Below are 55,945 nucleotides of genomic sequence, written 5' to 3' on the forward strand. Positions count from 1 at the left end.
GCAGCCACGAGAAGTCGGTGCCGTTCCGCGCGTACCTGCTGTGGCTGACCTTCCCGCCGATGATCCTGCTCTTCGAGGGGCAGCCGTTCCGCCTCATCATCCTCTACGGCGTACTCGGCGCGGCCTTCATGCCCTTCCTCGCCCTCACCCTGGTCTGGCTGCTCAACTCCAGCCGTACGCCCGGGGAGTGGCGCAACGGCTGGCTCAGCAACGGCATGCTGGCCGTGGCGGGCCTGCTGTTCCTGGTGCTGTGCATCAAGCAGATCACCGACCAGGACTGGGGCAGCTTCTTCTGAGACGGGCTCTGAGCGGGGGACGCACGCGTTCCGGGGAACGGGTTCGGCCAACCTGGGTTTCGGGGGGCCGGGCCCGAACCCGGAGTTGGCGGGGCGTGGACCTGTCGGTTCCGGCTGGGGCGAGTTCCGGCCCGGTCCGCCGCATGCGCTGTCCCGCCCGTACGGCCTCAGTAGTGTCATGGGCCACTCAAGCCCGGCTGCCGTTCAGCCGGGCGGACGGGGGAGATCATGACGACGAAAGGCACCAGAAGAAGGATCGGGGCGGCGCGTACGTTCGTCTCGCTCGCGGCGCTGCTCGGCGGCGCCCTGCTGTGGGCCGGACCGACCGCTTCCGCCACCCCGGCCGATCCCGGCACCACCCCGGCCCCCGCGGCCGCGGCGTCGTACACCATCGGCCAGTTCAACATGGCGGGCGGCAACACCCAGCACGGCGACGACGGCGACGAGGCGCCGGACGCCCTCGTGCGCAGCGTCCAGGACCGCAAGCCCGCCTTCATGACACTGAACGAGGCCTGCAGGGACTGGTCGGACCGGCTGCAGACGCAGCTGGGCAGCGAGTACACGGTGCTGTTCGACCCGGTGACCAGGAGCGCGGGCGGGCCGAACACCAAGTGCTACCACCCGGTGGGCGTGCCGGACGAGCAGCGCACGGACTTCGGCAACGGCCTCCTCGTCCGCGGCGACATGGGCTTCGACCCCGCGACGCTCGTCGGCCACTCCCTCGGCACCTCGGCGGACCGGGAGCAGCGCGAGATGCTCTGCATGACCTCTCCCGCCAGGCAGCTGGCCCTGTGCAGCGTGCACCTCACGCACAACAGCAAGTCCGAGCGCCGCACGGAGTCCGCCAGAGCCAGGCAGATCCTGGACACCACGTACGCCGGATACACCAAGTTCGTGGGCGGTGACCTCAACGCCGAGCCGCTGCACCAGGCGCCGGACAACTTCTACCACTCCGATTACGGGCGGGGCGCGACCGGCCAGTTCAAGGAGGCCGACAGTCACTGCGGCAACAACCCGCACTGGGGCGACGTGATCGGCGGCGCGCCCTTCCCGGTGTTTCTCTGGTGCCGGGACGGCGAGGCCACGATGGCGGGCGACAACAAGAAGATCGACTACCTCTTCGTGCCGATGGCGACGCACGTCGACTGGGCCGACGCCACGGACGCGCTCCACTCCGACCACAAGCTCCTTTGGGCGGGGGTCACCTTCTGATCCGGTCCGACAGCGATCGGCCGCGATCGGCAGCGGCGCCCGGCGTGGAGCCGGGCGCCGCTGTCACATGAACAGTGCGAAGTTGGGTGTTGAGGCGACCATGACGTGGATATGGTGCTGAGGCAGGAGTGCTTGAGGACCGGGGGTGTACGCATTGCCGACCGCCATAGCCGTCACCGGCCCCGATCTCGTGCTGCCGTCGCCCGACCGGCACACCCCGTCGGCCGCCGTCCTCCAGTCGGCCGTGCAGTCCCCGCGGGCGTACTCCCTGGACCAGGCGCTCACCGAGATGCACACCCTCATCGAGCACCACGGGTACGTCATCGTCCTCTGCCCCGCCTCCGTGCCCGCGACGGTCGCCCAGCGGCTGCACGCGGTCCGCTCGGTCCTGGAGAGCGACCGCATCGCCGTCGTCCGCTCGGACCTGCCGCCGCTCGGCCTCGCCGTACTCGCCCTGCAGCTGCGGCAGTTGTCCGTCTGCGACTTCAGCCCCGGCGTCCTCGCCTGCGCCGCCCGGCTCCTCTCCCACTACGTCTACGCGGGCGCCCTGCTCGGCTCCGTCGCCAAGCTCGACCGCGTCCCCGTCACCCTCCAGTCGCACGCCAGGTCCTGGGTCCCCGGCACCCAGTTCGCGGTCCTCGCCACGCCGCGTCCCTCGCTCATGAAGGTGTCGAGCGGCGACGAGGCGTACCTGCCGGGCCCGGGATTCGGCACCCGGATGCTCTACGCCCCGGGCCGGCTCGCCCCCGACTGGGTGACCGGCACCCTCGCCCCCGCCTGGCGCTCCCAGGACGTCACCGAGGCGCGGCTGCCCGGCGAGTCCGCGCGCTGGTGGGCCACCGGCAGACTCGTCGAGTTCGCCGCCGCCATCCCGGACATCTCCGTCCTCTACCAGCTGGTGTCGTCCGTCCGGCGCGACGACTGCCACTGGTGCGGCCTCGAACTCATCGGTGACCGCTGCGCGTTCTGCGCCGCGCCCCTGCCGCCGCCCTCCGAACGGCCCGCACCGCCGGTCCGCGCCCTCGTGACCCGCGGCGCGACCGCCCTGCCACCCGGCGCCACCTAGAACCGGCCCGCCGCCCGCCCGCACCTCGTACCCGACCGACGACCGCACGTGCGCCACCCCGCTCACTGTCCGTAGCCACCCGCACTCGATCGAGGTAGTCCGGCCCATGAACTCACGCCAGCGCCGCGGCATCATCCTGCTGGTCCTGTCGGTCCTGTGCGCGATCGGCGCGTTCGCGGGCGTCCTCTCGGTGATCCGCGACGTGAACTCGAAGGTCGGCCCCGAGGTCCCCGCGTACAAGCTCAAGGGCGACATCGCGCCCTACAAGGAGCTGACCTCCGACCAGTTCGAGAAGGTCGAGATGCCCGAACGGTGGCTGTCCGACAACGCCGTCACCGACCTCGGCGAGATCCGCGGCAAGATCGCCGTCACCCAGCTGCGCAAGGGCTCGCTGCTGCAGTCCGACATGATCGTCAGGCGGCCCCGGCTCGGCGCGGGCCAGCAGGAGATCGCCATCATGATCGACGCGGCGACCGGTGTCGCCGGCAAGATCACACCGGGCTCGACGGTCAACATCTACGCCACCTTCAAGGGCGAGACCGACAAGGCGGCGGACCAGTCCAAAGTCATCGTGGAGGGCGCCAAGGTGCTCGACGTCGGCAAGCTGACCCCGCTCGAACCGAACCAGGACGACCGCACCCGCCGCAGGGCCGCCGAGGCGGTGCCCATCACGTTCGCCCTCGGCACCACGGACGCCCAGCGCGTCGCCTACGCCGAGTCGTTCGCCACGCACGTCCGGCTCGCCCTGGTCGGGGCCGGCGGCGACGCGACCGTACCGCCCCGCGACCGGACGTACACCCTCGACGAGGACAAGTAGGAGGTCACGTATGACCACTCGGATCCTCCCCGCCGTCGGCGACACCGACGCGGCCCGCGCCCTGTCCACCCTCACCGGCCAGCTGCCCGACACCGAACCCGCGCTGCCCGTCGGCGACTCCACGGCGCTCCTCGACAGCCTCGCGCAGCTCGCCGCCGAATCCGTCGACGAACTGCCCGAGGTCGTCCTCGTCCACGAGCGGATCGGGCCCGTCCCCGCCCTCGACCTCATCCGCGACCTCGTCCTGCGCTTCCCCGCCGTCGGCGTCGTCCTGATCACCGCCGACACCAGCCCCGGCGCCCTCACTGCGGCCATGGACTCCGGGGCACGCGGCATCGTCGGCCTCCCGCTCGCCTACGACGCCCTCGCCGAGCGCGTCCAGGCCGCCGCCGCCTGGTCCACCGGGATGCGGCGCCACCTGGGCAGCGGGAGCAGCGGCCTGGAGCTGTACGCGGGCAACGGCGCGGGGCCCGGCGGTGCGGGCACCGTCGTCGCGGTCAGCGGCGCCAAGGGCGGCGTCGGGACGACCGTGACGGCCGTCCAGCTCGCCCTCGCCGCGAACGCGTCGGGCCGCACCGCGGCCCTGCTCGACCTCGACCTGCAGTCCGGGGACGTCGCCTCCTACCTCGACGTGCAGTTCCGGCGCTCCGTCGCCGACCTCGCCGCCATCAGCGACATCACCCCCCGCGTCCTCCAGGACGCCGTCTACACCCACGAGACCGGCATCGGCCTGCTCCTCGCCCCCGCCGAGGGCGAGCGCGGCGAAGAGGTCACCGACCGCGTCGCCCGCCAGATCATCAGTGCCCTGCGCGCCCGCTACGACGTCGTGGTCGTCGACTGCGGCGCCTACGTCACCTCGGCGAGCGCCACCGCCGTCGAACTCGCCGACCAGGCGCTGCTCCTCGTCACCCCCGACGTCGTCGCCGTCCGCGCCGCCAAACGCATGGTGCGCCTCTGGGACCGCCTGCAGATCCGCAAGGCGGAGGAGACCGTCACCGTCGTCAACCGGCACGGCAGGACCGCGGAGATCCAGCCCTCCCTGGTGGAACGCGTCACCGGCACGCGGACGGCCCGCTCCACCGTGCCCGCCTGCTTCAAGGAGCTGCAGGGCGCGGTCGACGCGGGCCGTATGCAGGACCTCGACAGCCGCTCCTCGGTGAAACAGGCGCTGTGGGCCCTCGCGGGCGAACTCGGCCTGATCGACGGGGAGGCCGCGGGCAGCGGCAAGCGCTCCGGGCTCGCCCTGCGCAGAAGGGCCGCGGGCGGCGACCGGGGCGCGGTCACCCTCGAATTCGCCGGCATGTTCCCGCTGCTCCTGGTCGTCATGACGATCCTCTGGCAGTGCGCGCTGTACGGCTACTCGTACTCCCTCGCCGGGAACGCGGCGGACGAGGCGGCTCGGGCGGCCACGGCGGCGTACGCGGCGGGGGAGGGCGCGGACGGGGCGTGCGCGGCGGCGGCCCAGGAGCACCTGCCCGACGCCTGGCAGGGCGCGGCCGTGAGCTGCACGGACGAGGGCGCGGTCTGGAAGGCGCGCGTCTCGGTGGACGTCCCGGTGTTCTTCCCGGGCTTCGACGCCGGGTGGCACGTGGACGGGGAGGCGGGCGCGGCGAAGGAGGGGGATGACGGGTGAGACGGCTCGGGTTCTCTACGCGGTTCCGGGACCGCAGGGGGTGGGCCTCCGGGACCAACGGGGCCTGCGGGCGCCGTCGCCGGTGGGGCGACCACGGCGTGTCCATGCTGGAGTTCGCCGGATTCCTGCCGGTCCTGCTGCTCGTCGGCCTCGCCGCGATCCAGCTCGGCCTGGTGGGATACGCCGCCAACCAGGCGGGCTCCGGGGCCCGCGCCGCCGCCCGCGCGGCCTCGCAGGGCGACTCCGGGGAGGCGGCGGGCGCGGCGGCCATGGACGGCGACCTGAGCTCTTCCATCGACGTCGGCATCGGCGCCGAGACCACGACCGCCACCGTCGAGGTCCAGGTCCCGACCCTGCTCCCCTTCATCGGCTCCGACTGGAGCGTCACCAAGCACGCCACCATGCCGAACGACGACACGGACACGGACGACTGACGTCCACCTGAACTGACGTACCCGTGAAGGAGGTTGAGAGGAGACCATGAGCCTGCGCGACCGCGTGGCCCCCACCCACCAGACCGAGCCGAGCCGCGACGACGGCCTCGTCGCCGTCTACCGCTCCAAGCTCCTGGAGGAGATCGACCTCGCCGAGATGTCGTCGCTCGCTGCGGCCGACCGCCGGGTCCGTCTGGAGCGCGTCCTCGGCCACATCATCAGCCGCGAGGGCCCCGTCCTCTCCACCTCCGAGCGCGCCCAGCTCATCCGCCGCGTCGTCGACGAAGCCCTCGGACTCGGCGTACTGGAACCGCTCCTCGCCGACCCGTCCATCACGGAGATCATGGTCAACGGCCCCGACTCGATCTTCGTCGAGCGCGCGGGCCGGGTGGAACACCTGCCCCTCCGCTTCGCCTCGAACGAGCAGCTGATGCAGACCATCGAACGCATCGTCTCCACGGTCAACCGCCGCGTGGACGAGTCGAACCCCATGGTCGACGCCCGCCTCCCCACCGGCGAACGCGTCAACGTCATCATCCCGCCGCTCACCCTGACCGGCGCCACCCTCACGATCCGCCGCTTCCCGCGCGCCTACACGCTCCCCGAACTCATCGGCCTCGGCTCCCTCGACGAACACATGCTGATGCTGCTCGCCGCGTTCGTGCGCGCCCGCTTCAACCTCATCGTCAGCGGCGGCACGGGCACCGGCAAGACGACCCTCCTGAACGCCCTCTCCGGCCTGATCCCCGCCCACGAACGCATCATCACCATCGAGGACTCGGCCGAGCTCCAGCTCCAGCAGGAACACGTCATCCGCCTCGAATCCCGGCCCCCCAACGTCGAGGGCAAGGGCCAGATCACCATCCGCGACCTCGTCCGCAACAGCCTGCGCATGCGCCCCGACCGCATCATCGTCGGCGAGGTCCGCGGCGGCGAGACCCTCGACATGCTCCAGGCGATGTCGACGGGCCACGACGGTTCGCTCGCCACCGTCCACGCGAACACCGCCGAGGACGCCCTCATGCGCCTGCAGACCCTCGGCTCCATGTCGGAGGTCCAGATCCCCTTCGAGGCCCTGAAGGACCAGATCAACTCGGCCGTCGACGTCGTCATCCAGCTCGCCCGGCACGGCGACGGCTCCCGCAAGGTCGCCGAGATCGTGCTGCTCGTCAGCCACGGACGCCAGCAGTTCCGCATCGTGCCCGTCACCCGCTTCGTGCCGCGCCCGCTCGGCGCCGACCGCGTCGTGCACGGCCGCTACGAGCACCTGCCGCTGCCGCGCGAGGTCGCGGACAAGCTGTACGTCGCGAACGAACCGGTACCGCCGGCCTTCGGCGTGGCGGCGGCCTTCGACGTCGTGAACACGAGGGAAGCGATCGGATGAACAACCCCGCCGTCCTCGCACTGGGCGCCACGATCCTCACGGGCACCCTCGCTGTCGCCGGAGTCCACACGTACGCGTCGGGCCGGGCCCAGCGCCAGGCCCTGGTCGGCCGTCTCGCCCTCGGCCCGGGCACGGGCGACGGCGGCGCCACCGGCCGCGCCCGCCGCTTCGCCGCCGTCGACCGCCGCCTGCGCCGCACCCGCCTGGGCCGCTCCCTGCACCTGCGCCTCTCGGCGACGGGCCTGGACCTGACGCCCGGCGAGTTCTTCACCTACGTCGTCGCGGTCGTCGCCGCGCTCTGGCTGATGGCGGCGGCCACCCTGGCGCCCTTCTTCGGCCCGATCGCGGGCGCGGTGGCGGTATGGAGCGCGATCGCCTTCCTCAACTGGCAGCGCCAGAAGCGCATCGAGGCCTTCATCAACCAACTCCCCGACGTGGCCCGCATCCTGGCCAACGCGACGGCGGCGGGCCTGGCCCTGCGCACGTCGCTCGCCATGGCGGCGGAGGAGCTCGAAGCCCCCGCGGGCGAGGAACTCTCGCACGTCGCCGACCAGTTGACTCTCGGTCGCTCCATCGACGACACCCTGGGCGAACTGGCCGAACGCCTGCCGTCCCGTGAGCTGATAGTGCTGGTCACGACCCTGGTCCTGTCCAACAAGGCGGGCGGCACGGTGGTCAACTCCCTTCGCAACCTCACCCAGACCCTGGAGGACAGGAAGGAGACGAGGCGCGAGGTCCGCACGATGCTGTCCGAGGTCCACGCGACCGCGTTCACGGTCCCGCTGCTCGGCCTGGGCTCCCTGCTCCTCATCAACTCCTCGAACGAGGGCGCGCTGAAGCGCGTGACGGGCTCACCGCTGGGCCAGACCCTGATCCTGATCTCGCTGGGCCTGTACGGAATCGGCTTCTTCGTGATCCGACGCCTCGGAAAGATCGAGGTCTAGAAGTGCCGCGCCAGGAGGGAGAGTTACGTTGCTGGGCTTGCTGCTAGCGCTCGCGATGGGCCTCGCCGTGGCGGGCGTCTGCCAGGGCGTCCGCATGTACCGCGCGGACGCGAAGCTGCCCTCCGACCTCGCGGTCGCCCTGGAGGTCGGCGCGACCCGCGTCTCCGTGGCGGGCTCCGCCGTCGACCGTCTCGGCATGCGCTTCGCCCCCCTCGTCCTGCGCCTGATGGGCCCGAAGCGGGTCGACGCCAAGCGCCGCAGGATCGACATGGCGGGCAACCCGGGCGGCCTGACCATCGACCGGTACGCGGCCCGCCGCGCGGTCTACGGCGTCTTCGGCCTCGTCCTCGGCCTGGTCTTCCTCACCAACGGCTCCCCGCTCTTCGGCCTCCTCACCCTGGCCTTCGGCGCGGTCGCGGCGGACGGGCTGATCTGGCAGGCGATCCGCGAACGCCGCGAGGTCATCGACCGCACCCTCCCCGACTTCCTCGACGTCCTCGCCGTCGTCGTCTCGGCGGGCCTCGGCTTCCGCCAGGCGCTGGACCGCGTGGCGGAACGGTACGAGGGGCCGTGGGCGGACGAACTCCGCATCACGCTGCGCCAGATGGACATGGGCGTCAGCCGCCGCCAGGCCTTCGACGAGCTCCGCCGCCGCAACGCCTCCGAACAGGTCGCCCAGTTCGTCTCGGCCCTCCAGCAGGGCGAGGAACTGGGCTCCCCGATCGCCGACACCCTGATCCAGCTCGCCACGGACATGCGCCGCACGGACGCGCAGAACTCCCGCCGCCGGGCGGCGAAGACGATCCCGAAGGCGACGATGGTGACGCTGGTCTTCATGCTCCCGGCCACGATGATCCTGATCGCCGCGGGCATGTTCCTCGGCTCGGGCACCGACTTCGGCTCGATCCTGGGCCGTTAGCGCCAGTAGCACCAGTAGCACCAGGTTCGCGAAAGCTCTTCGCGGATGCAACTCGATGTGGGACAGTCGGAATTGAGCTCACGGTTCGCGGGAGGGGACTTCGTGCATGGTGATCTCAACGAGAGGGAAGAGAACCCGCCAACTTGCGGGCCGACTCACCGGGTTGTCACATCCGTTGCGCAGAGTTGCTGCCGATGTACGCGTGGTGGCGTACGTTGCCTCTGACCGCAACGGGCTCGGTATCGGGTGTGAGAGAAGGAGCCGTCGTGCTGAAGGAACGCGCGCTCAAGATCTGGGTGGACTGGACGGTTGCCGTGGCGTCCCGGGTCCGGGGGAAGGGCCGGGATGCGGGGGCGGGGTTTGTGGAGTATGCGGGGCTGATGATTCTTATTGCGGGGATCTTCACGTTGATCGACCAGCTGGGGCTGGACGGCACGATCTCCGGAGCGATCGGGGACGCGGTCGACGACGTGGTCGGCGGCTGAGGGCCGCTGGCCTCTGTAGCGACCAAGGGCAGACTCTCCCGATCTACATTTGGTTGACGGGGATTCTGCTCTTCGTCGCGTTCGCCTTCTTCGCCTTCGCCCAGGCCGCGTCAGCCCGTAACGGTGCCCAATCAGCGGCCGACGCCGCCGCTTTGGCCGCAGCCCAGGACGCCAGGGATGAACTCATCGATGGATTAGAGCTGTCCATTGGCAAGAGCGACGACTGGCTGGACTGGCTAGTGGGTGACAAATTCACCGGGGCCGGCGCCCGGGGCGCGGCGGAGGGGCTGGCCGCCGACAACGATGCGACCGTCATCGGCTTCGGGCCCGATGAAGTGAACGGTTACCCGGGCTTCTGGGCGCAGATCGAAACCACGTACACCGTAGGCGACTCGATCATCCCGGGCACGGAATCGAAGCACGCCAAGGCCGAGGCGACGGCTGTCATCAAACCGCGCTGCGAGGCCGACCCGTCCGCCGATCCGGAAAAGCCCGTGGAATTGACGTGCGAAGGTGACGAACCCTTCGAGATCGATCCGGACGACTTCGAATTGAGTGACCTCCCCGACGCGTCCGTTCTCTTCTCTGTTCACCTGGCCGACTGACAAGCGATCGACGAGAGAGGGAGGCTGTAGCGATGGACATTCGGCGCACCACGACGACCCGCAGGGCGATGGCCGCTGTGGCGATCGCGGCTGGGCTCGTTCTCACCCTCGCCGGTTGCGGTGGCGGGGAAGATGACGACGAGCCCGACAGGACCGGGTCTTCGTCGTCATCGCCGGGGAAGGGCGGGGGCGATGAGGAGTCCAAGGGGGACGAGGCCCCACCGGCGGACAAGGTCCTTGCGGAGACCAGGGACGGTGACGTCGGTGTCAAAATCACGTCGGCTCTCCGCGACGGAGGCGGCTTCGTCACTGTTTCAGGCACTGTCACCAATAACGGGGACCGGTCCTGGATGGGCGCCGATTGGGCCAGCGACGAACGTGAGCTGCGGTCCAACGGCGGGTCCCTGTCCGGTGCCAGCCTCGTGGACACAGAGGGCAAGAAGAAGTACCTGGTCCTCAGGGATACGTCAGGACGTTGCCTCTGCACCAAGTTCGATGGGCGCGTGAAGCAGGGCGAAACGGCAAACTGGTTCGCTCAGTTCCCTGCTCCTCCCGAGGGAACCGGCACCGTCACCTTCCAGGTGGGTTCGATGCCCCCCGCCCCCCTCGACATCTCCGAGGGCGAGTGACCCATGACCCGCCACCCCCACCGCACCACCACCGGCGCCGCCACCCTCACCGTCCTGGCCCTGCTCCTCCTACCGGCGCCCGCCTGGGCCGACGACGAAGACCCCAGCGCACCCCCCGGCAGCACCACCACCTCCCCACCCCCCGAAGTGGACGCCAACAGCCCCGGGCTCAAGCTCGCCGACGGGGCGACCCTCGCCCCGGCCAAGGTGCTGGACATCAAGTCCGTCGTCGAGGACCTCGGCGGCGAGGAGCGCCGTGAGGACACCAACACGGACGTGAAGTTCGCACTGCAGGCGGAGGTCCTGTTCCCCAAGGACAGTTCGAAGCTGAACCCGGAGGCGAACGCCCGGATCAAGGCCATCGCGGAGGAAGCCAGGAACCAGAAGGCCACGGACGTGCGGGTGTTCGGGTTCACGGACAGCCTCGGGTCCTACGGCCACGGCAAGAGACTCTCCCGCGAGCGCGCGGAGGCCGTGCACGACAGGATGGCGGGCTACCTCGGCCCCGAGGTCACGTACTCCGTACGCGGCTACAGCGAGGACTACCCGATCGCGGACAACGACTCCGAGGAGGGCCGCAGGAAGAACCGCCGGGTGGAGGTCTCCTTCCCGCGGGGGAGCGCGGGCGACGACGCTGCCGAGGGCACTACGGGCTGAGCCACGGTAGCCACGGGTTCCCGAAGGGGGCCTCGCCAGGGCAAGGCGGGGACCAGCCGTCCGGCAGGATTGCCCCATGAGCCCTACCAGCCCCCTGGACCCGGTGAACGCCACAGAGCCCACGGACCCCACAGGCCCCACAGGCCCCACAGGCCCCACCGATCCGGCAGGCCCCACCGATCCGGCAGGCCCCACGACCGGCCAGGAACGCCCCGCCCCCCGCCCCTTCGACGCCCTCGTCGCCGAAGCCGAGGCCGCGCCCACCGAAGGGTGGGACTTCTCCTGGTTCGAGGGGCGGGCCACCGAGGCGCGGCCCTCGTGGCGGTACGCCGAGGCCATGGCGGAGCGGCTCGCCGGGGCGTCCGCGAGCCTCGACATCCAGACCGGCGGCGGCGAGGTGCTGGCCTCCGCCGCCACCCTGCCGCGGCTCGCCGTGGCCACGGAAGGCTGGCCCGCGAACGTCGCCAAGGCCACCGCCCTGCTGCACCCGCGCGGCGCCGTCGTCGTCGCCTCGCCCGAAGACGCGCCGCTGCCGTTCGCGGACGGCGCGTTCGACCTCGTCACCAGCCGCCACCCGGTGAAGGCCCACTTCGACGAGATCGCCCGCGTGCTGCGCCCCGGCGGCACGTACTTCGCGCAGCACGTCGGGCCCGCCAGCGTCTTCGAGGTCGTCGAGTACTTCCTCGGGCCGCAGCCGGCGGAGGTCAGGAACGCCCGCCACCCCGACCTGGAGCGCGCGGAGGCCGAGGCGGCGGGCCTTGAGGTCGTGGATCTGCGGGCCGAGCGGCTGCGGATCGAGTTCTACGACATCGGGGCGGTCGTCCACTTCCTGCGCAAGGTGGTGTGGATGGTCCCCGGCTTCAGCGTGGAGGAGTACCGGCCGCGCCTGCGCGAGCTGCACGACCGGATCGAGGCGGACGGCCCCTTCGTGGCCCACAGCACCCGGCACCTCTTCGACCTCCGCAAGCCGACGCGGGACGCGGGGTGAGCGGTCGTACAGAGCGACGATGTTGGCGACAATCGGGCGAATAGTGTCGCCTAATTCGGCAATCCGGGCACTTCGCTCTCATCTCTCACATCGTGACGTACGACCCGTAATCGAAGCCTTGATTCCGCATCGTTACCAATACTGGCTCGATCCGCCCGCTGGCGTCACGTAAGTTCAGACCAAGGCTAATTCGCGTGAGCAAATCAACGCGGGCGGTGCCGTGCGGTGGAGGGGGCCGCGCGGCGCCGCGAGCCCTCACTCCGTACCGCGCCCGGCGGCGCTCACGACGATCCGCGCACCCCGGCGCACGCCCCACCGGGCCATCGCCCCGGCCTCCGACTCGATCACGTGCCTGGCCCGCGGTCGCGGCAGCCCGACCCGCCCCGGACGCATCGTCCGTACGGACAGCACGCGCAACTTCTTGTCGAGATACGCCACATCAATGGCGAACCGCATCCGCACGGTGTGCACGCTGCTCGCCGGTGACAGCAGGAGCGCCCCCGTCACCCCCGTGCGCCCGAGCAGCCCCCGCCGCCGCGCCCGCGCCGACTCCGCGATCTCCAGCGGGATCTCCGACGGGATCTTCGGAGTGGGGTCCGGGGACTCCCGTCGTGAGGGTCCCGGCGGGGGAGGGGAGACCTTCATCGTCGCCATGCCGCGAAATTAGCGCCACGGCCACCCGTGACGTCAAGCGCGCGAACCGCGCGGGGGTCCCTCTTGGGAGGTACCGCCGCACCCGGCCGAAACACGCCTGCGAACCCGCGATTCCGCCGGTGGAACGGGATCGCGCAGTCGTCGGCCGGTCTCGGAGAGTAGTTGTGGCGCGCCAATGCACCCAGCAGCACTTACGAAGGGTTATGGTGGAAACCCCCCCTCGGGCCGGTCCGTCTCCCCCCCACGGACCGGCCCGATTTTTTGTGCCATGGCGTGGCTCAAGATCGACGTCCAGTTATCGTCAGGGACATGTCGAACCAATTCCCCCCTCCGCCCCCTCCGCAGCCCAACCCCCAGCAAGGTCTCCCCACCTACAACGGCCCCGCCCAGGACCCGGGCTACGGGCAGGGCTACGGGCAGGGACAGGGCTACGGATACGGCCCCGGTCACCCGGGATATCCCGGATACGGCCAGGGCCCGATGGGACCGCACCGGATGCCCGGCGTCGTCCGCGCCGCTCAGATCGTCACCTGGGTGCTCGCCGGACTCACCGTCATCGGCAGCATCCTCCTGATAGCCATCTCGAACCCGGAGACGGCCGGCGCGGCCCTCGGCGTCAACCTCTGCCTCCTCGTCGCCGCCGGCATGGCCTTCCGCTTCGGCACCGCGGGCAACGGCATCCGCGTCACGTGCATCGTTCTGATGAGCGTGCAGATCCTGTTCGGGCTCGGCGGCGCGGCCGCCGGCAACCCCGGCGGGCTGCTGCCGCTGCTCGGTTCGATCGCCGTCGTCATCCTGCTCTCGCAGGGCGTGGCGGGCGCGTGGTTCAAGCGGCCGCGCGTCTGACCCGACGCGGAACACGGCGCACAGCGGCCAACGGGCACACGGGCGCACAGCGGCCTACGGCGCGCAGCAAGGAGCCCCGGACCGGAACGCATCCGGTCCGGGGCTCCCGCACATCCGCCCGAGCGTCGCGCCGGTCAGCCGCGCCCGGCCCAGATGTTGGTGCCGGGCGTCGACACCGCGAACGTGTCGATCGCGGACAGCTCGGCGTCCGTCAGCTTCGGTCCCGCGAGCGCCGCCACGTTCTCCTCCAGCTGCTCGACGCTGGAGGCGCCGATCAGGGCGGAGGTCATCCGCTCGTCGCGGAGCACCCAGTTCAGGGCGAGCTGGGCGAGGGACTGGCCGCGCTCCGCCGCGATGCCGTTCAGACCGTTCAGCCGGCGCACCACCTCGTCGCTCAGCAGGCCCGGGTCCAGGGATTTGCCCTGGGTCGCGCGCGAACCCTCCGGGATGCCCTGCAAGTACTTGTTCGTCAGCAGGCCCTGGGCGAGCGGCACGAAGGAGATGCAGCCCATGCCCGCCGCCTCCAGGGTGTCGAGCAGCCCGTCGTCCTCGGTCCAGCGGTTGATCATCGAGTACGAGGGCTGGTGGATGAGGGCCGGGACACCCATCTCCCGCAGCAGCCGCGCCGCTTCCGCCGTCTGCTCGCTGTTGTACGAGGACACCCCCACGTACAGCGCCTTGCCCTGCTGGACGGCGGAGGCGAGGGCGCCCATCGTCTCCTCCAGCGGAGTCTCCGGGTCGAAGCGGTGGGAGTAGAAGATGTCCACGTAGTCGACGCCCATCCGGTCGAGCGACGCGTCCAACGACGACAGCAGATATTTGCGGCTGCCCCACTCGCCGTACGGGCCGGGGTGCATGAGGTAGCCGGCCTTGGTCGAGAGGACCAGCTCGTCACGGTACGGGGCGAAGTCCTGCGCGAAGATCTTGCCGAAGTTGAGCTCGGCCGAGCCCGCCGGCGGGCCGTAGTTGTTCGCCAGGTCGAAGTGCGTGACGCCCAGGTCGAAGGCGCGTCGCAGGATCTCGCGCTGCGTCCCGAGGGCCTTGTCGTCGCCGAAGTTGTGCCAGAGCCCGAGGGACACCGCGGGCAGTTTCAGACCGCTGCGACCCGTCCGCCGGTACTCCATCGAGTCGTAACGGTCCGGTGCCGCGCGATACAGAGACGTGTCGTTCATGGGGACGAAGCTACTTCAGGGTCCTGCCACCCGACTGTGGAGGGACGCTAGAGCGGCGGTAGGGTGTCGCCCTCGGGGTTGCTCTGGGCGCACCCCTGGAGATCGCCATCTGCTGGAGGCTGACACACGTGAACCTGCGCGACCTGGTGTACGGACTTTACGCACGCCGGGTGGAAGGCCGCCTCGACCACGACCAGGTGCCCAAGCACATCGGTGTCATCCTCGACGGCAACCGCCGTTGGGCCAAGGCGGCGGGCGGGACCACCGCTGAGGGCCACCAGGCGGGCGCACACAAGATCGAGGAGTTCCTCGGCTGGTGCGCGGAGACGGACGTCGAGGTCGTGACGTTGTGGATGCTCTCCACCGACAACTTCGACCGGCCCCCGGGCGAGCTGACGCCGCTCCTTGGCATCATCGGGGGCACGGTCCGCTCGCTCGTCGCGGACGGCCGCTGGCGGGTCCACCACGTCGGGGCCCTCGACCTGCTGCCGGCCCACACCCAGACGGTCATGAAGGAAGCCGAAGAGGCGACCCGCCACAACACCGGGATACTGGTCAACGTGGCCGTCGGCTACGGCGGCCGCCAGGAGATCGCCGACGCGGTCCGCTCGCTGCTCCTTGAGCACGCGGACAACGGCGCGAGCCTGGAGGACGTCGCGGAGTGCGTCGACATCGACCAGATCTCCAAGCACCTCTACACCAGCGGCCAGCCGGATCCCGACCTGGTGATCCGAACGAGTGGCGAGCAGCGCCTCTCCGGATTCATGCTCTGGCAGTCGGCCCACTCCGAGTACTACTTCTGCGAAGTCTTCTGGCCGGCCTTCCGCAAGGTCGATTTCCTGCGTGCGCTGCGTGATTACGCGGCACGCCACCGCCGCTACGGCGGCTGATCCGCTTTCGCCCCTGAGGTCGGGGTAACCCGGAGTTAACCAACGCGTCGTCATATGCCCTGGCATGGCTGCGCTTGTTCGAGGGAATAAGCCTTCCAGGTCGACGTCCGATTCACGGATGTCGTATCTCAGCGGACGGCATGAGCCGTCCGCCCGGGAGGCCCGTTGCACCAGGACGACCGTGTGAGCAGCACGGGCGACGTGGAGGGCCGGTGCTCGGCCCGCGCAGTGCGGCCCGTGACCGGTCCGGCTCACACCCGCCGGATCGCCCCCGGTATCCCTCCCGTCGCTCCCCGACCTCATCCGAGGGGGTACGTCCTTCCGTGGTGACCAGCACAAAGCGCCGCATGCCCGACAGGCGCACCTATGTTCTCGACACCAGCGTCCTGCTGGCCGATCCGAACGCCCTGACCCGCTTCGAGGAGCACGAAGTCGTGCTGCCGATCGTCGTGGTGACGGAGCTGGAGGCCAAGCGGCACCATCCGGAGCTCGGATACTTCGCCCGGCAGGCGCTGCGCCTGCTCGACGACTTCCGCATCCGGCACGGCCGCCTGGACGCCCCGATCCCGATCGGGGACCTGGGCGGTTCGCTGCGCGTCGAGCTCAACCACTCCGATCCCGGCGTGCTTCCGGCCGGCTACCGGTTGGGGGACAACGACTCACGGATTCTTGCCGTGGCGCGCAACCTGCAGGCCGAGGGGTACGACGTCACCGTCGTCTCCAAGGACCTGCCGCTCAGGATCAAGGCGTCCTCGGTGGGGCTCCTGGCCGAGGAGTACCGGGCCGAGCTCGCCATCACGGACTCCGGCTGGACCGGCATGTCCGAACTGACGCTCGCGGCCGAGCAGGTGGACCTCCTCTTCGAAGAGGACTCCCTGTACGTCCCGGAGGCGGCGGACCTGCCAGTGCACACGGGCCTCACCATCCAGTCGGAGCGGGGCAAGGCGCTCGGCCGCGTCACGGCCGACGGCAACGTCCGGCTCGTACGCGGCGACCGTGAGGCCTTCGGACTCAAGGGCAGGAGCGCCGAGCAGCGGGTCGCGCTCGATCTGCTCCTCGACCCGGACGTCGGCATCGTCTCGATGGGCGGCCGTGCGGGCACCGGCAAGTCGGCGCTCGCGCTCTGCGCGGGCCTGGAGGCGGTCCTTGAGCGCAGGCAGCACCAGAAGGTGATGGTCTTCAGGCCGCTGTACGCGGTGGGCGGGCAGGAGCTCGGCTATCTGCCCGGCACCGAGGCCGAGAAGATGGGCCCCTGGGCGCAGGCGGTCTTCGACACCCTCGGCTCGGTGGCGGGGAAAGAGGTCATCGAGGAGGTCACGGCGCGCGGGATGCTCGAAGTGCTCCCGCTCACCCACATCCGCGGGCGCTCCCTGCACGACGCGTTCGTGATCGTGGACGAGGCGCAATCCCTGGAGCGGAATGTCCTGTTGACCGTGCTGTCCCGTATCGGGGCCAACTCCCGTGTCGTACTGACCCACGACGTGGCCCAGCGCGACAACCTCCGCGTGGGGAGGTACGACGGCGTGGTCGCCGTCGTCGAGAAGCTGAAGGGGCATCCCCTCTTCGCGCACGTCACGCTCACGCGCTCGGAGCGTTCGCAGATCGCGGCCCTGGTGACCGAAATGCTGGAGGACGGTCACATCTGAGGCAGTTCACGGCAGTTGCACCACAGTGGGCGCCGCCCGGCAAAGCGAAGGAGCTTAGCCGGGCGGCGTCGTGCTGCACCCCTGTTTCCGTAAAACTCCTGGGGCAAACGGGGTGTGAGCTTTCCCACGCAACGGAGAATTGCCTTGCGGTGTCCGGCTGGGGCAGAGTCTGGGTCCTGTCAGGCCCCGCATGCGACACACCTGTACCCCCAGCGGTACCGAACACCAGAACTTCATAGTGACCGTCGCATGCCGCCCGAAGCACCACGCGACGCTCCCGCTACGGGAGTTGAGCACCGGGTCCGTGCCTCCCGTGACCGATCGCAAGCGGAGGCCAGCGCCAGGGGCACGATTGCGTCCGCGAGGTCACCTATGCGGGCGATGCTGGAAGGAAACCGTGTGAGCCGGATTTCGGTCCGGGGATTCGCCGTGGCTTCTGCCACCGCGGTCACCACCGTCGGCGCTGTCGTGGGTGTTGCCTCGGGCAACACCCAGCCCTCGAACTCGAACGACTTTGAGGCAGCGGCAAGCGACGCGACGCTCCTCGCAGACATACCCGCGGGTCAGCAGGCCCAGGTCCAGACCGCGTCCCTGACGCAGCAGGCCGACGCGCAGGCCATGGCCGCCGACACCGCCGCGAAGAAGACCGCCGCGGAGGAGGCCCGCAAGCAGGCCGCCGCCTCGGCGATCGAGAAGCAGAAGGCCGCGGAGAAGGCGGAGAAGGCGGAGGCCGCCAAGAAGGCCGCCGCCAAGAAGGAGCGTGAGGAGAAGGCCGAGACCAAGGCCAGCCGCTCCTCCGCCCGCGACGCCTCCAGCTTCGCGCCGCAGGGCTCTTACACGGTTGCCCAGGTCCAGGCGATGGCACGGCAGATGGTCCCCGGCGACCAGTTCCAGTGCTTCAGCAACATCGTCAACCACGAGTCCACCTGGAACTACAAGGCCACCAACGCCGGTTCGGGCGCGTACGGCCTCGTCCAGGCGCTGCCCGGTTCCAAGATGTCCTCGGCGGGTTCCGACTGGCAGACCAACCCGGCCACGCAGATCAAGTGGGGCCTGGGTTACATGAACGACCGCTACGGAAGCCCGTGCGGAGCCTGGAGCTTCTGGCAGGCGAACAGCTGGTACTAGGCCGCACTCCGGCCGTACCGGTACTCAACCTTGAGAGGCCCCTCACCGTCCTTCGGTGGGGGGTTTCTCCCGTGTACGGTCGGTGCGACAGCTCCAGGGGGGAGTGGTGGGAAAAGACGGGGGTAGAGGACGGATCATGTCGCGAGTGCCAGGGTGGCTCGGCCGGCTCGGCGCCGGACTGAGCGGGATGGGCGAGCGGTTGAACGAGCAGCGCCGCGACAAGGACGCCGACTCGGACACCGACGAGCCGAGGGATTCCGTCGTAGGGGACGACAGCGAACACGTGCCGCTGCCGCCCGCGTACGCGCCGGCCATAGCGGCGAGACCCGACCCCGTGGACGCCGTGCCGTGGGGCATGCGGGTCGCCGCCGAGGCGGGCTGGCGGCTGCTGGTCCTCGCGGGCACCCTCTGGGTCCTGATGAAGGTCATCAGCGCGGTGCAGCTGGTGGTGCTCGCCTTCGTGGCCGCCCTGCTGATCACCGCGCTGCTGCAGCCCACGGTGGCCCGGCTCAAGAAGCTGGGTCTGCCGCGCGGGCTCGCGACGGCGGTGACCGCGATCCTCGGCTTCGTCATCATGGGCCTGGTCGGCTGGTTCGTGGTGTGGCAGGTCATGGAGAACGCCGACGAACTGTCCCGGCAGGTCCAGGACGGCATCGAGGATCTGCGCAAGTGGCTCCTCAACAGCCCGTTCCACGTGACCGAGGACCAGATCAACGAGATCGCCAAGAGCCTGCGGGACGCGGTCGGCTCCAACACGGAGGAGCTCACCTCCGCGGGCCTGGAAGGCGTCACGGTCATCGTCGAGATGCTGACCGGCATCCTGCTCGCGATGTTCTCGACGCTCTTCCTGCTCTACGACGGCAAGCGCATCTGGCAGTGGTTCCTGAAGCTGATGCCCGCCCAGGCGCGGCCCGGCATCGCGGGCGCGGGCCCGCGGGCCTGGCGCACGCTCACCGCGTACGTGCGCGGCACGGTGATAGTGGCCCTGATCGACGCCATCTTCATCGGCCTCGGCATCTACTTCCTCGGGGTGCCGATGGCGGTGCCGCTCGCCGTCATCATCTTCCTGGCCGCGTTCGTGCCACTGGTCGGCGCCGTGGTCTCCGGCGCCCTCGCGGTGGTCGTCGCCCTGGTCACCCAGGGCGTGTTCACCGCGGTGATGGCGCTCGCGGTGGTCCTCGCGGTGCAGCAGATCGAGGGGCACATCCTGCAGCCGTTCATCCTCGGCCGCGCGGTGCGGGTGCATCCGCTCGCGGTGATCCTCTCCGTCGCCGCGGGCGGCATGGTCGCCGGGGTCGGCGGGGCGGTCGTGGCGGTGCCGCTGGTGGCCGTCACGAACACGGTCGTCGGCTATCTGCGGGCGTACGCCCGCGAGGCCGCGCTGAAGCAGGCCCCGCAGCCGCGCGGAGCCACCGCGCTGGACTCGGCACCGGCGTCGGCGTCCGCGTCGGAACCGGCGTCCCCGCCTGCGGCCGCCCCGGCGTCCCCGTCCGGGTCCGCGGACCCGCGGGAGTAGCCCGTACGCGCGAAAGCGGGGCCCGGAACCTCTCGGTTCCGGGCCCCGCTTCCGTATGAGTCGGCGGAACTACGCGAGGTGCGCCTCGGAGTCCAGCGTGACGCCCACCGCCTGGATGACCGCGGCGACCTTGAAGGCCTCCTGGATCGTCTCGCGGTCGACGCCGGCCTTGCGCAGGACCTGCTCGTGCGAGTCCAGGCACTGGCCGCAGCCGTTGATCGCGGAGACCGCGAGGGACCACAGCTCGAAGTCGACCTTCTCGACGCCCGGGTTGCCGATGACGTTCATCCGCAGACCGGCGCGCATCGTCCCGTACTCCGGGTCGGAGAGCAGGTGGCGCGTGCGGTAGAAGACGTTGTTCATCGCCATGATCGCGGCGGCGGACTTCGCGGCGGTGTACGCCTCCGCGGAGAGGTTCGCCTTCGCCTCCGGCTCCAGCTCGCGCAGCACGATCGGCGAGCGCGAGGCGATCGCGCAGGCCAGGACCGTGCCCCAGAGCTGCTGCTTGGGGAGGTCGCTGTTGCCGATGACCGAGCCGAGGTTCAGCTTCAGGTCCTTGGCGTAGTCCGGTACGGCGGACTTCAGTTCGTCGAGTGCCATGTCAGAGAGCTCCTGTTCACTCGCCCGAGAGCAGCGCGACCGGGTCCAGGGTCTCGTCGCCCTGGGTCCAGTTGCAGGGGCACAGCTCGTCGGTCTGCAGGGCGTCGAGGACCCGGAGGACCTCCTTGGGGTTACGGCCCACGGAACCGGCGGTCACCATCGTGAACTGGATCTCGTTGTTCTGGTCGACGATGAAGACGGCGCGCTGCGCGAAGCCGTCCTCGCCCTCGATGCCGAGGTCACGCATGAGCTCGTGCTTCGAGTCGGCCAGCATCGGGAAGGGCAGGTCCGTCAGGTCCGGGTGGTCCTTGCGCCAGGCGTGGTGCACGAACTCGGAGTCACCGGAGAAGCCGAGGATCTGGGCGTCACGGTCGGCGAACTCGTCGTTCAGCTTGCCGAAGGCCGCGATCTCGGTCGGGCACACGAAGGTGAAGTCCTTGGGCCACGCGAAGACGATCTTCCACTTGCCCTCGTAGGTCTTGTGGTTGATCTGCTCGAACTCCGCGCCCTTCTCCAGCGAGACACAGGCGGTCAGGTCGAACTCGGGGAACTTGTCACCGACAGTGAGCACACGTACTCCTTGCGACAAGGAAAATCCCTTTTGAGGAGATTCCTATGGGTTGGACTGAACTCGATGGTGGCACAGGGTGCATTGATTACGGAAATAGCTAGAGTGGGTCATGTTGATCGGAGGTGGTTATCAGTGCGAGCCATACAAAGGGGCAAGCCGTCACAGGGCAGACAGCCCAGCCTGGCGCAGCTGCGCGCCTTCGCCGCCGTGGCCGAGCATCTGCACTTCCGCGATGCCGCCGCCGCGATCGGGATGAGCCAGCCCGCGCTCTCCGGGGCCGTGGCCGCGCTGGAGGAGGCACTGGGTGTCAAGCTCCTGGAGCGGACCACCCGCAAGGTCCTGCTCTCGCCCGCCGGTGAGCGGCTCTCCGTACGGGTCAAGGCGGTCCTCGACGAGGTCGAGGCGCTCATGGAGGAGGCCGACGCGGTCAAGGCGCCGTTCACCGGTGCGCTGCGGCTCGGCGTGATCCCGACCGTGGCACCGTACCTGCTGCCCACGGTGATCGCGCTCGTCCACGAGCGGTACCCGGACCTGGACCTCCAGGTGCACGAGGAGCAGACCTCCTCGCTCCTCGAAGGGCTCACGGCCGGACGGCTCGACCTGCTGCTGCTCGCGGTGCCGCTCGGCGTGCCGGGGGTGAGCGAACTGCCGCTCTTCGACGAGGATTTCGTCCTCGTCACACCCCTGGACCACTGGCTCGGCGGTCGCGAGGGCATCCCGCGCGAGGCCCTGAAGGAGCTCAACCTGCTGCTCCTCGACGAGGGGCACTGCCTGCGCGACCAGGCCCTCGACATCTGCCGTGAGGCGGGCCGCGCGGAGGCTCCCGTCACCACGACCGCCGCCGGGCTCTCCACCCTCGTCCAGCTGGTGGCGGGCGGGCTCGGTGTGACGCTGCTGCCGCGCACGGCCGTGCGGGTGGAGACCAGCCGCAGCAATCAGCTCTTGACGGGGTACTTCGCCGACCCCGCGCCCACGCGGCGGATCGCTCTCGCGATGCGGACGGGGGCCGCGCGGGGCGCCGAGTACGAGGAGTTGGCGCGGGCCCTGAAGGAGGCGATTCGGCCCTTGCCGGTGCGGGTCGTGTGAGCCCGCACCGGCCTTGTGCCCGCCACGGCGCGTGTTTTCCCGCGGGCCGGTGGGGGCTGGCCGCGCAGTTCCCCGCGCCCCTTCGGCGCTACTCCGTGCGCAGGCCGTCCGGGCGCATCATCCGCCGCAGTGGCGGCAGGCTGAGCAGCGTCACGACGGCGACCATCGCGGCGCCCGCGCCCGTCAGGGGCAGGAACGACCACCAGTCGGTGACCTCCTTGCCGATCATGCGCGTCATGACCACGCCCAGGCCGAGACCGCCGCCGATCGCGAGGGCGAGGCCCAGGGCGACCGGGATCGCCGTCTGCCACAGGAGCGACCACGCCATCGACCAGCGGCGCGTGCCGAACGCGGTGAGCGCCGCGAGCAGGCGCTTGCGCTCCCGGAGTTGCTCGATCATCGACACCAGCATGGACGCCGCGATCAGCGCCATCGTGGCGCTCGCGCCGATCTGCAGGCCGCGCGCGATGGACGCGTACTGCTTGTCGCGGTCGACCGACTTCAGGGTGTCCACGCCGATGAACGGATCGATGCGCAGCGCCGTGTTGCGCACGTACTCCTCGGCGTCCGCCACCTTCGGGTCGGTCTTGACCCAGGAGGTCGTCGACGCGTCGTCCAGCTTCTTGACGTCGATGGCGCTCGGCGTCGCGAAGATGCCGTCGATCTTCCTGCCGGACGGGTTGGACCGTGCCTGGACGGTGGGCGTGTCCTTGGGCAGTGTCCACAGGACCGGCTTGGCCTTCTTGTCGTAGTCGGGGTCGGGCCCGACGTTGACCGGCTTGCCGGGGCGTGCCGTCTGGTCCACCCAGCCGTTCTGCTCCTTGCTGCCGGTGTGCGAGATGAAGGTGTCGCCGTCCTTGCAGGAGCCGATGTCCGCCAGCTCGCGCAGGGTCGCGCAGGTGCCGATGGTCACCTCCGTGGTCGGCGTGAGGTCATTGACCTTCTTGCCGCCGGGCCGGGTGACGAACGCCTGCACGGTCCCGATGACCTTGGTGACGCCCTTGGTCGCGGCGAAGTCGTCGATCATCCGCTGGCTGAGGGGGCCGCTGACGGCCCCGCTGCGGACCGTGAGCTGGGCGCGCGTGGTGTCCTGGCCCGTGACCGCGTTGAAATCGTCGTGCATGGACGCGAACATCATCTGCAGCGCCACCGCGCCGGCCACCGCGACGGTGATCCCGCTGACCGCGCGGGACGCCGAACCGGTCGTCAGCTGCAGCCTGCGCACGGCGAGCTGCCAGGGCACGGGACCGCCGCGCAGCCGTCCCACGACGGCCTCGACGAGCCAGGGCAGCAGCGCGCTGAGCCCGATCAGGGAGAGCGCCGAACCCACCGCGATCGCGGTCACGTTGACGGAGTCGTTGCCCATGTCGCGGTCGATGCGGCCGGAGTAGAGCAGGATGCCGATGCCGAGGACCGGCAGGACGAGCCGCCACCACAGGCGGCGCTTGCGCTGCTTGGCGCCGCGGAACACGCCGAGGGGTTCGATGGCGACCGCGCGCAGCGAGATCAGCGTCACCAGGACCGCGGACACCGGTACGGCCACCGCGACCAGCGCGACCAGGCCGGGCGAGGGCACCATGTCGGAGGGGTAGGCGCTGACGTTCGTCAGGTCGACCACGCCCACCAGCTCCCGCAGGAGCAGGAAGAACACGGCGCCCGCGGCGAGCCCGAGGAGCGCGCCGAACAGCGCCTCGCCCGCCGCGATCCTGCGCACCGCACGGGCGTCCGCGCCGACCAGGCGCAGGGCGGCGAGCCGCCGGTCGCGCCGGTCGCCGCCGAACCGCACGGCCGTGCCGATGAAGATCGCCACCGGGGTGAGGAGCACGACGCAGATCAGCACGACGAGCGCCATCAGGAACGGGTCGAGGGGCAGCGAGTCGTCCTGTCCGAAGCTCTCGACGCGGTAGTTGTTGCCCGTCGCGGTGATCTTGTCGCTGCCCGCGTAGTAGTAGAGCTCCACCGGTGAGAGGAGGCCGGCCTCGCCGATGGTGCCGGTCACGCGGTAGTCGCGGAAACGTTCCTTCAGCAGCTTGTTCGCCGGGTCGTCGAGCAGGTCGCGCAGCGCGGGCGAGACGACCATCTCGCCCGCCGCGGGGATCTTGTCGAGTCCCGGCGGCAGCGCCGGGTTCTTGCCGTCGGCGCGCAGGAAGAGGCCGGTCGGGCTCTTCCCGCGGAACGTGGTGCCGGTGTTGCGCATGACCACCGTCGAATCGGTCGCCTTGAGCGGCTTGCCGTCGAAGGAGGAGTGCGGTGTGCGCGCGAACGACCGGTCGTCGCGGTTCTGCAGCATGTTCGGCACCGACGCGGCGCCGAGCAGGAGCGCGACGCCGAGGCCGACGCCGACGGCGGTCAGGATCGTGCGGATCCAGCCCTCGCGGCCGCCGCTCGTGGCGAACCGTATGCCCATGCCCAGGTCGCGTATCCAGGCCGCGACTCCGGTCGGGGCCACGGCGGCCGGCGCCGCGACCGAGGGCCCCGGGCGGACTCGGGTGTCACTCATGAGGCCCGCTCCATGTCGCGGGACTTGCCGTCGCGTACGACGATCTCGCGGTCGGAGTAGGCGGCGACGCGGGTCTCGTGAGTGACCAGGACGACGGCCGCGTTGGTGGAGCGGGCCGCGTCGGTCAGGAGCTCCATGACGCGTTCGCCGTTGAGGGAGTCGAGGGCGCCGGTCGGCTCGTCGGCGAAGACGACACGCGGGCCGGTGGCGAGCGCGCGGGCGACGGCGACGCGCTGGCCCTGGCCGCCGGAGACCTCACCGGGCCGCTTGGCGGCGACGTCGTCGACCTCCAGACGCTCCATCCAGGAGCGGGCGGTCGCCTCGGCCGCCTTGCGCTTGACGCCGTTGAGGCGCAGCGGGAGCGCGACGTTCTCGACGCAGGTGAGCTCGGGCACGAGCTGGCCGAACTGGAAGACGAAGCCGAACTCGCTGCGGCGCAGGGCGCTCAGGCCGGCGTCCGACATGCCGGTCAGCGAGCGGCCGCCGTACGTGATGGAGCCCGCGTCGGGGCGGACGATCCCGGCGAGGCAGTGCAGCAGGGTCGACTTTCCGGAGCCGGAGGGGCCCATGACGGCGACGACCTCGCCGGGGTGGATGGAGAACGACGCGCCGTCGAGCGCGGTGGTCGGGCCGTACTCCTTGCGGAGTCCGTCGGCCACGAGAAGGGAACCTGCGGGGGTCATGCGGAGCGCACCTCCTGGGCGAGCTTGCCGAGACGTGCGGCGGCCAGCTCCAGCCAGCGCAGATCGGCTTCGAGGTGGAAGAGCGCGTGGTCGCAGATGAGCTGGTCGGCGAGGTCGCCCTTGCGCTTGCGGTCGGTGAGGATGCGCATCAGGCGCAGGTGCTCCGCGCGCTGTACGTCGAGGAGTTCGGCGGCGTCGCGGCCGGTGAGGATCGCGAGGACGACCTTGGTGTAGAGGGTCGACTGGAGGTAGGGCTCCGGTTTCTCCGGGGTGGCGAGCCACCGCTGGACGTCCGTGATGCCCGCCTCGGTGATCGCGTACCGCTTGCGCTCGGGACCGCCGCCCGCCTCTATGCCGTCGACCTCGACGAGGCCGTTCTTCAAGAGCCGCGACATGGTCGAGTAGACCTGCCCGTAGTGCAGGGGCTTGTCGTGCCCGAACTTCTCGTCGAAGGCGCGCTTGAGGTCGTAACCGTGCCGGGGGCCGGATTCCAGAAGACCCAGAAGGGTGTGGCCAATGGACATGCGGAGCACTCTACACGGTGTGTATACGTGCGATGTATACCCAGGGTGTAGAGATCATTTGCGCGAGGGGCGCGCAACCATCGGGGCCTCGCGAACGTCGGTTCCTTAGGGGCAGGTGCTCATTGTCACGTCCGGAAAAGACCGGATGGGCAGGAGTTTGTCCTGCGGTGCGGTGTTAGCTTCATGAGCTGACTCGACGTACGCATGAGGACTAGACGGAAGCGGAGCACTCTCAGTCATGGGCCGAGCCGAAGAACGACAAGCGCGGCAGCGCGGGGCCCGCCGGGCAGCGCGCGGGCGCCCGTCCGGCGGGGGCAAGCCCAAGCGCACCGGCATACGGCGCTTCTTCACCTGGAAGAAGATCCTCGGTACGTTCCTCGGATTCTGCCTGCTCGGCATGGTCGGCTTCGTGGTCCTCTACCTCGTGGTGGACATACCCGAGGGCAATCCCGCGGCGAAGATGCAGAGCAACGTCTACAGGTACAGCAACGGCGATGTCATCGCCCGCACCGGCGACGTGAACCGCGAGATCGTCGACCTGGACAAGGTCCCCGAGGACGTCCAGAAGACCTTCGTCGCCGCGGAGAACAAGTCCTTCTACAAGGACGAGGGCATCGACTTCAAGGGCACCGCCCGCGGTGTGCTGAACACGGTGACCGGCAAGGGCAAGCAGGGTGGCTCCACCATCACCCAGCAGTACGTGAAGAACTACTACCTCAGCCAGGACCAGACCGTCAGCCGCAAGCTGAAGGAACTGGTCATCTCGCTGAAGGTGGACCGCGAGAAGAGCAAGGACGACATCCTCGCGGGCTACATCAACACCAGCTACTACGGCCGCGGCGCGTACGGCATCCAGGCCGCCGCCCAGGCCTACTACGGCGTCGACGCCAAGGACCTGGAGGTGCAGCAGGGCGCCTACCTCGCGGCGCTCCTTCAGGCCCCGAGCCAGTACGACTGGGCGGCCGCGACGCCGACCGGCAAGAAGCTCGTCAAGCAGCGCTGGAACTACGTCCTCGACAACATGGTCGAGGAGGACTGGCTCGACTCCGGCAAGCGCTCGGCCATGAAGTTCCCCACGCCCGAGAACCCCAAGGCCCCGCCCGGCCGCGAGGGCCAGATCGGCTACCTCGTGGAGGAGGCCAAGCGCGAGGTCCTGCGCAACAGCAACCTCAGCGAGGCCGAGTTCGAGGCGGGCGGCTACACCGTCACGCTGAACATCGACCCCAAGAAGCAGAAGCAGCTCGAGCAGGCCGTCGACAAGAAGCTGAACGACAAGCTCGACCGAAAGAAGAACAAGGCGGACGCGCGGGTCCAGGCGGGCGCCGCGTCCGTCGACCCCAAGACGGGCAAGGTCCTCGCCATGTACGGCGGCGAGGACTACGTGAAGCACTACACGAACAACGCCACCCGCCGCGACTATCAGGTCGCCTCCACCTTCAAGCCGCTGATCCTCGCCGCGGCCCTGGAGCACGGCGCCACCACGCAGGACGGCAAGCCGATCACGGCCGGCACGATCTACGACGGCACCAGCAGGCGCCCGGTCAGGGGCAGCGAGGTCGGCTTCGCGCCGCCCAACGAGGACCACGTCGACTACGGACCCGTCACCGTCCAGAAGGCGATGAACAAGTCCATCAACTCCGTCTTCGCGCAGATGGGCGTCGACGTGGGCATGCCCGAGGTCATGGAGATGGCGGGCAAGCTCGGCATGGACGTCAAGGGCCTGCCTGCCGTGCCCGCGCAGACCCTGGGCTCCATGGGCGCGAGCCCGCTGGAGATGGCGGGCGTGTACGCCACGCTCGACAACCACGGCAAGAAGGTCACCCCGGCGCTCGTCGGCTCCGTCGAGCACAAGGACCGCACCATCGACCTGCCCGACCCGGTCGGCGAAGAGGTCGTCAAGCGCGGCACGGCCGACTCGCTCACCTCGGTGCTGACCGGCGTGGTCGACGACGGTACGGGCCACGCGGTGCGCAACGCCGGGCAGGACGTGGCGGGCAAGACCGGTACCTCCGACAACAACAAGTCGGCCTGGTTCACCGGCTACACGCCGAAGCTGGTCACCTCCGTCGGCCTGTTCGGTGAGGGCGCCCCGGGCACCCCGGAGAAGAACAAGCAGGTCTCCATGAAGGGCGTCGCCGGTGAGCCGCGCATCGACGGCGGCAGCTTCCCCGCCGAGATCTGGGCTGCCTACACGTTCGATGCCATGGGCGCGCCGAGCGAGTTCGACCTCAACACGGACATGGGCGCGGCCGTCGCGCCGCCGCCGGACCCGACCTCGAAGGCGCCCGAGCAGCCGACGAGCACTCCGACGGAGCCGTCACAGAAGCCGACGCAGAAGCCCACGCAGAAGCCGACACAGACCCCGACGCAGAAGCCCACGCAGACCCCGACGCAGAAGCCGACGCACACGCCGACGCAGACCCCGACGGACACGCCGACCTCGACGATCGACCCCGAGGATCCGGACGACGGGCTGTTCGGCAGGGACTGACCCCGTACGGAGTCCCCTGCGAGTCCCCTACGAAGTAAGGCGCCCCGGACCGAAACGGTCCGGGGCGCCTTCGTCGTACGGGCCCGGCAGGGCGCTCAGCTCCGGTTCAGCTCGAACCAGACCACCTTGCCGGTGCTCAGCCGGGTGGCGCCCCAGCGCCGCGCCATCTTGTTGACGAGATACAGGCCGCGGCCGCCCTCGTCGGTGGCGCGGGCGTTGCGCAGGCGGGGCAGTTGCGGGACGTCGTCGCCGACCTCGCAGCGCAGCACGTCGGTACGGAGCAGCCGCAGCGTGATCGGCCGCGACGCGTACCGCACGGCGTTCGTCACGACCTCGCTGACCAGGAGCTCCACCGAGTCCGTGAGCTCCTCCAGGCCCCAGCGCACCAGCGCGCTGCGGGCCAGGCGGCGGGCGCGGGACGGTGTCGCGTTCTCCGGTTCGAGGAACCAGTACGCGACGTCGCTCGGCGCGATCCCGTCGAAGCGGGCGGCGAGCAGCGCGATGTCGTCGTCCCGGTCGCCCGGGCCGAGCATGTCGAGCACCTCGTCGCAGAGGGCCTCCAGGGGCGGCGGGTGGTCGGGGCCCGTCAACTGGGCGGTGGCGGCGAGCCGTTCGCGCAGCTGCTCTATGCCGGTCCACACGTCCCGCAGCCGGGATTCGACGAGCCCGTCCGTGTAGAGGAGCAGCGTCGCGCCCGCGGGGGCGTCCAGCTCGACGGCCTCGAAGTCGACGCCGCCCACGCCGATCGGCGCGCCCGGCGGGACCCGGAGGACCTCGGCGCGGCCGCCCAGGTGCAGCAGGACGGGCGGCGGATGCCCGGCGTTGGCGATGGTGATGCGGTGCGAGACCGGGTCGTACACCGCGTACAGGCAGGTGGCCATGCGGTCGGAGCCGAGCCGCTGGGCCTGCTCGTCCAGGTGGTGCAGGACCTCCTGGGGCGGCAGGTCGAGCCCGGCCAGGGTCTGTGCGGTCGTCCGCAGCTGGCCCATGATCGCCGCCGAGGTCATGGAGTGGCCCATGACGTCGCCCACGACCAGGGCGACCCGGCTGCCGGGCAGCGGGATCGCGTCGTACCAGTCGCCGCCGACCCGCGCCGTCTCGGCCGCGGGGAGGTAGCGCGAGGCGAGCCGCACGCCCGTCGGGCGCGGCAGCGTCTCGGGGAGCATGGTGCGCTGCAGCTCGTCGGCGATGTACGCCTCGCGGCCGTACAGGACGGCCTTGTCGATGCCGAGTGCGCTGTGCGTGGCCAGCTGGGCGGCGACGAGCAGGTCGTCCCCCTCGAACGCGGGCCGGTCAGGGCGGCGCAGGAACACCGCGGCGCCGATCACCCGGCGCCGGCCGCGCAGCGGCGCGAGGATCGCCCGCTGCCCGCCCGGCAGGGTGCGCCCCTCGCCGAGCAGCTCGGGCAGCGCCGCCCGCGCCGCCGCCGAGTCCGCGAAGACCGGGCGCACCCCGCGCAGGACCTCGGCGAGCGCGCCGCCCGGCCGCACCTCGCACAGCTCGGCGCTGCCCAGCACGTCGGTGATGTCGGGCTGCACCATCTGCAGCGCGGGCACGGCGTTGCCGCCTTCGGTGTCCGGCTCCTCGGCGCCCTCCTCGATGGAGCGCAGCCGGTCGGTGCGGCGCAGGCGGAGCACCAGCGGTCCGGTGGGCCGCTCGTCGCCGACCGGCAGCGGGTCGCGCAGATAGACCAGGATCGCGTCGGAGAACGTCGGCACCGTCGCCCGGCACAGCCCCATCACGATCTCGTCGAGGTCGATGCCGCGGGCGATGCGCCGGGTCGCGGCGCCCACGAAGCGCAGCCGGTCGCCGTCACGCCGCATCGCCACCGGACCCGAACCCGGCGGCCTGGGCGCTCCGGAGCGCCGCTCCTCGCCGTCCGGCGGCAGGGCGGTGCCGCCCGGGGCGGGCCCGGGCTGGGACGGCACGCCGCTCTCGGGCGCGGGGCGCGGCCGGTGCGGGTCGGGCTCGGCGGCCGAGGACGGGGAGTGCTCGCCGGACGGCACGGGGGCGTCCGAACGCGACTCGCCGGCGGGTGCTGCCTGTGCCGCTGATCCGGCGCCGGCGCCGCCGCCCTCCGGGTGTTCGGGGGAACGCAGCAGCGCCCCGCGGGTATCCGCGGGGGCGGTCGGCCGGGCAGCTGGTGCCTTGCGACCCTCGTGGGGGGTGAGGTGCTCCGTCACGCGTTTCGAATCCGTCCGTCCGGGGCTGCGCGCCGTGCGCGCCGTCCAGCGTTGCACGTTGCTCAGCCGCGTCGGCAGTGCAGAAAGACCTGGTACTCGGGTGGTGCGTCGGTGCTTGCGGGGGCGTACGCATACGTGTCCTCGCCGGTGATCTCGAAGCCCGCCTCCCGCACGACCTGCCGCAGTTCGTCCCGCAGGTAACCCGATACCCGGATTGTGTGCCCCAGGAACGGAATCGCCGCGTCGTCCAGGTCGGCCTCGACCATGGACAGTTCCATCAGGCCTCCGGGCCGCAGCAGGCCGTGCAGCAGCCGCAGTGCCTCGGGGATCTCCGCGCGCGGCAGCATCAGGAGGGAGAAGAAGCAGGCGATGCCGTCGAACGTGCCGACCCCGCCCGGCCCTTCGGCCCGCAGCTCCGCGATGTCGAGTTGCCGGAACCGGGCTGCCGGGACGTTCTTTCTCGCCAGCTCCAGCATGCCCGACGAGATGTCCGTGCCGAGGACCGAGTGGCCGGATTCGGTCAGCTGGCGGGCGGTCGGCAGGCCGGTACCGCAGCCCACGTCGAGAACGGCGGAACCGGCCGGGAGCGCCGCGGCGAGGCGGCCTCCGGCGTCCAGTTGGCCTTCCTTGTGCGGGAAGGCGTCGTCGTAGTGCTGCCCGATGGCGTCAAAGGCCTCGGCCTGACCTCTGCGGTCCTCGCTCACGTTCTGCCGCCCCTCGATGACTTCCTGTCAGGCACCGCGCGGACGCACGGAGTTGCTGCTGTGCGCCCTTGCGGAGGACGATCCTACGTTTGAACCACGGGGGCGCATCAAGGGTCTCATGAGGACACATGCGCGGGCGTACGGTCCCAGTCATCCGGAAGGGAGGGTACGACCCAGGACGGATCGGGCCGCCAGTGCTGCCAGCCGTCCGAAAACGGCGCCCCCCAGGTCTCGATCACGTCAAGTGCGGCCCGCCCGGCGGCGCGGACGTCAGCGGCCTTTCCCGCGTCCATCAGACCCACCCTGCGGGCCTGCTCGAACTCGTCCTCGTCGTGCCAGCGCCAGCTGCGGTCCGGGCGCACGGAGATGTCCAGAAAGTGATCCTCGGAGTCGACGCCGCCGGCCCAACGGACGCGCGGCTCCTCCAGGTTGACGTACCAGTTCTTGAACTTCCAGCCCGCGTCCCAGAAGAGCCAGACCGACCAGGGATCGCCCGGCCGCGCGAGCTTGAGGACGCCGGTGCCGAACCAGTGGCCCGTGCGGACCGTGCGCGGTTTGGTGTAGCGGGTGGCGAGCGGCTCGTGGTGCAGGGGCGTCCCGTCGGCGATCACCGGCCGCACGCACTCGGTGCCGGGCGCCATCCACACGGCGAGCAGGTCCTCGGTGTCCCGCACGACGGTGACGGGGCGGCAGATGTGGACGCGGTGCCCGGAGTTCTCCCGGTACCGCCACAGGATGTGATCCCCCGGCGCCCACCGCGCCGCTCCGCCACCGGCCGTCGTCTGCCCGTCGAGGTCTGTCATGGACAGATACTAGACGCCGCCCCGTCGGTCCGGGCTCCGTCAGGGATGTGTCATGCGCAGGACGTCCAGGGCCTCGTCCAGCTGCTCCAGGGAGAGGTCGCCCCGCTCGACGTACCCGGACTCCAGGACCACCTCACGGATCGTCTTCCGCTCGGCGAGGGACTTCTTCGCGACCTTCGCCGCCTCCTCGTACCCGATGTACTTGTTCAGCGGCGTCACGACGGACGGCGAGGACTCGGCGTACTCGCGGGCCCGTTCGCGGTGGGCGGTGATGCCGTCGACGGTGCGGTCGGCGAGCAGCCGGGAGACGTTGGCGAGCAGCCTGACCGACTCCAGGACGTTCTTGGCGATGACCGGGAGCATCACGTTCAGCTCGAAGTTCCCCGCGGCGCCGGCCGCGGCGACCGTCGCGTCGTTGCCGGTGACCTGCGCGGCGACCATCAGGGCGGCCTCGGGGATGACCGGGTTGACCTTGCCGGGCATGATCGACGAGCCGGGCTGCAGGTCCGGCAGGCTGATCTCGGCGAGGCCGGTGCGCGGGCCCGACGCCATCCACCGCAGATCGTTCGCGATCTTCGTCAGGCCGACGCCGATGGTCCGCAGCTGCCCGCTGGTCTCGACGATGCCGTCCCGTGCGCCCTGCGCCTCGAAGTGGTCGCGCGCCTCGGTCAGCGGCAGCCCGGTGGCCCGCGCCACCTCGGCGATGACGGCGGCGGCGAAGCCGGGCGGGGTGTTGATGCCGGTGCCCACGGCCGTGCCGCCGAGCGGCAGTTCGGCGAGGCGGGGGAGCGAGGCGCGCAGCCGCTCGACGCCGTACCGCACCTGGGCCGCGTACCCGCCGAACTCCTGGCCCAGCGTCACGGGCGTGGCGTCCATGAGGTGCGTACGGCCGGACTTCACGACGTCCGCGAACTCCTCCGCCTTGCGCTCCAGGGCGGCGGCGAGGTGTTCCAGGGCGGGGATCAGGTCGCCGGTGACCGCGTTCGTCGCCGCGATGTGGATCGAGGACGGGAAGACGTCGTTGGACGACTGCGAGGCGTTGACGTGGTCGTTGGGGTGGACGTCGCGGCCCAGGCGCTCGGTGGCGAGGGTGGCGAGGACCTCGTTGGTGTTCATGTTGGACGAGGTGCCGGAGCCGGTCTGGAAGACGTCGACCGGGAAGTGGTCGTCCCAGCGGCCGTCGGCGACCTCGGCGGCCGCGGCGGCGATGGCCTCCGCGACGTCCTTGTCGAGCACGCCGAGCTCCGCGTTGACCTGGGCGGCGGCCGCCTTGATCTGTGCGAGGGCGGCGATGTGGGCGCGTTCGATGACCTGCCCCGAGATGGGGAAGTTCTCCACCGCGCGCTGGGTCTGGGCCCGCCATTTGGCGTGCGCGGGGACCCGTACCTCGCCCATGGAGTCGTGCTCGATCCGGTACTCGCCGGTGCGGTCGTCGCTGGCGTCACTGGTCATGCCCTGAACCTACCTCTCCGTTCAAACCCCGTAAAAAAGTTGAGCACTTGTCTTGTTCCAGGTATTCCCAAGCCTGCTACTGACCAGTAAAAACCCTGGGTAACACCACACCGGGGAGGCGCAATGAAGCGCATCAGAAGCAGCGGTGGCCGACTGCGATGTTCGTTCGCGGCAGCCGTCGCGATGACGGCCGTGCTCGGCACGGCAGCCGCCGTACCCGCCGAGGCGGCGGACGAGAGCGGAGGGAAGGCGCCCGCCGCGACGCCCCTCCCGCCCGACCTCGAGAAGATCCGGGCGGCCGAGGCCACGAAGCTCTACGGCAGTCCGGCCGAGCGCCCGATGGCCGACCGCAAGACCGGCCTGATCTCGCTCGGCGACAGTGAGATCTCCGGCGAGGGCGTCGGGACGTACGAACCCGGCACCGACGGCCCCGACAACTGGTGCCACCGCTCGCCTGACGCCGCGATCCACCGCACCGGCATCCCGGCCGACGTGACGTACAACGTCGCCTGCTCGGGAGCGCAGACCGTCAACATGAGGATCGGCGGCCAGAAGCAGTACGCCGACGAGCTGGTCCAGAGCGACAACCTCGCCGTCAAGGCGCGCAATACGAAGATCAAGACGATCCTGCTGGTCATCGGCGCCAACGACGACCTCGACTTCTCCGGGGTGATGACGGACTGCGTCACCCGCTTCCTGCTCAGCCAGGGCGCGTGCGCGGGCAAGTACAACGACGGCTGGCAGGCGCGCGTGGACGGGCTCGTGCCCAAGGTCGAGCAGTCCATCCGCGACCTGAAGACCGTCATGAAGGACGCGGGCTACCAGGAGGGCGACTACAAGCTCGTCGCCATGGGGTATCCGAGCCCGATAGGCCCGGACTTCCGCGACAACCCCACGTTCCCCGGCAAGCTCGCCTGCGGCGGACTCGGCTACGACTCCGACACCGAGTGGGGCCGCAACTACGCGGTGCCCGCCTTCGGGACCGGCATGCGCAAGGCCGCGCGGAACGCGGGCGCGACCTACCTCGACAACTCGCGGCTCTTCCACGGCCACGAGGTCTGCATGGAGGACACCTGGGCGCGGGGCCTCTACGTCGACCTGTCGAACCCGTTCCCGCCGGACTCCAACTCGGTGCGCCAGTCCTTCCACCCGAACGCCCGCGGCCACGCCGCCTTCGCGTCCTGCCTCACCCAGATCTACAACTCCGGCAAGCGTGAGGGCAGTTGCGCCGACCCCGCGAGCACGGGCAGCCCGAAGCTGTACGAAGGCGCCTGGGACGACGCGTACAAGCCCCTGAAGAACGAGGCCACCGGGACCTGCGTGGACGTCGACGCGTCCAAGAGCCGCAACGGCATCAAGGTCCAGGGCTGGGACTGCACCGGCAACCGCAACCAGACCTGGTGGTACGACGACACGCAGCGGTCGCTGCACACCGGCCTGACCCAGGACCGGTGCGTGGACGTGCCCGACGGCGCGTACAAGGAAGGCACCGCCGTCACTCTGTGGAACTGCCACGGCGGCGCCAACCAGAAGTTCGTCCGTGCGGCGGGCACGCTGCGTCCCGCTGCTGAGAGCGGGCTCTGTCTGACCCTTGCGGGGGCGAAGGAGCCGGTGCGGCTCCAGAAGTGCACCGGGGCGGCGAACCAGCGGTTCGCCTAGGCCCTGTCGTCAAACTCGCGTCGTTCGCCCGGAGGGTCGCGAGGCAGACGGGAGTTTGACGACAGGGCCTAGGAACCGCCCCTGCGGGGGACTGCGCGGCCTGACGCCGCGGGCGCGTCGTGGCTTGTCGCGCAGTTCCCCGCGCCCCTGAAGGGGCGCACGCCGTACTACGCCAGGCCCGGTCCGCGCACCGGAATGTGCGTGAACGTCGGCTCGGGGGCCGGGTTCTGGAAGAAGTCGTTGCCCTTGTCGTCGACGACGATGAAGGCCGGGAAGTCCTCGACCTCGATCTTCCAGACCGCCTCCATGCCGAGCTCCTCGTACTCGACGACCTCGACCTTCTTGATGCAGTCCTGCGCGAGGCGCGCGGCCGGACCGCCGATCGAGCCGAGGTAGAAGCCGCCGTGCGCGTCACACGCGTCGGTGACCTGCTTGCTCCGGTTGCCCTTGGCGAGCATCACCTTGGAGCCGCCGGCGGCCTGGAACTGCTCCACGTAGGAGTCCATCCGCCCGGCCGTCGTCGGCCCGAAGGAGCCGGACGCGTAGCCCTCGGGGGTCTTCGCCGGACCGGCGTAGTACACCGGGTGGTCCTTCAGGTACTGCGGCATCTCCTCGCCCGCGTCGAGCCGCTCCTTGATCTTGGCGTGCGCGATGTCGCGGGCCACGACGAGCGGGCCGGTCAGCGAGAGGCGGGTCTTCACCGGGTGCTTGGTGAGCTCGGCGAGGATGTCGTCCATCGGCTGGTTGAGGTCGATCTTGACGACGTTCTCCTCCTCGCCCAGGTGCTCGTCCGTCGTCTCCGGCAGGAAGCGCGCCGGGTCCGTCTCCAGCTGCTCCAGGAAGACGCCCTCGGCGGTGATCTTCGCGGTGGCCTGGCGGTCCGCCGAGCAGGAGACGGCGATGGCGACGGGCAGCGAGGCACCGTGGCGCGGCAGGCGCACCACGCGCACGTCGTGGCAGAAGTACTTGCCGCCGAACTGCGCGCCGATGCCGATCTTCTGCGTCAGCTCGAAGACCTTCTCCTCGAGCTCCTTGTCCCTGAACCCGTGGCCGGTCGCGGAGCCCTCGGCGGGCAGCTCGTCCAGATAGTGCGCGGAGGCGTACTTCGCGGTCTTCAGGGCGAACTCGGCGGACGTGCCGCCGACGACGATGGCGAGGTGGTAGGGCGGGCACGCGGCCGTGCCCAGCGAACGGATCTTCTCCTCCAGGAACTTCATCATGGAGGCCTCGTTCAGGACGGCCTTCGTCTCCTGGTAGAGGAACGACTTGTTGGCGGAGCCGCCGCCCTTGGCCATGAAGAGGAACTTGTAGGCGCCGCCGTCGGTCGCGTACAGCTCGATCTGGGCGGGGAGGTTGGAGCCGGTGTTCTTCTCCTCCCACATGGTCAGGGGAGCCATCTGCGAGTAGCGCAGGTTCAGCTTCGTGTACGCGTCGAAGATGCCCTTGGAGAGTGCCTTCTCGTCCTCACCTTCGGTGAGGACGTTCTGTCCGCGCTTGCCCATGACGATCGCGGTGCCGGTGTCCTGGCACATGGGGAGCACGCCCGCCGCCGCGATGTTCGCGTTCTTCAGCAGGTCGAGCGCCACGAACTTGTCGTTGCCCGACGCCTCCGGGTCGTCGACGATGCGCCGCAGCTGGGCCAGGTGGGCGGGGCGCAGGTAGTGCTGGATGTCGTGGATCGCCTCGGCGGCCAGCTTGCGCAGCGCCTCCGGGTCGACCTTGAGGAACGTCCGCCCGTCGGCCTCGAAGGTGGAGACACCCTCGGCGGTCACCAGCCGGTACGGGGTGGTGTCCTCTCCCAGCGGCAGCAGTTCGGAGTACTCGAACGCCGGGGCGGGCGGGCGGGAGTTAACAGACATTACGGCCATTCCTCACTCGGCAGACAGCGGCGCGGCCTCCATTGGCGACGCGCCATCCAGCGTAGAGCGCGCCCGGCGGGCCGATCCTGTGAGGTAAGGCTCAGTAGACGTGGCCGCGGGCCGGGGCCCGGCCCGTCGGCGCGCCGGATAGTCGCGATACAGGGGTAGTCGCGATCTATCGCGTCTGGGTACGCTGCTCTGCGTGGACCTCGAAAAGCATCCCCCAGCGCTCCGTGCCTCCGACGCCGACCGGGACCGCACGGCGGACATCCTGCGCGAGGCCCTGGCCGAGGGCCGGCTGACCGCCGAGGAGCACGCGGAGCGGATCGACGGGGTGTACCGCGCCAAGACCATGGCGGACCTGGAGCCGCTGGTCCGCGACCTGCCCGCCGCCCACGCCCCGGCGCCCGCCCGGGGCCGCGCCCCCGAGCCCGCCCCCTCCCGGCCGTCCCCCGGCGTCGTCCCGCCGGTCGCCGACGAGAACCTCGTCGCGGTGCTCAGCAGCTCGGCGCGCAGGGGCCGCTGGCGGGTGGGCCGCCGCACGCACGCGTACGCCGTGTTCGGCAGCGTCGAGATCGACCTCAGCGAGGCGATCTTCGAGCAGCGCCAGGTGGTCATCAAGGCCCTCGCGATCTTCGGCTCGGTCGACATCCGCGTCCCGGAGAACGTCTCGCTGCGCGGCAGCGGCGGCGGCGTCCTCGGCAGCTTCGAGGTGAACACCGTCGACTCGCCGGACCAGGACGCCCCCGTGGTCTTCGTGGACGGCATCGCGGTCCTCGGCAGCATCGAGGCGCGGCCCCAGCGCGGCAAGCTCGTCCGCGATCTGCACCGGCGGCTGGGCAGGCGCACCGGCCACTGACGGCGTCCGTCGGCCACGGCGGGGAAGCGGCACGTCCGTACATCGGAACTCAGTGCATAGGCGCGCACACAGCGGGTAGAGCTTGCTGCATCGTCTCTCGCTCGCGAAGCCGTCGTCAGGAGTAGACCCGTGCTGCAACCGTCGCATCAGTCTCTGCAGGTCGCCGCCGTTCCGGCTCAGCGGTCACCCATGCGAGATCGGGATGATGACGCCCCGTGGCACACCGAAGCCGTGTGCCGCCGTGACGAAGCCGGCCTGTTCTTCGCCCCGTCCAAGGAGCCGACCGCGGCGCGGCTGTCGCGGGAGGAGGCCGCCAAGCGCGTCTGCGCCCGCTGCCCCGTGATGGTCGAGTGCCGCGAACACGCCCTCCTGCAGCCCGAGCCGTACGGCGTGTGGGGCGGCCTCACCGCCGCCGAGCGCCGCGTGGTCCTGGCCCGCCGCCGCCGGCGCGACCTGGAGCTGAAGAAGGCGTCCCACGCGGCGGGCATCGCGGCCGCCGGATAGCGGAACCACATGCCGAAGGGGGCGCCCCCCCCGCACGGGGCGCCCCCTTCGGCATGTGTACCGGTCGGTACGCCTACTTGGCGCGGTCGAAGTCGACCGCACTGTACGCGCGCAGCTTCGAAAGCCGGTGCTCGGAGTCGATCTTGCGGATCGTGCCCGACTTGGAGCGCATGACCAGCGACGAGGTCGAGGCGGTCGCCGCCCGGTAGCGCACGCCCTGGAGCAGCTCGCCGTCGGTGATGCCGGTCGCGACGAAGAAGACGTTGTCGCCCTTGACCAGGTCGTCCGTGGAGAGCGTGCGGTCCAGGTCGTGGCCCGCGTCGATGGCGCGCTGGCGCTCCGCGTCGTCCTTGGGCCACAGCTTGCCCTGGATCACACCGCCCAGGCACTTGATCGCGCAGGCCGAGATGATGCCCTCGGGGGTGCCGCCGATGCCCATCAGCAGGTCGACGCCGGTGCCCTCGCGGACGGCCATGACCGAGCCCGCGACGTCGCCGTCCGAGATGAACTTGATGCGGGCGCCGGTCTCGCGGATCTCCTTGACGATGCCCTCGTGGCGGGGGCGGTCGAGGATCATGACCGTGACGTCCTCGGGCGAGGAGTTCTTGGCCTTGGCGACGCGGCGGATGTTGACCGAGGCGGGCGCGTTGATGTCCACGTAGTCCGCGGCCTCGGGGCCCGTGACCAGCTTGTCCATGTAGAAGACCGCGGACGGGTCGAACATGGCGCCGCGGTCGGCGGCGGCGAGCACGGCGATGGCGTTCGGCATGCCCTTCGCGCAGAGGGTCGTGCCGTCGATCGGGTCGACGGCGATGTCGACCTCGGCGCCGGTGCTGTCACCGATGCGCTCTCCGTTGAAGAGCATCGGGGCCTCGTCCTTCTCGCCCTCACCGATGACGACGACGCCGTTCATCGAGACGGTGTGGACGAGGGTCCGCATGGCCCTGACTGCCGCACCGTCCGCGCCGTTCTTGTCGCCGCGGCCGACCCAGCGGCCCGCGGCCATGGCGGCGGCCTCGGTGACCCGGACGAGCTCCAGGGCGAGGTTGCGATCGGGAGCCTCGGGGGAGACCTCGAGCTCGGACGGGAGATGATGCTCGGTCATCGGAGAGCACCTTTCTGCTGAATACAAAAAAGTGGCGCGCCCGTAGGGCGTCCTTGGAAGGGCGGTGACGGGAGACGGGAGGGCGGCCGGATGAGGGTGTGCCATGACTCTATCCGTAGGCCGACAAAATGAGCAGAGGGCCCCACGCATGAGCGGAACGGGCGGGTCCGGCGGCGACGGCGCGGACACCGGGGGAAGAAGCGCGGGCGGCGCCTGAGACCATGGGGGCGTGGCAGGAAGACAAGGCACTCAGACCGTCAAGAACATGCTCTGGTCGTTGGTGGTGATCGCCCTCGCGGCGGGCGTGATCTACATCTTCGTCCCGCATGACGAGTCCAAGACCGCCGTCAAGCGGGTCGACTACCGGGTGGAGCTCCTGACGGCACGGCGGGCCGCGGCGTATCCCGTGGCGGCGCCCGAGGGCCTGCCCAAGGCGTGGAAGCCGACGTCGGTGCGGTTCAACGGCGCCGAGGACGACACCTGGCACCTGGGCTTCCTCGACCCGGACGAGGAGTACGTCGCGATCGAGCAGTCCACCGGCAAGCCGGCCGCGTTCATCAGGGACGTCACCCAGAAGGCCTCGAAGACCAAGGCCACCGACGAGATCGGCGGCCGCACCTGGCGGCGCTACGAGGGCTCGAAGTACAACGCCCTGGTGAGCGAGGAGAAGGGTGCGACGACGGTGGTCACCGGCACGGCGTCCTTCGGCCAGCTGAGGAAGATGACCGAGTCGCTGAAGATGTCCTGAGGGCCTGTCTTTGAACCCCCGTCGTCCGCGCGAAGCGCGGGCGCAGCGGCGCCCGGTGCGGCGGACGCCGCTCGGCGCGGACACGTGAAAGGGCCCCGGCGCGTCGCCGGGGCCCTTTTCTGCGTCTGTCGCGGGCTCAGACCGTCGTGACGACGTCGTCGAAGGCCAGGCGCGGGGAACGCGGGAACCAGGCGTCCTCGCCCGGCTTGCCGATGTTGACGATCATCAGCGGGGTGTGGTCGTCGTCCAGGAACTCCTTCTGGACGCCGGCGAAGTCGAAGCCGGTCATCGGGCCCGCGGCCAGACCGGCGGCGCGGACGCCGACGATGAAGTAGCCGGCCTGCAGCGTGGCGTTGACCAGGGCGGCCTGCTCGCGGACCGGGCGCTCCGAGAAGAAGGCGTCCTTGGCCTGCGGGAAGTGCGGGAACAGCGCCGGGAGCTCCTCGTGGAACTCGTTGTCGGCGGAGAGGATCGCGACGAGCGGCGCGGCCGCCGTCTTCGGGCGGTTGCCCTCGGCCATGTGCTGGACCAGGCGCTCGCGGGCCTCGGGGGAGCGGACCAGGGTGACGCGCAGCGGCGACTGGTTGAACGCGGTCGGGCCGTACTTGACCAGGTCGTAGATCGCCTGGACCTGCTCCTCGGTGACCGGCTCGTCGGTGAAGGTGTTCGCGGTGCGGGCCTCGCGGAAGAGCAGGTCCTGGGCGGCGGGGTCAAGTACGAGAGACATGGATCAACCTTCTTGAACGTACGGGGGGTGTCTGCCGAACCCGTCACCGGGCTCGCAAACACGACAGTACGCCGCCACTGTTCAACTTTCAACCAAAACTGGACCTGCGTGATCCGCTTCACAAACCGCAGGTCAGGGCTGTTTTCGGCGGTGAGGCCTCAAGCTTCCCGGTCGGCATCGGCCGCATCGTCCGGGTCCGGCCCCGCCAGGGCCGCGTCGAGCCGGGCCCGCGCGCCGTCCAGCCAGCGGCGGCAGACCTTCGCCAGCTCCTCGCCGCGCTCCCACAGCGCGAGCGACTCCTCCAGGGTCGTCCCGCCGGTCTCCAGGCGGCGTACGACCTCGATCAGCTCGTCCCGCGCCTGCTCGTAGCCGAGCGCGTCCGTGGGGACCGTGGCCTCGTCCGTCTTGCTGGTCATGCGCCCACCCTAATTCTCGGCGTTGTTTCGTACGGTCTGCGCCGTCTGTCGGCTGTGCGGCTGTCGGTTACGCGTCTGTCGGCTGTGCCGCTGCCGGTTACGCGTCTGTCGGCTGTGCGTCTGTCTGTTGCGCGTCTGTCGGCTGTGCCGCTGCCGGTTACGCGTCTGTCGGCTGCGCGTCTGTCTGTTGCGCGGTGTCCACCGCTCGTACGGTGAAGGCGCCCTCGGCGACACGCGCCCGCAACTCCTCGTCGACGGCCACCTCGCCCGGCGCCCGGACCACTGTGCCGTCCGGCTTCTGCAGTACCGCGTACCCCCTCTGGAGGGTCGCGGCGGGGGAGAGGGCCACCACGCGCGCGTGCGTGTGCGTCAGCTCGGAGCCGGCCCGGTCGAGGAGGTGCCCGAGCATGCGGCGGCTGCGGCCGACGAGCGCCGCGACCTGCTCCTCGCGCTCCTCGACCATGCGGTGCGGATGCTCCATGGACGGGCGGGCCAGGGCGTGCGCCAGGCCGCGCACCTCGCGGTCGAGGAAGGCGTCGACGCTGCGCCGGGCGCGGTCCCGGAGCCACTGCACGCGCTCGTACTCCTCACCGACGTCCGGCACGACCTTCTTGGCCGCGTCGGTCGGGGTGGAGGCGCGCAGGTCGGCCACGTGGTCGAGCAGGGGGTTGTCCGGCTCGTGCCCGATCGCGGAGACGACGGGCGTACGGCAGGAGGCGACGGCCCGCACGAGCTGCTCGTCCGAGAACGGCAGCAGATCCTCCACGCTGCCGCCGCCGCGCGCCACGATGATCACGTCGACCTCGTCGTGCGCGTCGAGGTCCTTCACGGCCTGGACGACCTGCGGCACGGCGTGCACGCCCTGCACCGGCACGTTGCGCACCTCGAAGCGGACGGCGGGCCAGCGGTGCCGGGCGTTCTCCAGGACGTCACGCTCGGCGGCGGAGGCGCGGCCGGTGACAAGCCCGATGAGCTGCGGCAGGAACGGCAGCGTCTTCTTGCGCTCGGGCGAGAAGAGCCCCTCCGCGGCGAGGCTCTTCTTCAACTGCTCGATCCGGGCGAGCAGTTCACCCACGCCGACCGGCTTTATCTCGGCGGCCCGCAGCGACAGCTGCCCCCGCCGTTCGTACCACTCGGGCTTGGCCCGTACGACGACACGGGCGCCCTCGGAGACGACGTCCGCCACGGCGTCGAACACCTGGCGGTAACAGGTGACGCTCACCGAGATGTCGTGCGACGGATCGCGCAACGTCATGAAGACGACACCGGCGCCGGGCCTGCGGGACAGCTGCGTGATCTGCCCCTCGACCCAGATGGCGCCGAGCCGGTCGATCCACCCACCGATGAGCCGCGACACCTCCCCGACGGGAAGCGGCGCGTCCGGCGACGTATTGAGAGCCATCCCCCGAGCGTAGCGGCCCCCTACGACATCCCCCCGCCCCTGAAGGGGCGCCGGGAACGGCGCGAGCAGCCCCCACAACCCGGACGTACCGTCACCCCGGCCGCGAGGCCCCCGTTCCCGCCCCCTGGGCAACGAGTACCACCAAGCCCACCCCCAACCAGACCGCCCCCACCACCTGCGCCGACCCCGACGCCTCCCAGATGACCGCCACCACGATCGCCGCTCCAAGCACCGGCACCAGCAGATGCCGCCACCAGCTGAAGCCCGCCCCGGCCTCACGGTGGCGCACCGCGAACCACCCCACGACGCTCGCGTGCAGCAGCAGAAACGCGGTCAGAGCCCCGATGTCGACCACCGACACGAGATGGTCCATGCCGTCGTCCCGCCGCGCCGCCCACACCGCCGCCACCAACGTCACCACCGCCGCACCCAGCAACGCCACCCGAGGCGTCCCGGAGTACGTCCTGGCCAGGACCTTCGGCAGCCGCCGGTCACGGGCCATCGCGAAGAGCAGCCGCCCCGCGGCCGCCTGCCCGGCGAGCGCCGCGAACGCCGCGCCGATCGCCTTGCTCGCGGCCACCAGATCGTGCAGCCACGATCCGGCGGCCGAATCCACCGCGTCGTAGAACGCCGTGCCCTGCTTGCCCGGCTCCGCCGCGAGCTCGGCGGACGACAGCGGCTCCAGGAGGGCCACCAGATACGTCTGGAGGATGAACAGGAAGCCCGCGAGCGCCAGACACACAAGCACCGCCCGCGCGACCTTCGCCGACCCGCCCGTCACCTCCTCCGCGAAGGACGCGATGGCGTCGAAACCCAGGTACGAAAGGACGGCGATCGACACCGCGCCGACCACCGCCGACAGCGCGAACGCGCCTTGCGAGCCGTCACCCGTCAGCGGCGAGAGCCAGTCGCGCTGCGCCCCGTCCCGTACCAGGACGACCACGGCCGCCACGATGAAGACCAGCAGCACCACGACCTCCATGGCGAGCACCGCGAAGCCCACCCGGGCCGCCGCGCGCACGCCCCACAGGTTGAGCGCGGTCGTGATGAGCACCGCGAGCGCCGTCCACACCCACCGGGACACCGAAGGCACCAGGGAGTTCATGGCGATGCCGGAGAAGAGGTAGGCGACCGCCGGGATGAGGAGGTAGTCGAGCATCGCCATCCATCCGGCGATGAACCCGGGGCCCTTGCCGAGCCCCGCGCGCGCGTAGGCGAAGACGGACCCCGCCTGGGGGACCACCCGCACCATCTGCGCGTAGCTGAAAGCGGTGAACGCCATCGCGACCGTGGCGACCAGGTAGACGAGGGCGACGGCGCCGTGCGACTTCGCGTCGAGCGTCCCGAAGACGCCGACCGGCGCCATGGGGGCGATGAAGAGCAGCCCGTAGACGACGAGGTCACGGAAGCCGAGACTTCGCCGCAGCTCCGCACCCTCGGCGGGCTCGGCGGGCCCCCCGTTCCCGGCATGGGCTCCCGTACTGGCGGACTGACCGGACATCGTGCCTCCGTAGATCAACGCAGGCCCCCAGTCTCTCCAACGGGGCGATCTTTGACGCGCTGGACGCGGCCTTACGATGGTGGGCATGACTGCAACGCCTGGCACCCGCCGAGTCCTGCTCGCCGCTCCCCGTGGCTACTGCGCCGGCGTGGACCGTGCCGTGATCGCCGTCGAGAAGGCCCTGGAGCAGTACGGGGCCCCGATCTATGTCCGCCACGAGATCGTCCACAACAAATACGTGGTGCAGACCCTGGAGAAGAAGGGCGCCATCTTCGTCGAGCAGACGGCGGAGGTCCCCGAGGGCTCCATCGTCATGTTCTCCGCGCACGGCGTGGCCCCGACCGTCCACGCGGAGGCCGCCGAGCGGAGGCTCGCCACCATCGACGCCACGTGCCCGCTGGTCACCAAGGTCCACAAGGAAGCGGTCCGGTACGCCAAGGACGACTTCGACATCCTCCTGATCGGTCACGAGGGCCACGAGGAGGTCATCGGCACGTCCGGCGAGGCGCCCGACCACATCACGCTGGTCGACGGCCCCGAGGACGTCGCGAACGTCGAGGTCCGCGACCCGGACAAGGTCGTCTGGCTCTCCCAGACCACGCTCTCCGTGGACGAGACGATGGAGACGGTCGACGCCCTGAAGGGCAAGTTCCCGAACCTGCTCTCGCCGCCCAGCGACGACATCTGCTACGCCACGCAGAACCGCCAGATCGCGGTGAAGAAGCTCGCCGAGGACGCCGAGCTGGTCATCGTCGTCGGCTCCAAGAACTCCTCGAACTCCATCCGCATGGTCGAGGTCGCCCTGGACGCGGGCGCCGCCGCCTCGTACCTCGTGGACAACGCCGACGAGATCGACGAGGCCTGGCTGGAGGGCGTGACCACGGTAGGCCTGACCTCGGGCGCCTCCGTGCCGGACGTCCTGGTGGACGGCGTCATCGAGTGGCTGGCCGAGCGGGGGTACGGCGACGTGGAGACGGTGAAGACCGCCGAGGAGTCCATCACCTTCTCGCTGCCCAAGGAGCTCCGCAGGGACCTGCGCGCCGAGGCGGCGGAGCTCTCGCAGCGCTGAGCGCGCGTGGGTCGTACGGTGGGAACCATGCAGATCTTCGGTGTGGACATCGGCGGATCAGGGATCAAGGGCGCGCCCGTTGACCTGGACCGTGGAGACCTGACGCAAGAGCGGCACAAGGTGCTGACCCCGCACCCGGCGACGCCGGAGTCCGTGGTCGAGGGCGTGCGCGAGGTGGTCGAGCACTTCGGCTGGAAGGGGCCCATCGGGGCGACCTTCCCCGGCGTGATCACCGGCGGCACGGCCCGCACCGCGGCCAACGTCGACAAGAGCTGGATCGGTACGGACATCCAGAAGCTGGTCTCCGACCGGCTGGGCGGCGCCCCCGTGACCGTACTGAACGACGCGGACGCGGCGGGCGTCGCCGAGATGCACTTCGGCGCGGGCCGTGACCGCAAGGGCACGGTCATACTGCTCACCCTCGGCACGGGCATCGGCAGCGCGCTCTTCACCGGCGGCAGACTGGTCCCCAACACCGAGCTCGGCCACCTCGAACTGCACGGCCACGACGCGGAGAAGAAGGCCTCCTCCAAGGCGCGTGAGGACGAGGACCTGAGCTGGGAGCACTGGGCGCGCCGCGTCCAGAAGTACCTCGCGCACGTGGAGATGCTGTTCTCGCCGGAGCTGTTCATCATCGGCGGCGGGGTGAGCCGCAAGGCGCACAAGTTCCTGCCGCTCATCGAGGGCATCTCGGCGGAGATCGTCCCGGCCCAGCTGCAGAACAACGCGGGCATCGTGGGAGCGGCGATGGCGGCGGGCGAGGCGTAGCCCTCGGCGGGTCCCGGGGCTCCGCGCGGGTCTCCGGGGCTCCGGGGTCCCGGGATCCCGGGGCTTCTCAGGCGGCGGGGACCCGCTTGCCGCCGCCGCCACCGCTGCCGGCCGGGCGCTGCGTGCGGGCCTGCCGCCGCTGCGCCATCAGCCGGACCCGGCGTACGGTCACGATGAGTCCGGCGACGAGCGTCCCCCCGTAGAGCCAGCCCGCGTGGAAGGCCAGCGTCGTCACGAGCCCCATGACCTGGCCGCCGAACCCGTCCGACCCCTCGGAGATGGGCAGCACCCCGGCCGCGAAGGCGATCGGCACGCCCACGGGGGCGGTGACCAGGTCGGCCGGGCGCACCCACAGGGCGGTGAGCGCGGCCACGGGCACGAACAGCACGCCGTACGCGACGACGGAACCGCCCGCGATCAGGCGCAGCAGACACGCGAGCAGGAACATCACCGCGGTGCAGAAGAGGCCGCTGCCGAGCCCGGTGAGGCGGGGGTTCGGAATGCGGCGCAGCGTCCGGTAGAGCGGGTGCCGGCGCAGTGCCCGGACGAACGGCGGGGCGGGACGGCGCGGACGTGGCGGGCTCCGGTACACCGTGCCCGCGGAGGCGGGCCGGGTCTGCGGGGGCAGCGGGGCGGTCCGGCGGGGCCGCGCCGGTGAGGTGGTCCGGGGCTGAGGGGGACGCGTCCTGTGTTGCTCCACTGGACCAACCTAGGCGGGACACCGCGCCGAACCCATTGCGGGACACGCCTTTGGGACGACCTTGCCCATGCGTTCGAGGAGGCGACGACGGGCCGACCGTGGCGTCGGCGGCACGCCGTAGACTGGGGGATCGCCCCACGGTCGCTCCGGCCCTCCGGGCCGTCCACCCACAGCCCTCACGTACGGGAAGTCGCAACGTGTCGCTCACGATCGGAATCGTCGGTCTGCCGAATGTCGGCAAGTCGACCCTGTTCAACGCCCTGACCAAGAACGACGTCCTTGCGGCCAACTACCCGTTCGCGACGATCGAGCCGAACGTGGGCGTGGTCGGCGTCCCCGACCCCCGCCTCACGAAACTGGCGGAAATCTTCAGCTCCCAGAAGGTCCTCCCGGCGACGGTCGACTTCGTCGACATCGCGGGCATCGTGCGCGGCGCGAGCGAGGGCGAGGGCCTGGGCAACAAGTTCCTCGCGAACATCCGCGAGTCGGACGCCATCTGCCAGGTCATCCGCGCCTTCAAGGACGAGAACGTCGTCCACGTCGACGGCAAGGTCTCGCCCAAGGACGACATCGAGACGATCAACACCGAGCTGATCCTCGCCGACCTCCAGACCATCGAGAAGGTCCTGCCGCGCCTCCAGAAGGAGTCGCGCATCAAGAAGGACATCGCTCCGAAGGTGAAGGCGGTCGAGGAGGCCCAGGCGATCCTGGAAAAGGGCGACACGCTCTTCTCCGCCGGCATCGTCCAGGGCTCCGGCAAGGAGGAGCTCCTCCACGACCTCCACCTCCTCACCACCAAGCCCTTCCTCTACGTCTTCAACGTGGACGAGGACGAGCTGACGGACGACGACTTCAAGGCCGAGCAGCGCGCGCTGGTCGCCCCCGCCGAGGCGATCTTCCTGAACGCCAAGCTGGAGGCGGACCTCGCCGAGCTCGACGACGAGGAGGCCCTCGAACTCCTCCAGTCCGTAGGCCAGGAAGAGCCCGGCCTCGCCACCCTCGCCCACGTCGGCTTCCGCACGCTCGGCCTCCAGACCTACCTCACGGCAGGCCCCAAGGAATCCCGCGCCTGGACGATCAAGCAGGGCGCGACGGCCCCCGAGGCGGCCGGTGTCATCCACACCGACTTCCAGAAGGGCTTCATCAAGGCGGAGGTCATCTCCTTCGAGGACCTGGTGGAGACGGGCTCGGTGGCGGAGGCGCGCGCGAAGGGGAAGGCGCGGATGGAGGGCAAGGAGTATGTGATGCAGGACGGGGATGTGGTGGAGTTCCGGTTCAACGTGTAGTCGTTCACCTACTGTGCGTTAGGCGATTTGTCAAGCGTGCAGGTCGGAAGGGGTCAACCTCCTCGGAGGTGGACCCCTTTCGTTTCCCCGTGCTGGATGGGTGCTGGATATTCTGATTCTCCGTCAGGGTGATTCAGGTGTCGTAGATCGTGGAGCGGTGTCCAACGCGGATGACCCACACGGTCAGTTCGCCGTTGTCGACGGTGTAGATGACGCGGTAGTCGCCGACTCGAAGGCGGCGACGCTCGGGCTGGGACACGAGCGCGGTGGTGTTGAAGCCGAACGGGTCGCTTTCCAGTTCTGTCAGCTTGGTCAGGATGCGGAGCGCGGTGTCGCGCGGAACCTTGCGGAGCTCGGCTCGGGCTTCCGGGTGGAAGACGGTGCGGTACTCACTCACTTCGCGCCAGCGTCTCCTTCATGACGTCCTCGATCGGGATGCCGGCCGACCGGGTCGCCATGCGCTCGTCGATGAGCCGGTTGATCTCGCGCTCTTCCCATTCCTGGTACTTGCGCAGCACCTCGATCGACACGACGGCGGCGACCTCTTTCCCTCGTCGCGTGATGACGGTGGGAGTGTCGTCGCGATCGGCACGCTCGACGACCTCGGCCAGGTGCGCGCGGACGTCGCGGATGGACTCTATGGGCATCTGCGTCATGCGCCCAAAGGTACTGGATGCCTCATGTGTACACAATGGCTACTGACCCCGGGCGGACCCCTGGCCGTACTGGACGACTTGCCACTGTGCTGGGTGCGTGCTGGATGAGATCTTCGGAATCAATGTTTTCGCAGGTGGGAGCTCTGTGTGGAACGTTCCGTTTCAACGTGTAGCGGGTGACGCTCCACCGCATCGCTGATCCGGCGGACGTGTGGGGCAGGGAGGGCCCGGCTCTTCGGGGGCGGGCCCTTTGCGTTTTCCCGTGCTGGGATCGTGCTGGGGCCGACGCTGCTGGGACAGAACCCGGCGTAGAGCCCGGCTCGTCTGCCGCTGCACATTCCCGCCTTCCAGAGGCCCTGTCCTCCGGACGGGAAGACGCCCGGGGGCGCATTCCGGCCGTGCCGGTGAGTGACGACGTGGGGTGGGCGTTCGCTCGACATGGAGCGTTCAGTCGAGGTCAGTTTGTCGAATCATGATCGGGTACCCGCAGAGGATCCCGGGCCCTAAGTGCGACGCGTGCTGCCGCTGATGCAACCACCGGTACGACCGTCGATACCGCCAGGTACCCTCAAACACATCGTCTATGCGGCCCGACGGGCTTCCGCTCCACCCCGTGGAGTCTCGAAGGACATGCCCCCACCCGCACGATCTATTTCGTGCTGCCCGGGGGAAGTCCTTGTTGTTCCGCGCTTCTGCGAAAACGGTCGCCACCATGGCGCTCGACAGTTCGCTCTATCTCCACCTCACCGAGCAATTCACCCACAGGCACGGCTACCGGCCCACCCCCTCGGAGGCACGGTCCTGGGAACGGAGCATCCCCGAGCTGGTCGCAGCGCTCAATGACGCGGGGCTCGGTGACGTGGAGGTCATACTCGAATACGCGCTCCCGATGAACAGCAAGCGGGCCGACGCGGTTCTCGCCGGGATTCACCCGCGCACGGGCGACCCCTCCTATGTCGTGGTGGAGCTCAAGCAGTGGAGCGATGTAGTCCCGGACGAGGACGACCCGGTCCTCTGCCACGTTCCTTCCTATACTCAGCCGGTCCTCAACCCCATCGAGCAGGTGCGCCGCTACTGCGAGTACCTCGTCAACTTCAACGGCGCTGTCGCCGGCCACCCGGAGAGGGCCGGGGGAGTGGCCTTCCTGCACAACGCGACCGAGTTCGATGTGTCTGCACTGCGCGAGATCGAGTCCGACCAGTGGGGCCAGTTGTTCGCGGGCGACACCCGCGGTGGGTTCATCGATTACCTTCGTGCCCGGCTCAGCCCTGAGCATCCGGGCGCCGCAGCCGCTGACGCGCTGCTCGCGGGCAGGACGGTCCCCTCGAAGCAGCTGATGGCGGTCGCAGCTCAGGAAGTCCGTGAGAGGGAGCAGTTCGTGCTCCTCGACGAACAGCAGGTCGCCTACCGCAAGGTCCTCAACGCGGTACGCAAGGCCCAGCGGTCCGACCACAAGGAGGTCGTGGTCATCACCGGCGGCCCTGGCACCGGCAAGAGCGTCATCGCGCTCTCCCTGCTCGGCGAGTTGTACCGGCGAGGCACCCCGGCTCTGCACGCGACCGGGTCCCAGTCCTTCACCAAGACGATGCGCAAGGTCGCGGGTGCCAGGAAGCGCGAAGTGCAGGATCTCTTCAAGTACTTCAACAGCTTCATGACGACGGAGAAGAACAGCCTCGACGTCTTGGTCTGCGATGAGGCCCACCGCATCCGTGAGACATCCGCCAACCGGTACACACCGGCCGCGCGCCGGACCGGCAAGCAGCAGATCGACGAGCTGATAGACGTGGCCAAAGTGCCCGTCTTCCTGCTCGACGAGCACCAGGTCGTGCGCCCGGGCGAGATGGGCACGGTGGAAGATATTCGAGCCGCAGCGGCACGCAGGGGGCTGAACTGCCCTGTCATAAGACTGGAAAGCCAATTCCGTTGTGGCGGGAGCGATGTGTACCTGCGTTGGGTGGTGCGGCTTCTGGGGTTGGAGCCCGGTGGCCCGGCGGTGTGGGACCCGGATGACCGCATGCAACTCCTGTTGGCCGACAGCCCGGAAGAAATGGAAAGCTTCCTGGACGGCCGCCGCGGCCAGCGCCACAGCGCTCGCATGTCAGCCGGCTACTGCTGGCAGTGGTCCCCGGAACCCAGGCCGGGACAGCCTCTTCCGGCGGACGTGAGGATCGGCACCTGGGCCCGTCCCTGGAACCTGCGCGGCGACCGCTCTGTCTCCGGTGCACCGCCGTCCGCCCTGTGGGCCACGGACCCGGCGGGCTTTGGTCAGATCGGTTGCGTCTACACCGCCCAGGGCTTCGAGTACGACTGGTCCGGCGTCATCATTGGCCCCGACCTGGTGTGGCGCGGCGACCGATGGGTGACGGACCGTACGGCGTCCAAGGACCCGGTCTTCAAGCGCTCGACCCCGGACGCCGATGTGGATCGCCTGATCCGCAACACGTACAAGGTGCTGCTGACCCGCGGAATGGTCGGCACGGTCGTCTACTCCACGGATCGAGAGACGCAGGAGAAACTGCGAGAACTGGTGGGTGCCGGGCGGCGTGTGGCTGTCACGGCGTGAACGACCGGCCTGAACTCGCAGCATTTTCGCCAACTTGCTGCTGACATGCCATGAGTCGGCGGGGGGAGTGCGCGTGATCTGCCGTGCTCCCTAAGATCACTCATACCAATTGCGGCCCGACGGGCTTCCTCCGCGAGGACACGCCCCCACCCGCACGAGTCACTCGTGCCCTGGGGGAACCACCTCGTGTCCATGCTCCTGCTGAGGCTGTCTGCGCAGGACCTGCTTACTCTGAACTCGCGGCGGCGGATGGTGCCGCATCTCGCTGCCAGATACCGGTACTTCCGAGGGCGCGATGTGTCCGATACGGAACGGGAGGCATGGGCCGAGAGCTTGGTCAAATTGGCGGAAGACCTGGTTGAGGCAGAGCGGGGCAACGTCGAGATGGTCGTCGAGTGCGCAGCGACGGTCGACAAACCGGAGAAGGGGGAACCGCCCCTCATCGATGTCGTGCTCGTGGGCCGACACCCGGAGACGCGTCTGCCGTCGTTCCAACTCGTCGAGCTGAAGCGATGGTCAATGGTGACGCAGGTGGAAGCCGCCATCGCGGAGCTCGTGAGTGTGCCGGGGTACAAAAGGCACAAGAAGCACCCTGCGTTGCAACTCAGGAACTCATACCAATTGTTCACTGGAGATCAGGGGCCACTGCGTGGCGTCACGGTCGAATGTGGTGGATTCGCGTATCTGCACAATGCCACCGATGACTCGGTTCGACCGCTGCTCGATACGTTGGCGCCGACTGGAGCCTATGAGCGTGTGTACACCCGCGACAGCCGCGACCTGCTCCTCGTGGAGCTGCGACGGCACTTCGCACAGGACGGCGCAGCTTCCGAGGCCGAGCAACTCCTGCGGTTCATGAACCTGCGCAACACGCCACTTCTCGACGCGATGATCAGATCTCGTGGTGAGGACACGGTGTTCACCTTGCGTGGACAGCAGAGGAAAGTGGCGGCGAGCGTTCTGGAACGAGCCGGCCTGGTTCTCGGCGATCCCGATCAGGCCGCTCCGCCGCCGGACGACGAGCGGGCCGTGTTCATCGTGACGGGTGGTGCAGGTACCGGAAAGAGCGCCGTGGGCCTACAGCTCAGGGCCGATTTCGAGGCAGCCGGACAAACGGTGAAGTACGCAAGCGGCAGCCGTGCCTTCAACGGGGCGCTCCAGGAGCAGGTGGGCTACACCGGCAAGGAGTTCAGGGAGAGGTTCGCCTACTTCAGTTCCTTCGTGACTCCTCCGGACCCTCCCTTGGACGTCCTCATCTGCGACGAGGCGCATCGCTTGAGGGAGCGAACCATCGACATGTACCAGCGAGAGGAGAAGTCGGGCAAGCAGCCCCAGGTGGACGACCTGCTCGACGCCTCCCGCCTCACGGTGTTCTTCCTCGATGAGAGCCAGTCCGTGCGACCCAAGGAAGTCGGAACGGTGAGCCTGATCGAGGAAGCCGCAAGAGCGCGCGGGATCACTCCACTCCGCTATGAGCTCAGGGAGGAATGGCGCTGCGGGGGCAGCGACGCCTACATCCGCTGGGTGAGGGCTGTCCTCGGCATCGAGGCAGGAGCCACCGAGTGGACCCCTGACGGTTTGATGCACGTCGAAGTGGCGGACAGTCCAGAGGAACTCGAGTACATCATCAGGACCGAGGCGGAGGCGGGGGCGACGGCTCGCATGGTGGCAGGCTTTTGCTGGCCGTGGACCGAGCCGGTGGGACAGGGGAAGGCCGCACGTCTGGAGGCGGACGTGAGGATCGGTGACTGGCACCGACCGTGGAACGCCAAAGGTGACTCTTTCCGCGAGAACGGAGCGGTGCCGCCGTCCACGAAATGGGCAGTGCACCCGTACGGCATCAACCAGATCGGGTGCGTCTACACGGCTCAGGGCCTTGAGTGGGACTGGTGCGGGGTGATCCTCGGCGAGGACATGGTGAGGCGTGGCGACCGCTGGGTCTACCGCAAAGGGCAGTGGCGTGAGGACCCGGAAAACAAGGTCAAACGTGTCAAAGTGCCCGGTTCGTTCGATATGAAGCTCCGCGAGGGGACAGGAAGTGAGGAAGAAAAAGAGGAGGAGTTCGCGCGATGTGTTCGGCACGCGTACCACGTGCTCATGACCAGGGCGAGCCGGGCGACGGTGCTGTACTCCACGGATGAGGAGACGCAGGCGTACCTCAAGAGCTGCGTAGGTGACGTACAGATACACGGCCTGCGGCCCACGTGGGAAAATCTCCCTGCCGAGGCGCGGATACCGCATCTCCCCCGCCCGAAGAGGAAGGGAAAGGGCACTCCTCCAGGACAGGAACTGCTCTTCTGAAGGATTCTCGTCGTGTGGCGGAAGCCAGCCGGGCTGGAGAGTGGCGGGCTCGCCGGGCCCGCCACATGCCTGCCTCAGATGAGGTGGCGCGCTGCCACCGCCAGTGCCTCCCACACGAGGTTGGAGATCATGCTCGCGGCGGCGCCGGCCAGGATCTCGCGGATCCAGGGACGACGCGCAGGCTTGTACTCGACCGGTTCCATAAAGGCCCACTCCATGGTGTGAGTTCGGAATGGTAGGACCGCCCTACCGGGCATCCGCCCCATTCGTCACTCACAGCCAGCGGACTGGACCGTGGACTCCGCCTTGTACCCTCCGGGAAGGTGCGCAGCGGTAAAAGCCTATCTCACGAGGCGTGTTCCTGATCGGGACAACGAGGCCGTATCAACGAGTGTGACCTGCTGATCGCAGTGACCGGCTCCAGGCCGGGCATGACCAGCACATGACGTACGTGGCGCACCAGTTGAGGGCGGCGGTGGCTGAATAGGCGTCGTTGTCAGCGTCGAGCTGAGCTGGTGACACTCCGCACATGGTCTACAGGTGCCGGGCGGCGACCGGCGACGGAACCCTCTGCAAGAACCGCGTCAAGGGGCCGGGCCTGCGGTGCCACCATCATCGGGGCCAGCCTGAAGGGGACGCGGGCCGACGAAGGGCCAATCGGACCCGGGCGGCCCGGCGCACAGGCCCGGCCCCGAGACGTATCCAGGGCGTCCGGTCGGCACCCCCGGCCCGGCGTACGCCCACGCGACCGCCGGCCGCGCGGACATCTTCTGAACAGGCACGGCAGCGAAGGCAGGCGGAAGAGGTCGCCGCCTTCTGCGCAGACGTTCTGAAGGATGGCGGGCCCGCAGCAATCGCCGAGCGTGCCTGCGGGATGTCCTCAAGGCGGAGGGCAAGGAGCGGGTCAAGAAGCTTATCGAGGGGGCGGTGGAGGACTGGCGGGAGTTGCCTAGCCGGGTGCCGGCTCTCGGTGCGGGGGCTTGATGGGAGCACCCCAGTCTCTGCATGAGGTGCGGTGCGGTAGAAGCGTGGTTTCGTCAATCCGTGCCACCCACCACCCGCGCCGTCATCCCGGACGCTCCCATGCCCCTGTCGTCGGTCAGCGTGGTGACGATTGGCGACCTGTGCCCGCTGTCGCCCTCGGCTGCTGACGGCATGCCAAAGCCGTGATCGCCGTCGAGCTGTCCATCTCGGTGGGTATGGTGAAGACGCATCTCACCAACGTGCAGAGCGAGTTGTCCGCGCGCGACCGTGTGGAGATCGCCGCTTGGGCCTGGGAGTCAGGCCTCCGCGTTCTGTTCGGGTGTCGGTCGGGTCAGTCCCCGCAGGAGTCCTCCAGGTACGTGCGGGCCAGCGTGCCCGCGCGGGTGCACCAGTCGGTGAGCAGTGCGATCTCCTCGGGCGTGTACTCGGCGAAGAGGTCCGCGAGGCGCGCGTTGTACGGCTCGTAGACGCTTCGTACGCGCTCGGCGGCGTCCGGCAGAGCGGTGACGCGTACGCGGCGCCGGTCGGTGGGGTCGGGGCGGCGGGTCACGAACCCGCCGCGTTCCAGGCGGTTGAGGATGCCGGTCACCGCCCCGGTCGTCACGTGCGCGCGACCGGCCAGATCGCCGGCGGTGACCGGGGAGTCCCCGGCCCGCAGGATGTACGCGAAGCAGACGAGGTCCGTGACGCTCAGGCCGAGGTTCTTGGCGAACTCCTGCTGGCCCACGAGGCTCGTCGTGACCAGGTCGTCCAGCGCGCTGATCGCGTCGGTCGCGGAGGCGTTGGGGTGGCGCTTGCCCGCCATTGAGAATCCCTTAGGGCGTAAGGTAAATTGCTTACTTGCTAAGTCATTATAGGCGGATGCACGGGGAGGCAGTACGTGAGCACGCACGACGACGGCCACACGGTCGCGGGGTGGGTCGGTTGTGCCCTCGGGGCGGTGGGGGCGCTGGCCGCCGGATTCGGTGTCGTCGGCTGGAGGCCGGGGATCTGGCTCGGGCTCGGTGTGATGGTGCTGGCCGTGCTCGTCACGTGGGTCCTGCATCTCGCCGGGTGGGGCAAGCCGCCCGGCATCAGGCCTGCGGGCCGCCGCGGCCTCGGCATCCGGGACGCCGCTGCGCGCGCCGGGCACCCGAACTGCTTCGGCTGCCGGATCGCGGGGCGTCGGGCCGCGCCAGTGCGGGTGTCCTGACGGACGGTTGGGCGGGGAGGTGACGGGGGCGTCGTCCTGACGGGGTGGCGCCCTGGCGGCTCCGGGTGTCCTGACGGGGTGGCGCCCGGGTGGGTCCGAGTGCCCTGGCGGTGCTGGCCGCTCTGGCC

The 55,945-nt window shown here is 69.8% G+C and carries 53 protein-coding genes and 1 pseudogene (1 of these 54 only partly in view); 32 read left to right on the forward strand and 22 right to left on the reverse strand.

Going from position 1 to position 55,945, the window contains the following annotated elements; genetic code table 11:
- The 14 genes from ACFVYL_RS25560 to ACFVYL_RS25625 form a co-directional block, all read left to right on the forward strand.
- Nucleotides 1-296 carry the 3' end of an Nramp family divalent metal transporter gene (locus ACFVYL_RS25560; protein ID WP_389719768.1) on the forward strand. The gene continues 1,036 nt to the left of window position 1, outside the view, so the window shows 296 of its 1,332 coding nt (coding positions 1,037-1,332); the start codon falls outside the window, past its left edge; its stop codon occupies nucleotides 294-296.
- Nucleotides 297-524: 228 nt separating this feature from the next.
- A complete protein-coding gene (locus tag ACFVYL_RS25565) occupies nucleotides 525-1,508 on the forward strand; it encodes a hypothetical protein (RefSeq protein ID WP_389719770.1) in 984 nt (327 codons plus the stop codon).
- Nucleotides 1,509-1,653: 145 nt separating this feature from the next.
- Nucleotides 1,654-2,574, forward strand: coding sequence for a hypothetical protein (locus ACFVYL_RS25570; RefSeq protein ID WP_389719771.1), 921 nt, complete (start codon nucleotides 1,654-1,656; stop codon nucleotides 2,572-2,574).
- Between the two features lie 106 nt (nucleotides 2,575-2,680).
- Nucleotides 2,681-3,391, forward strand: a complete 711-nt coding sequence (gene cpaB / locus ACFVYL_RS25575; RefSeq protein ID WP_389719773.1) for a Flp pilus assembly protein CpaB — start codon at nucleotides 2,681-2,683, stop codon at nucleotides 3,389-3,391.
- Between the two features lie 10 nt (nucleotides 3,392-3,401).
- Complete coding sequence (locus ACFVYL_RS25580; protein ID WP_389719774.1) at nucleotides 3,402-5,024, forward strand: CpaE family protein; 1,623 nt, start codon at nucleotides 3,402-3,404, stop codon at nucleotides 5,022-5,024.
- A 104-nt stretch (nucleotides 5,025-5,128) separates the two neighbouring features.
- Nucleotides 5,129-5,458, forward strand: a complete 330-nt coding sequence (locus ACFVYL_RS25585) for a TadE/TadG family type IV pilus assembly protein (protein ID WP_389719887.1) — start codon at nucleotides 5,129-5,131, stop codon at nucleotides 5,456-5,458.
- 46 nt (nucleotides 5,459-5,504) lie between these two features.
- Nucleotides 5,505-6,842 (forward strand): CpaF family protein, encoded by a 1,338-nt coding sequence (locus ACFVYL_RS25590; protein ID WP_389719776.1) that lies wholly within the window; start codon nucleotides 5,505-5,507, stop codon nucleotides 6,840-6,842.
- Nucleotides 6,839-7,786 (forward strand): type II secretion system F family protein, encoded by a 948-nt coding sequence (locus ACFVYL_RS25595; RefSeq protein ID WP_389719777.1) that lies wholly within the window; start codon nucleotides 6,839-6,841, stop codon nucleotides 7,784-7,786. Before ACFVYL_RS25590 ends, ACFVYL_RS25595 begins: the two co-directional genes overlap by 4 nt.
- Before the next feature lie 28 nt (nucleotides 7,787-7,814).
- On the forward strand, nucleotides 7,815-8,705 hold the full coding sequence (locus ACFVYL_RS25600) for a DUF5936 domain-containing protein (protein ID WP_389719779.1): 891 nt from the start codon (nucleotides 7,815-7,817) through the stop codon (nucleotides 8,703-8,705).
- A 290-nt stretch (nucleotides 8,706-8,995) separates the two neighbouring features.
- Nucleotides 8,996-9,190, forward strand: a complete 195-nt coding sequence (locus ACFVYL_RS25605) for a hypothetical protein (protein WP_389719889.1) — start codon at nucleotides 8,996-8,998, stop codon at nucleotides 9,188-9,190.
- Nucleotides 9,187-9,795, forward strand: coding sequence for a pilus assembly protein TadG-related protein (locus tag ACFVYL_RS25610; RefSeq protein WP_389719890.1), 609 nt, complete (start codon nucleotides 9,187-9,189; stop codon nucleotides 9,793-9,795). Before ACFVYL_RS25605 ends, ACFVYL_RS25610 begins: the two co-directional genes overlap by 4 nt.
- Before the next feature lie 32 nt (nucleotides 9,796-9,827).
- Nucleotides 9,828-10,424 carry a hypothetical protein gene (locus ACFVYL_RS25615; RefSeq protein ID WP_389719781.1) on the forward strand — a complete coding sequence of 199 codons (597 nt, stop codon included), beginning with the start codon at nucleotides 9,828-9,830 and terminating at the stop codon, nucleotides 10,422-10,424.
- Nucleotides 10,425-10,427: 3 nt separating this feature from the next.
- Nucleotides 10,428-11,081: an OmpA family protein gene (locus ACFVYL_RS25620; protein ID WP_389719782.1), complete on the forward strand. Its 654-nt coding sequence runs from the start codon at nucleotides 10,428-10,430 to the stop codon at nucleotides 11,079-11,081.
- Nucleotides 11,082-11,157: 76 nt separating this feature from the next.
- On the forward strand, nucleotides 11,158-12,069 hold the full coding sequence (locus ACFVYL_RS25625; RefSeq protein WP_389719783.1) for a class I SAM-dependent methyltransferase: 912 nt from the start codon (nucleotides 11,158-11,160) through the stop codon (nucleotides 12,067-12,069).
- A 255-nt stretch (nucleotides 12,070-12,324) separates the two neighbouring features.
- Here ACFVYL_RS25625 and ACFVYL_RS25630 read toward each other — a convergent pair whose 3' ends face one another.
- Complete coding sequence (locus ACFVYL_RS25630) at nucleotides 12,325-12,723, reverse strand: DUF192 domain-containing protein (RefSeq protein WP_389719785.1); 399 nt, start codon at nucleotides 12,721-12,723, stop codon at nucleotides 12,325-12,327.
- Between the two features lie 309 nt (nucleotides 12,724-13,032).
- On the opposite strand from ACFVYL_RS25630, the gene ACFVYL_RS25635 reads away from it, so the two are divergent.
- Complete coding sequence (locus ACFVYL_RS25635) at nucleotides 13,033-13,569, forward strand: hypothetical protein (protein ID WP_389719787.1); 537 nt, start codon at nucleotides 13,033-13,035, stop codon at nucleotides 13,567-13,569.
- A 134-nt stretch (nucleotides 13,570-13,703) separates the two neighbouring features.
- Here the strand turns inward: ACFVYL_RS25635 and mgrA are convergent, their stop codons facing one another.
- Complete coding sequence (gene mgrA / locus ACFVYL_RS25640; RefSeq protein WP_389719789.1) at nucleotides 13,704-14,741, reverse strand: L-glyceraldehyde 3-phosphate reductase; 1,038 nt, start codon at nucleotides 14,739-14,741, stop codon at nucleotides 13,704-13,706.
- 128 nt (nucleotides 14,742-14,869) lie between these two features.
- On the opposite strand from mgrA, the gene ACFVYL_RS25645 reads away from it, so the two are divergent.
- The 4 genes from ACFVYL_RS25645 (at nucleotide 14,870) to ACFVYL_RS25660 (ending at nucleotide 19,921) form a co-directional block, all read left to right on the forward strand.
- On the forward strand, nucleotides 14,870-15,631 hold the full coding sequence (locus ACFVYL_RS25645) for an isoprenyl transferase (protein ID WP_389719790.1): 762 nt from the start codon (nucleotides 14,870-14,872) through the stop codon (nucleotides 15,629-15,631).
- A gap of 323 nt (nucleotides 15,632-15,954) precedes the next feature.
- Nucleotides 15,955-17,277: a PhoH family protein gene (locus tag ACFVYL_RS25650; RefSeq protein WP_389719792.1), complete on the forward strand. Its 1,323-nt coding sequence runs from the start codon at nucleotides 15,955-15,957 to the stop codon at nucleotides 17,275-17,277.
- 381 nt (nucleotides 17,278-17,658) lie between these two features.
- The gene (locus ACFVYL_RS25655; RefSeq protein ID WP_389719794.1) at nucleotides 17,659-18,405 is read left to right on the forward strand and encodes a lytic transglycosylase domain-containing protein; all 747 of its coding nucleotides are present in this window, start codon (nucleotides 17,659-17,661) and stop codon (nucleotides 18,403-18,405) included.
- A gap of 136 nt (nucleotides 18,406-18,541) precedes the next feature.
- Entirely contained in the window at nucleotides 18,542-19,921 is a 1,380-nt protein-coding gene (locus tag ACFVYL_RS25660) for an AI-2E family transporter (RefSeq protein ID WP_389719795.1), read from the forward strand.
- 69 nt (nucleotides 19,922-19,990) lie between these two features.
- Here the strand turns inward: ACFVYL_RS25660 and ACFVYL_RS25665 are convergent, their stop codons facing one another.
- Together ACFVYL_RS25665 and ACFVYL_RS25670 are read right to left on the reverse strand one after the other, a co-directional pair.
- Complete coding sequence (locus tag ACFVYL_RS25665) at nucleotides 19,991-20,521, reverse strand: alkyl hydroperoxide reductase (RefSeq protein WP_389719796.1); 531 nt, start codon at nucleotides 20,519-20,521, stop codon at nucleotides 19,991-19,993.
- A gap of 16 nt (nucleotides 20,522-20,537) precedes the next feature.
- The gene (locus tag ACFVYL_RS25670; RefSeq protein WP_389719798.1) at nucleotides 20,538-21,092 is read right to left on the reverse strand and encodes a peroxiredoxin; all 555 of its coding nucleotides are present in this window, start codon (nucleotides 21,090-21,092) and stop codon (nucleotides 20,538-20,540) included.
- Nucleotides 21,093-21,224: 132 nt separating this feature from the next.
- Here ACFVYL_RS25670 and ACFVYL_RS25675 point away from each other — a divergent pair, with 132 nt between their 5' ends.
- Nucleotides 21,225-22,178, forward strand: a complete 954-nt coding sequence (locus tag ACFVYL_RS25675; protein WP_389719800.1) for a LysR substrate-binding domain-containing protein — start codon at nucleotides 21,225-21,227, stop codon at nucleotides 22,176-22,178.
- Nucleotides 22,179-22,266: 88 nt separating this feature from the next.
- Here ACFVYL_RS25675 and ACFVYL_RS25680 read toward each other — a convergent pair whose 3' ends face one another.
- From ACFVYL_RS25680 to ACFVYL_RS25690, 3 genes are read right to left on the reverse strand one after another with little or no spacing between them, the layout of a single operon-like run.
- Entirely contained in the window at nucleotides 22,267-24,678 is a 2,412-nt protein-coding gene (locus ACFVYL_RS25680) for an FtsX-like permease family protein (protein WP_389719801.1), read from the reverse strand.
- On the reverse strand, nucleotides 24,675-25,361 hold the full coding sequence (locus ACFVYL_RS25685) for an ABC transporter ATP-binding protein (protein WP_389719803.1): 687 nt from the start codon (nucleotides 25,359-25,361) through the stop codon (nucleotides 24,675-24,677). The genes ACFVYL_RS25680 and ACFVYL_RS25685 overlap by 4 nt, the downstream gene beginning before the upstream one ends.
- Entirely contained in the window at nucleotides 25,358-25,885 is a 528-nt protein-coding gene (locus ACFVYL_RS25690) for a PadR family transcriptional regulator (protein ID WP_389719805.1), read from the reverse strand. The genes ACFVYL_RS25685 and ACFVYL_RS25690 overlap by 4 nt, the downstream gene beginning before the upstream one ends.
- A gap of 238 nt (nucleotides 25,886-26,123) precedes the next feature.
- Here ACFVYL_RS25690 and ACFVYL_RS25695 point away from each other — a divergent pair, with 238 nt between their 5' ends.
- Nucleotides 26,124-28,376 carry a transglycosylase domain-containing protein gene (locus ACFVYL_RS25695; protein WP_389719807.1) on the forward strand — a complete coding sequence of 751 codons (2,253 nt, stop codon included), beginning with the start codon at nucleotides 26,124-26,126 and terminating at the stop codon, nucleotides 28,374-28,376.
- A 95-nt stretch (nucleotides 28,377-28,471) separates the two neighbouring features.
- On the opposite strand, the gene ACFVYL_RS25700 is transcribed toward ACFVYL_RS25695, so the two are convergent.
- The 4 genes from ACFVYL_RS25700 to ACFVYL_RS25715 form a co-directional block, all read right to left on the reverse strand.
- Nucleotides 28,472-30,559 carry a SpoIIE family protein phosphatase gene (locus ACFVYL_RS25700; RefSeq protein ID WP_389719808.1) on the reverse strand — a complete coding sequence of 696 codons (2,088 nt, stop codon included), beginning with the start codon at nucleotides 30,557-30,559 and terminating at the stop codon, nucleotides 28,472-28,474.
- A 62-nt stretch (nucleotides 30,560-30,621) separates the two neighbouring features.
- A complete protein-coding gene (locus ACFVYL_RS25705; RefSeq protein ID WP_389719810.1) occupies nucleotides 30,622-31,263 on the reverse strand; it encodes a class I SAM-dependent methyltransferase in 642 nt (213 codons plus the stop codon).
- A 116-nt stretch (nucleotides 31,264-31,379) separates the two neighbouring features.
- Complete coding sequence (locus ACFVYL_RS25710; protein ID WP_389719811.1) at nucleotides 31,380-32,066, reverse strand: DUF402 domain-containing protein; 687 nt, start codon at nucleotides 32,064-32,066, stop codon at nucleotides 31,380-31,382.
- 39 nt (nucleotides 32,067-32,105) lie between these two features.
- Nucleotides 32,106-33,518, reverse strand: a complete 1,413-nt coding sequence (locus ACFVYL_RS25715) for a class II fumarate hydratase (protein ID WP_389719812.1) — start codon at nucleotides 33,516-33,518, stop codon at nucleotides 32,106-32,108.
- Nucleotides 33,519-33,641: 123 nt separating this feature from the next.
- Between ACFVYL_RS25715 and ACFVYL_RS25720 the strand changes: the two genes are divergently transcribed.
- The gene (locus ACFVYL_RS25720; protein ID WP_389719814.1) at nucleotides 33,642-35,177 is read left to right on the forward strand and encodes a ricin-type beta-trefoil lectin domain protein; all 1,536 of its coding nucleotides are present in this window, start codon (nucleotides 33,642-33,644) and stop codon (nucleotides 35,175-35,177) included.
- Nucleotides 35,178-35,344: 167 nt separating this feature from the next.
- Here ACFVYL_RS25720 and ACFVYL_RS25725 read toward each other — a convergent pair whose 3' ends face one another.
- Entirely contained in the window at nucleotides 35,345-37,036 is a 1,692-nt protein-coding gene (locus ACFVYL_RS25725; protein WP_389719816.1) for a fumarate hydratase, read from the reverse strand.
- 202 nt (nucleotides 37,037-37,238) lie between these two features.
- Between ACFVYL_RS25725 and ACFVYL_RS25730 the strand changes: the two genes are divergently transcribed.
- Nucleotides 37,239-37,895: a DUF1707 domain-containing protein gene (locus ACFVYL_RS25730; protein ID WP_389719818.1), complete on the forward strand. Its 657-nt coding sequence runs from the start codon at nucleotides 37,239-37,241 to the stop codon at nucleotides 37,893-37,895.
- Nucleotides 37,896-38,024: 129 nt separating this feature from the next.
- Complete coding sequence (locus ACFVYL_RS25735) at nucleotides 38,025-38,399, forward strand: WhiB family transcriptional regulator (protein WP_361715714.1); 375 nt, start codon at nucleotides 38,025-38,027, stop codon at nucleotides 38,397-38,399.
- A 73-nt stretch (nucleotides 38,400-38,472) separates the two neighbouring features.
- On the opposite strand, the gene glpX is transcribed toward ACFVYL_RS25735, so the two are convergent.
- Nucleotides 38,473-39,504 carry a class II fructose-bisphosphatase gene (glpX, locus tag ACFVYL_RS25740; RefSeq protein WP_389719820.1) on the reverse strand — a complete coding sequence of 344 codons (1,032 nt, stop codon included), beginning with the start codon at nucleotides 39,502-39,504 and terminating at the stop codon, nucleotides 38,473-38,475.
- 229 nt (nucleotides 39,505-39,733) lie between these two features.
- Here glpX and ACFVYL_RS25745 point away from each other — a divergent pair, with 229 nt between their 5' ends.
- Complete coding sequence (locus ACFVYL_RS25745) at nucleotides 39,734-40,252, forward strand: DUF4245 domain-containing protein (RefSeq protein WP_389719821.1); 519 nt, start codon at nucleotides 39,734-39,736, stop codon at nucleotides 40,250-40,252.
- A gap of 136 nt (nucleotides 40,253-40,388) precedes the next feature.
- On the opposite strand, the gene ACFVYL_RS25750 is transcribed toward ACFVYL_RS25745, so the two are convergent.
- From ACFVYL_RS25750 to ACFVYL_RS25765, 4 genes are all read right to left on the reverse strand, one after another.
- Nucleotides 40,389-40,979, reverse strand: a complete 591-nt coding sequence (locus ACFVYL_RS25750; RefSeq protein WP_389719823.1) for a malonic semialdehyde reductase — start codon at nucleotides 40,977-40,979, stop codon at nucleotides 40,389-40,391.
- A gap of 158 nt (nucleotides 40,980-41,137) precedes the next feature.
- Nucleotides 41,138-41,395 (reverse strand): exodeoxyribonuclease VII small subunit, encoded by a 258-nt coding sequence (locus ACFVYL_RS25755; RefSeq protein WP_389719825.1) that lies wholly within the window; start codon nucleotides 41,393-41,395, stop codon nucleotides 41,138-41,140.
- Nucleotides 41,396-41,552: 157 nt separating this feature from the next.
- On the reverse strand, nucleotides 41,553-42,797 hold the full coding sequence (gene xseA, locus ACFVYL_RS25760) for an exodeoxyribonuclease VII large subunit (protein WP_389719827.1): 1,245 nt from the start codon (nucleotides 42,795-42,797) through the stop codon (nucleotides 41,553-41,555).
- Nucleotides 42,798-42,888: 91 nt separating this feature from the next.
- Nucleotides 42,889-44,298, reverse strand: a complete 1,410-nt coding sequence (locus ACFVYL_RS25765) for an APC family permease (protein WP_389719829.1) — start codon at nucleotides 44,296-44,298, stop codon at nucleotides 42,889-42,891.
- Between the two features lie 85 nt (nucleotides 44,299-44,383).
- Here ACFVYL_RS25765 and ACFVYL_RS25770 point away from each other — a divergent pair, with 85 nt between their 5' ends.
- Both ACFVYL_RS25770 and ppgK read left to right on the forward strand, forming a co-directional pair.
- Entirely contained in the window at nucleotides 44,384-45,367 is a 984-nt protein-coding gene (locus tag ACFVYL_RS25770) for a 4-hydroxy-3-methylbut-2-enyl diphosphate reductase (RefSeq protein ID WP_389719831.1), read from the forward strand.
- 27 nt (nucleotides 45,368-45,394) lie between these two features.
- Entirely contained in the window at nucleotides 45,395-46,135 is a 741-nt protein-coding gene (gene ppgK / locus ACFVYL_RS25775) for a polyphosphate--glucose phosphotransferase (RefSeq protein ID WP_389719833.1), read from the forward strand.
- A 67-nt stretch (nucleotides 46,136-46,202) separates the two neighbouring features.
- On the opposite strand, the gene ACFVYL_RS25780 is transcribed toward ppgK, so the two are convergent.
- A complete protein-coding gene (locus ACFVYL_RS25780) occupies nucleotides 46,203-46,835 on the reverse strand; it encodes a DUF6542 domain-containing protein (protein WP_389719835.1) in 633 nt (210 codons plus the stop codon).
- A gap of 197 nt (nucleotides 46,836-47,032) precedes the next feature.
- Here ACFVYL_RS25780 and ychF point away from each other — a divergent pair, with 197 nt between their 5' ends.
- Entirely contained in the window at nucleotides 47,033-48,121 is a 1,089-nt protein-coding gene (ychF, locus tag ACFVYL_RS25785) for a redox-regulated ATPase YchF (RefSeq protein WP_389719837.1), read from the forward strand.
- 133 nt (nucleotides 48,122-48,254) lie between these two features.
- Here the strand turns inward: ychF and ACFVYL_RS25790 are convergent, their stop codons facing one another.
- Nucleotides 48,255-48,518, reverse strand: coding sequence for a type II toxin-antitoxin system RelE/ParE family toxin (locus ACFVYL_RS25790; protein WP_389719838.1), 264 nt, complete (start codon nucleotides 48,516-48,518; stop codon nucleotides 48,255-48,257).
- The gene (locus ACFVYL_RS25795) at nucleotides 48,511-48,777 is read right to left on the reverse strand and encodes a type II toxin-antitoxin system Phd/YefM family antitoxin (protein WP_266923385.1); all 267 of its coding nucleotides are present in this window, start codon (nucleotides 48,775-48,777) and stop codon (nucleotides 48,511-48,513) included. The genes ACFVYL_RS25790 and ACFVYL_RS25795 overlap by 8 nt, the downstream gene beginning before the upstream one ends.
- A gap of 676 nt (nucleotides 48,778-49,453) precedes the next feature.
- Between ACFVYL_RS25795 and ACFVYL_RS25800 the strand changes: the two genes are divergently transcribed.
- Together ACFVYL_RS25800 and ACFVYL_RS25805 are read left to right on the forward strand one after the other, a co-directional pair.
- On the forward strand, nucleotides 49,454-51,340 hold the full coding sequence (locus ACFVYL_RS25800; protein WP_389719892.1) for a DNA/RNA helicase domain-containing protein: 1,887 nt from the start codon (nucleotides 49,454-49,456) through the stop codon (nucleotides 51,338-51,340).
- A gap of 192 nt (nucleotides 51,341-51,532) precedes the next feature.
- Nucleotides 51,533-53,641 (forward strand): DUF2075 domain-containing protein, encoded by a 2,109-nt coding sequence (locus ACFVYL_RS25805; RefSeq protein WP_389719893.1) that lies wholly within the window; start codon nucleotides 51,533-51,535, stop codon nucleotides 53,639-53,641.
- Nucleotides 53,642-53,715: 74 nt separating this feature from the next.
- Here ACFVYL_RS25805 and ACFVYL_RS25810 read toward each other — a convergent pair whose 3' ends face one another.
- A complete protein-coding gene (locus tag ACFVYL_RS25810) occupies nucleotides 53,716-53,859 on the reverse strand; it encodes a DUF6408 family protein (RefSeq protein ID WP_389719840.1) in 144 nt (47 codons plus the stop codon).
- 945 nt (nucleotides 53,860-54,804) lie between these two features.
- Between ACFVYL_RS25810 and ACFVYL_RS25815 the strand changes: the two are divergent.
- Nucleotides 54,805-54,930: pseudogene (locus tag ACFVYL_RS25815) on the forward strand (LuxR C-terminal-related transcriptional regulator); the annotation flags it as partial.
- A gap of 26 nt (nucleotides 54,931-54,956) precedes the next feature.
- Here ACFVYL_RS25815 and ACFVYL_RS25820 read toward each other — a convergent pair.
- On the reverse strand, nucleotides 54,957-55,430 hold the full coding sequence (locus tag ACFVYL_RS25820) for a MarR family transcriptional regulator (protein WP_389719841.1): 474 nt from the start codon (nucleotides 55,428-55,430) through the stop codon (nucleotides 54,957-54,959).
- A gap of 75 nt (nucleotides 55,431-55,505) precedes the next feature.
- Between ACFVYL_RS25820 and ACFVYL_RS25825 the strand changes: the two genes are divergently transcribed.
- Entirely contained in the window at nucleotides 55,506-55,817 is a 312-nt protein-coding gene (locus tag ACFVYL_RS25825) for an HGxxPAAW family protein (protein ID WP_389719842.1), read from the forward strand.
- Nucleotides 55,818-55,945: the final 128 nt, after the last annotated feature.

The sequence above is a fragment of the Streptomyces sp. NPDC058308 genome, assembly GCF_042880275.1.
Classification (GTDB): domain Bacteria; phylum Actinomycetota; class Actinomycetes; order Streptomycetales; family Streptomycetaceae; genus Streptomyces.

Coding starts and splice junctions, on each gene's coding strand:
- ACFVYL_RS25715 (WP_389719812.1), bottom strand. CDS start 33,518: ATGACCAGTGACGCCAGCGACGACCGCACCGGCGAGTACCGGATCGAG.
- ACFVYL_RS25755 (WP_389719825.1), bottom strand. CDS start 41,395: ATGACCAGCAAGACGGACGAGGCCACGGTCCCCACGGACGCGCTCGGC.
- ACFVYL_RS25585 (WP_389719887.1), top strand. CDS start 5,129: ATGCTGGAGTTCGCCGGATTCCTGCCGGTCCTGCTGCTCGTCGGCCTC.
- ACFVYL_RS25690 (WP_389719805.1), bottom strand. CDS start 25,885: ATGTCCATTGGCCACACCCTTCTGGGTCTTCTGGAATCCGGCCCCCGG.
- ACFVYL_RS25565 (WP_389719770.1), top strand. CDS start 525: ATGACGACGAAAGGCACCAGAAGAAGGATCGGGGCGGCGCGTACGTTC.
- ACFVYL_RS25595 (WP_389719777.1), top strand. CDS start 6,839: ATGAACAACCCCGCCGTCCTCGCACTGGGCGCCACGATCCTCACGGGC.
- ACFVYL_RS25665 (WP_389719796.1), bottom strand. CDS start 20,521: ATGGCACTCGACGAACTGAAGTCCGCCGTACCGGACTACGCCAAGGAC.
- ACFVYL_RS25820 (WP_389719841.1), bottom strand. CDS start 55,430: ATGGCGGGCAAGCGCCACCCCAACGCCTCCGCGACCGACGCGATCAGC.
- ACFVYL_RS25695 (WP_389719807.1), top strand. CDS start 26,124: ATGGGCCGAGCCGAAGAACGACAAGCGCGGCAGCGCGGGGCCCGCCGG.
- ACFVYL_RS25580 (WP_389719774.1), top strand. CDS start 3,402: ATGACCACTCGGATCCTCCCCGCCGTCGGCGACACCGACGCGGCCCGC.
- ACFVYL_RS25765 (WP_389719829.1), bottom strand. CDS start 44,298: ATGTCCGGTCAGTCCGCCAGTACGGGAGCCCATGCCGGGAACGGGGGG.
- ACFVYL_RS25685 (WP_389719803.1), bottom strand. CDS start 25,361: ATGACCCCCGCAGGTTCCCTTCTCGTGGCCGACGGACTCCGCAAGGAG.
- ACFVYL_RS25615 (WP_389719781.1), top strand. CDS start 9,828: ATGGACATTCGGCGCACCACGACGACCCGCAGGGCGATGGCCGCTGTG.
- ACFVYL_RS25630 (WP_389719785.1), bottom strand. CDS start 12,723: ATGGCGACGATGAAGGTCTCCCCTCCCCCGCCGGGACCCTCACGACGG.
- ACFVYL_RS25635 (WP_389719787.1), top strand. CDS start 13,033: ATGTCGAACCAATTCCCCCCTCCGCCCCCTCCGCAGCCCAACCCCCAG.
- ACFVYL_RS25750 (WP_389719823.1), bottom strand. CDS start 40,979: ATGTCTCTCGTACTTGACCCCGCCGCCCAGGACCTGCTCTTCCGCGAG.
- ACFVYL_RS25810 (WP_389719840.1), bottom strand. CDS start 53,859: ATGGAGTGGGCCTTTATGGAACCGGTCGAGTACAAGCCTGCGCGTCGT.
- ACFVYL_RS25655 (WP_389719794.1), top strand. CDS start 17,659: ATGCTGGAAGGAAACCGTGTGAGCCGGATTTCGGTCCGGGGATTCGCC.
- ACFVYL_RS25805 (WP_389719893.1), top strand. CDS start 51,533: ATGCTCCTGCTGAGGCTGTCTGCGCAGGACCTGCTTACTCTGAACTCG.
- ACFVYL_RS25620 (WP_389719782.1), top strand. CDS start 10,428: ATGACCCGCCACCCCCACCGCACCACCACCGGCGCCGCCACCCTCACC.
- cpaB (WP_389719773.1), top strand. CDS start 2,681: ATGAACTCACGCCAGCGCCGCGGCATCATCCTGCTGGTCCTGTCGGTC.
- ppgK (WP_389719833.1), top strand. CDS start 45,395: ATGCAGATCTTCGGTGTGGACATCGGCGGATCAGGGATCAAGGGCGCG.
- xseA (WP_389719827.1), bottom strand. CDS start 42,797: ATGGCTCTCAATACGTCGCCGGACGCGCCGCTTCCCGTCGGGGAGGTG.
- ACFVYL_RS25710 (WP_389719811.1), bottom strand. CDS start 32,066: ATGACAGACCTCGACGGGCAGACGACGGCCGGTGGCGGAGCGGCGCGG.
- ACFVYL_RS25720 (WP_389719814.1), top strand. CDS start 33,642: ATGAAGCGCATCAGAAGCAGCGGTGGCCGACTGCGATGTTCGTTCGCG.
- ACFVYL_RS25725 (WP_389719816.1), bottom strand. CDS start 37,036: ATGTCTGTTAACTCCCGCCCGCCCGCCCCGGCGTTCGAGTACTCCGAA.
- ACFVYL_RS25770 (WP_389719831.1), top strand. CDS start 44,384: ATGACTGCAACGCCTGGCACCCGCCGAGTCCTGCTCGCCGCTCCCCGT.
- mgrA (WP_389719789.1), bottom strand. CDS start 14,741: ATGAACGACACGTCTCTGTATCGCGCGGCACCGGACCGTTACGACTCG.
- ACFVYL_RS25590 (WP_389719776.1), top strand. CDS start 5,505: ATGAGCCTGCGCGACCGCGTGGCCCCCACCCACCAGACCGAGCCGAGC.
- ACFVYL_RS25625 (WP_389719783.1), top strand. CDS start 11,158: ATGAGCCCTACCAGCCCCCTGGACCCGGTGAACGCCACAGAGCCCACG.
- glpX (WP_389719820.1), bottom strand. CDS start 39,504: ATGACCGAGCATCATCTCCCGTCCGAGCTCGAGGTCTCCCCCGAGGCT.
- ACFVYL_RS25795 (WP_266923385.1), bottom strand. CDS start 48,777: ATGACGCAGATGCCCATAGAGTCCATCCGCGACGTCCGCGCGCACCTG.
- ACFVYL_RS25680 (WP_389719801.1), bottom strand. CDS start 24,678: ATGAGTGACACCCGAGTCCGCCCGGGGCCCTCGGTCGCGGCGCCGGCC.
- ACFVYL_RS25660 (WP_389719795.1), top strand. CDS start 18,542: ATGTCGCGAGTGCCAGGGTGGCTCGGCCGGCTCGGCGCCGGACTGAGC.